Consider the following 56,543-nt stretch of genomic DNA (forward strand, 5'->3'; position numbering starts at 1 on the left):
GGCCACGGTGGTGGTGACGGCCGAGCTGCCGGCGTTCGCCCGGCCGGGCCAGCACATCGACGTGTCGGTGTCCTCCATCGGCAACGCCAAGTCGCTCAAGGGCGGCACGCTGATCGCCACGCCGCTGCGCGGCGCCGACGGCGAGATCTACGCCTTGGCGCAGGGCAACTTGGTGGTGGGCGGCGCGGGCGCGTCCGCCGGCGGCTCCAAGGTGCAGGTCAACCACCTGAGCGCCGGGCGCATCCCCGAGGGCGCGCAGGTCGAGCGCAGCGTGCCCACGCCGCTGCACGGCGGCGACAGCATCACGCTGGGGCTGAACGCCTCGGACTTCCAGGCGGCGCGCAAGGTGGCGCTGGCCATCAACGCCCGCGTCGGCCAGGACGCGGCCACCGCCCTGGACGGGCGTACGGTGCAGGTGCGCGCGCCCCTCGACCCCGGCGCGCGTGTGAACTTCATCGCCGAGCTCGAAGAGCTGCAGCTGCCCGACTCGACCCCCGCCGCCAAGGTGGTCATCAACGCCCGCACCGGCTCCATCGTGCTGAACCAGGCCGTGACGCTGGGCCCCTGCGCCATCGCGCACGGCAACCTGTCGATCGTCATCAGCAGCACGCCGGTCATCAGCCAGCCCAACCCGCTGTCGCGCGGGCAGACGGTGGTGGCGCAAAAGAGCGACATCGCCATCCAGGCCGACGCCGGCCAGGTCATGCAGGTGCCGCCGTCGCCGCAGCTGGCCGACGTGGTGCGCGCCCTCAACACCCTGGGCGCGACGCCGCAGGACCTGCTGGCCATCCTGCAGGCCATCAAGGCCGCCGGGGCGCTGAATGCCGAACTGGAGGTCATATGAGGGAGCACCCCCCTGCGCGGCTGCGCCGCTTCCCCCCGCTCTCGCAGCGCTGCGCGCTGCGGGCAGGGGGACGACGCTGGTGGACTGGCGATGCCGGAGCCACGGCGTGCGCTGGCACAAGGTTGCGCGCGCTTCGGCGAACGCGCATGGGAGAGACGACATGAGCCTGCTTCCGAACGTCGCGGCAAGCACTGCGCGCCAGGCGCTGGCGGTGGACGGCCGCTCGCTGGGTAACCTGAAGGCGCAGGCGGCGCAGGGCCAGGAGGGCCAGCGCGCCGCCAGTGCCGAGGCCGCGAAACAGCTCGAATCGCTGTTCATGCGCGAACTGATCAAGAGCATGCGCGAGGCGACCATGAAGTCCGGCCTGTTGGAAGGCGGCGAGGGCAACCTGGCCAGCGACCTGATGGACCAGCAGCTGTCGGTGCAGATGTCCGGCCGCCCCGGCGGGCTGGCCGCCGCCATCCAGCGCCAGCTGGCGCGCCAGCTGGGCGGCGACGCCGGCGACGCGCCCGAACTGGCGCCCGGCGCCACGCTGCGCCTGGACGCGCTGCAGCGGCGCGCACCCGCGGCCGCCAGCCGCCCGGACGACCCGCGCGCGCCCTCGCCGCGCGGCAAGGAAGACTTCGTGCAGGGCCACCGCGCCGCCGCCGAGGCCGTGGCGCGCGAAAGCGGCATCCCAGCGGCCTTCATGCTTGGCCAGGCCGGGCACGAGACCGGCTGGGGCAGGAGCGAGATCCGCCACAAGGACGGCAGCAACTCCTTCAACCTGTTCGGCATCAAGGCCGGCGGCAGCTGGACCGGCAAGGTCGCCGAGATCACCACCACCGAATACATCAACGGCAAGGCGCGCAAGGTCACGGCCAAGTTCCGCGCGTATGACTCGTTCCAGGAGTCGTTCCGCGACTATGCGCGCCTGATGACCGAGAACCCGCGCTATGAAAAGGCGCTGGCCAAGACGCACTCGGCCCAGGCCTGGGCGGCCGAGCTGCAAAAGGCCGGCTATGCCACCGACCCGCAGTACGCCGCCAAGCTGAGCCGCGCCATCCAGAGCACGCAGGGCGTGGCGCGCGCGCCGTCCGCCGTCGCCAGCCAGGCCGTGCCGGGCCTGCAGGCCTGAGCGCCCCCGTTGCCATCGCACATTCCGCTGCATCACGACCATGAGCCTTTTGAACGTCGGCGCCCGCGCCCTTCTCGCCAACCAAGTGGCCCTGCAGACCACCGGGCACAACATCGCCAATGTGGCCACCGCCGGCTATTCGCGCCAGAGCGTGGTCATGGAGACCGTGCCGGGCCAGTTCACCGGCGCCGGCTACATCGGCAAGGGCGTGCAGGTGACCACCATCCTGCGCAACCACAACGAGCTGCTGACGCGCCAGGCCGCGGCCGCGCAGGCCGCGCAGGCGGGCGACGCCACGCGCGCCGAGCGCGTGTCGCAGATGCAGGACGTGTTCGGCGGCGGCAAGAGCGGCCTGGGCGCGGCCATCACCGACATGCTGAACTCGCTGGGCGACGTGATCGCCGCGCCCACCGACATCACCGCGCGCACCGTCACGCTGACGCGCATGGACGAGATGGCCGCGCGCATGCGCTCGTCGGCCGAGCAGCTGCAGCAGATCGAGTATTCGGTGGCCGAGCAGCTCAAGACCGACGTGGTGCGCATCAACCAGCTGGCGGTGAGCATCGCAGACGTGAACGAGCAGATCGCCCGCGTCAAGGGCAACGGCCAGACGCCGAATGACCTGTTGGACCAGCGCGACCAGCTGATCCGCGAGCTGAACCAGCACGTGCAGACCACGCAGATCGCCGCCGACGACGGCAGCGTGGGCGTATTCGTCGGCGGCAGCCAGGCGCTGGTGCTGGGCGCCAACGCGGCGCAGCTGGCGGTGGGCGAGTCCAAGCTGTTTCCGGGCAGCCAGCGCCAGACGCTGTACTTTCAGCCCTCGGGCGCGGGCGGCGCCTCGGTCTCGGTGGAGCTGAACGAGGACATGCTGGGCGGCGGGCAGACCGCCGGGCTGCTGCGCTTTGCCAACCAGGATCTGACGGAAGGGCGCAACCTGCTGGGGCGCATGGCGCTGTCGATCGGGGCGACGCTGAACTACCAGCAGAAGATGGGGGTGACGCTGGATGGCAAGGCAGGAGGGGCGCTGTTTTCCACGCCGGCGGATATTCCGGGGATGACGGGCGGCAATGCACAGGGCAAGATCAGTTTTGCGGATTCCAGCAAGTTCACGCCGACGCAGTTCGCTGCGTCGGATTACGAAGTGCGCTTTGGCGATCCCGCGGGCTCCGGTGTCGTCACGCGCCTGTCTGATGGCAAGACCGCGACGTTCGCTGATCTGGATGCCTTGCGTGAACAGCAAATTGACGGCCTGACCTTTGACTTTACCAACGCAGGCAGCAACGGCGAGCGCGTGCTGTTCAAGCCGTTTGCTGGCGCTGCAACCAACATGCATATGCTGGTGACATCGCCGCGCGACTTGGCCGCCGCCAACCCGGTCAATGCCGCCATGGGCACAGCCAATGGCGGGACGCTGCAGCTTGCCGGATTGCGGGCCACCGGGCTGAGCTGGGACCCAGCGCTGTCGCAGGTCGAGATGAGCGGCAGCGTCACGCCACCGCCGAGTCCGGCGCCTCCGGCGACATCCGCAGGGGTAGTGCTTACCTTCGCGGACGATGGCACTTTCACTCTCGCTGGGAACACGAATCCTCCGCTGGACATGAACGCTACGCCGCCCGTCGAAATGAGCGGCCCCACCTATGCCTACACCCCCGGTCAGGCCATCCATATCGACGGCTGGTCCCTCACCCTCCAAGGCACGCCCAAGGACGGCGACACCGTCACCGTCGGCAACGCCCTCGATCCGCAATACGGCGACCTCTACACCCGCAACGCCGGCAACGCCGGCGCCCTGCAGGCCCTGCGCGACGTGAAGATGTTCGACGACGCCACGCTGTCCGACGGCTACGCCAGCCTGATGGCGCAGGTGGGCACGCGCACGCAGAGCGCGCTGTACGCCGCCAACCTGTCCGGCTCCATCGCCAACAACCTGGAGGCCAGCCGCACCGCCGTCTCCGGCGTGAACCTGGACGAGGAGGCCGCGCGGCTGATCCAGTTCCAACAGGCCTACCAGGCGTCGGCCAAGATGCTGCAGGTGGCGCAGACCATCTTCGACAACCTGCTGCAGACCGTGGGCCGCTGATGCCCTTTTTCCTTGATTCCTCCCAGGAGCCCGCATGACCACCTTCCAGCGTGTGGCCACGGCCAACATGTACGACAGCGCCCTGCGCAACTTGGCCGCGCGGCAAAAGAGCGTGGCCGACCTGCAGGAGAACCTCACCGCCGGCAAGCGCGTGGTGCGCGCCAGCGACGACCCGGTCGCCGCCGCGCAGGCCGAACGCGCGCTCACGCGCATCAGCCGCATCCAGGCCGAGCAGCGCCAGCTGGAGGTGCAGCGCGGCTCGATGGCGCTGGCCGAGTCCACCCTGGGCGACGCCGTGGGGCTGGTGCAGGAGATGCGCCAGCTGATCGTGGGCGCGGGCAACGGCACGCTCAAGCCCGAGGACCGCAAGACCTACGCCAACCAGATCCAGAGCCTGCGCGAACAGCTGGCCGAGGTCATCAACCGCAAGGACACCAACGGCGCGCCGCTGCTGGGGGCGCTGGGCAGTGCGCTGCAGCCCTTCGTCGGACCGCAAAACGGCAACCCCGCCTATGCCTTCAACGGCCTGCCGGGCCAAGCGTCGAGCAGCGGCACCAGCATCGCCACGGCGCTGGACGGGCATGACGCGCTGATGTTCGATGTGCGGCGCGACGCGGTGTTCAATGCGTCGATCTCCAACACCGCTACTCCTCCGAACCCGCTGGGCGGGCGCAACTTCGGCACCGATACCGTCAAGGTCACGAATCCGCAATCGCTGCAACAGGCCACACCTCCCTCCGCCCCCTACAACTACACGGTCGAATTTTCAGCAGTCAGCGACAACGGGGACGGCACCTACGATATTTCTTATGCCATCACCAGCAACAACCCAGGCTACACCGCCCCTGCGACGCAGACCATCAGTGGCCTAAAGGCCGACCAGCTCGCCAGCATCCCCATCAGCATCACCGACCCGGGAGGCGCAACGCTGGAATTCAACGTCAAGGCCACGCCCACGAAAAACCCGGATGGCAGCATCCACTACTCTCCTGTCAACGGAGACACCGTCACGCTGCAGCCCAGCACCGGCATGATGGACGTGGTCGACCGTGTCGTGAGCGACCTGCGCGGCGCATCCGACGGCACCCTGGCCGCCCAGGCCGTCAGCCAGGCGCTGGCGCACCTGGACATCGGCATGGAACGCCTGCACAACATCCGCGGCTATGCCGGCGAGCTGCTCAACCGCGCCGACCGCATCGCCAGCGACCAGGAAACCCGCTCCATCCAGCTGGAAGGCGACCGCTCGCGTGCCGAGGACCTGGACATGGTCCAAGGCATCTCCGACTTCCAGAACGCCAACGTCGGCTACCAGGCGGCGCTGCAGTCCTATGCCCAAGTGCAGCGCATGACGCTGCTGGACTTCATGCGCTGACGCCGGCGCCTCGGCAGGCGCGCCGGCCGCGCCACAATGGCGCCGTTCGTCCCCCTCTTCCTCGTCGTTGCTCACATGGTCCAATCCGTCCTCGGCAGCCTGGTGCTGGGTTACCGCCCCCTGTGGAACGCCGCCCGGCGCTTGGCCGGCGTGCAGCTTTATCTGCACGCCGAAGGCACGGCGCGCGTGGATGCGACGCACCTGCTGCGCACGCTGCAGGAGCTGTGGACCGCCGGCTCGCCGCCGATTTTGCTGACCCCGCGCACGCCGCTGCTGCTGGCCGAGCTGCTGGAGCACGCGCCGCGCGGCGCGCCCTGGATCGCCGTGCGTGGCGAATGGCTGGCCGAGCCCTCGCTGCGTGCGCTGGCCGGCGCCGCGCACGCGCGTGGCCTGCGCCTGGTGTGGCTGGGCGCGCTGGACGCACTGCCCGACACCGACACCGCGCGCCTGTTCGACAACAGCCTGCTGCAGCTGAGCGCCGCCGACGCGGTGCAGGCGCTGCAGGCCGCGCGCGCTGACAGCACGCCGCCGCAGCGCCGGCGCAACCCGGTCATCCGCGGGCAGATGTACGAGGGCGTGGCCAGCCGCGCGCTGCTGGCGCACTGCCTGGACCAGAGCGGCGCGCTGGCCGTCGCCGGCTGGCCGCTGGACGACGTGCTGCACAGCCTGCGCCACCAGGGCGTGCGCCCGGCGCGCGAGGTGGTGCAGAAGCTGCTCAAGGCCATCGACGAGGAGCAGTCCATCGACCGCTTCGAGGACATCCTGAGCGAGGACCCGCTGCTGGCCTACCGCTTCCTCACGCACATCAACTCCGCCGCCATGGGCCTGCGCACCGGCGTCGATTCGCTGCGCCGCGGCCTGGTGGTGCTGGGCTACGGCACCCTGTCGCGCTGGCTGGCCGAGCAGCTGCCGCACGCCAGCACCGAGCCCGACCTGAACCCGGTGCGCGAGACCATGGTGCTGCGCGCGCGCGTCACCGAGCACCTGCTGGACGCCGGCGAGGGCAAGGAGCTGCGCCGCGAGATCTACCTGAGCGGGCTGTTCTCGCAGCTCGACGAGCTGCTGCGCGAGCCGCTGGGCAGCGTGCTGCGGCGCGTGCCGCTGTCCGAGCGCGTGTACGAGGCCGCGGTGCTGCGCACCGGCCCGTATGCCCCCAGCCTGGAGCTGGCCTGCGCGCTGGAGGACAGCGACCCGCACGCCATCGTGCAGCTGTGCGAGACGCACGAGGTGCCGCTGGAGTTCGTCAACCGCGCGCTCTTGCGGGTGCTGAGCGAGCTGAGCGTGGAGCGCCCGGCGCGCGCCTGACGCGACACTGGCGTGACGCGGCCGGACGGCGGCTGCGATCGCGGCGCTGCACGACCTGAGGGCACCAGGGCAGTGGTGCAGGCAGCGGGTGCCTGTCGTGCCCGCCTTGTCCTGCCGGTATGCGGCCTGCGGCAGCTGCGCCTTGCAGGCTTGTCCAAACGCCGGCACGATGGCCATTTGCCCTGCCCGCGCTCCCACAGCCGCGCCGGGCGACACGCCCGCCCGGGCGCGGCCGCCGCCAGGCACCCGGCGGATGCGGCGCCGGGCCTGGCGCCAGGAGCCGAACCGCATGCAACTGGGCGACCTGTTTTCCCCGACCAACCGCAGCCGCACACAGGCCGCGCGCGAGCGCTTCGCGCGCTTCGAGCTGCTGCGCAGTGCGGTGCAGTTCCTGGCCGCGCTGTGCTTTCTGGCCGGCTCGGTCATCGCCGTGCTGCGCGCGCCGCACGACATCTCGTCGTGGCTGTACATCAGCGGCTCGGTGCTGTTTTGCAGCGTGCCCGCAGTGCGACTGTGGAGCGAAGTGGCGCTGTACCGCATGGGCCATACCGACACTCTGGCCGAGCGCGGCGTCGAACTGTCGCCCGCCGAGCTGGCCCGGCGGCGCGAGAGGCAGCGCAAGCGGCAGGCAGATCCCCCTTCCTGACGGCCTGGAGGGCCGCGCACCCGCTCCCGGCGCCGCTTCAGGCCAAGAAACCCTGGTGCCGGTGCCGGCGCCGTGCTTGCCTATAGTCATCCGCTTGCTGTTTCATGCCGACCTTCAGGAGCGCCCCATGCCCCCACGCCTGCCCTCGACCCCGCTGTGCGACCTGCTCGGCTGCCGCCTGCCCATCGTGCTGGCGGGCATGGGCGGCGTGGCGCGCAGCGAGCTGGTGGCCGCCGTGAGCGGCGCCGGTGCCTTCGGCTTCCTGGGCATGGTGCGCGAGCCGCTAGCGCTGATCGAGCGCGAGGTGGCCGCCGTGCGCGCCGCCGGGCACCAGCGCTTCGGCGTGAACCTGATACCGGCCGGCACCGACCCGGCCCTGCTGGCCGCGCAGGTGGACCTGTGCATCGCCCTGCAGGTGCCGGTGGTGGGCCTGTTTTGGGACGTACACGCCGACGTGGTGGCGCGCCTGCGCCGGGCCGGCGTCACGGTGGTGCACCAGGTGGGCTCGGCGCGGCACGCGCTGGACGCGCAGGCTGCCGGCGCGCACGCACTCATCGTGCAGGGCGTGGAGGCCGGCGGCCACGTGCACGGCACGCAGCCCCTGCATGAGGTGCTGGCCGAGGTCCTGGCCCTGACCGAACTGCCGGTGGCCGCCGCCGGCGGGCTGGCCGATGGGCGCGACGTGGCGCGCGTGCTGCACCAGGGCGCGCAGGCGGCCGTGCTGGGCACGGCCTTCATCGCCACGCCCGAGTCCTTTGCGCACGACGTGCACCGGCAGGCGCTGCTGGCCGCGCAGGACGGCGACACGGTGCTGACCGAGGACTTCCACATCAACTGGCCGCCGCACAGCCCGGTGCGGGTGCTGCAGTGCCCGGTCACGCGCGGCGAGCGCGGCGACCCGCACGCCGGCGCGCGCACCGTCATCGGCGACGAGGAGGGCCGGCCGATCTACCGGTTCTCCACCGACTCGCCGCTGCGCTCCATGACCGGCGCGCTGGCCGACATGGCGCTGTACGCCGGCACCGGCGTCGGCCGGGTGAACGCCATCGTGCCCGCGGCCGATCTGGTGCAGCAGCTGGCGCAGGACGCCGCCGCGCACCTGCGGCTGCTGCAGGAGCCCGACACGCCGGTCGAATACGCCTCCCCCGTGTGCTACGCGCCCGAGTTCCAGCGCCAGCGCGACGAACACCTGGCCACGCAGCTGCAGGAGCTTTTGGAGGCCGAGCGCGCCGGCGCGCGCGTGGCGCTGGAGACCGGCCGCGCCGTGCCGCAGGGCGACGCGCCGCTGCGCACGCTGGTTGAGTCCATCCAGCACGACGAGGCGCACTGGTGCGGCGTGCTGCTGCGCGCGCTGCGCCGCCTGGGCGCGCAGCCGGGCACGCGCACCGGCGATTTCTACGGCAAGGCCATGGCGGTGGCCGACCTGCGCGAGCGCATGGCCCTGCTCAACCGCGGCCAGGGCTGGGTGGCGCGCCGCGTGCGCGAGCTGCTGCAGGAGCTGGAGCCGGAGCACGAAGACCTGCGCGCCGACCTGCAGGCGATGCTGCAGGGCCACCAGGACAACCTGGCGCGCGTGAACGCCGCGCTGGGCCTGCAGGCGCCGCAAAAAGCATAGCTGCCGGCCCTTGACTTGCAAGGGCCTCAGCCGCTTTTGACCACTTTCTTCCAGGTCTGCCAGAACGCCGGCTCCTGCGTCGTGCCGAAGTTGATGCGCATCAGCGTGCACGGCTGGCGCGTGGCGTGGAACAGCGCGCCCGGGGCGATCAGGTAGCCCTCGTCCATCAGGCGCTGGGCCAGCACGTCGGTGTCCACGCCCGTGTCCACCCAGCCGAACATGCCGGCCGGCTCGGCGGCGAAGCGGCAGCCTGCCGCCAGCGCCAGCTGCACGCTGCGCGCGCGGGCGCGGTCCAGCGCGGCGCGGATGCGCTCGCCGTGGCGGCGCAGCTGGCCCTGCTCGATGCACAGCGCCAGCGCCTGCTCCAGCAGCGCCGGCGTGGTCAGCGAGGACAGCAGTTTCGTGTCCAGCAGCCGCTCGACCAGGTGCGGCGGCGCGGCCAGGTAGCCGATGCGCCAGTTGGGCGCCAGGATCTTGGCAAAACCGCTGATGTAGAGCGTGCGCTGCAGGCCGTCCAGCGCCGCCAGGCGCGTGGCGTGCTCGGGCGCGATGTGGCCGTAGGTGTCGTCCTCGGCGATGTAGAAATCGTGCTGCTGCGCCAGCTGCAGGACGCGGTGCGCGCTGGCCGGCGACAGGCTGTAGCCGGTGGGGTTGTGCAGCACGCTGACGCTGACGAACAGCTTGGGCGCGTGCAGTTCGCACAGCCGCGCCATGACGGCCAGGTCCGGCCCTTGCGGGCCGCGCGGCACGGGCAGCACGCGCATTCCCAATGCGTCCAGGCGGGCGAACTCGACGCTCCAGCCGGGCTCCTCCACCAGCACCGGGTCGCCGGCCTTGAGCAGCGCGCGGCTGACGATGTCCAGCGCCTGGGTGGCGCCCAGGGTGGTGATGATCTGGCGCGGCGTGGCGGCGATCTGCAGGTCCCCCAGGCGCTGCGCCAGCGCCGCGCGCAGCCGGGCGTCGCCCATGGGCTCGCCGTAGCTCAGCGACGCCTGGCGCAGCGCGCCGCCGGCGGCCACCTTGCGCACCGCGGCGGGCAGGAAGCGCGCCTCCTCCAGCCAGGCACGTGGCAGGGTGCCGGCGCCGGGCTGCGGCCGGTCCGACAGCTGGTGGAACATGCCGCGGATCAGCGCCATGGCGTTGATGCGCGAGCCTGCGGCGCGCACGCCCAGCGATTCCTGCAGCGTCGCCGGGGGCAGCTCCCGCACTCCCGAAACCATAGCTGCAGGCCCTTTATTTACATGGGCCTGGGCCACTTTTTGCCCTACATCGCGCACGAAGAAGCCGCGCTGGCGCCGCGCCAGCACCAGGCCCTGCGCCTGCAGCTTGTCGTAGGCGGCGACCACGGTGTGCGGGCTCACGCCCTGCTGGCGCGCGCATTCGCGCACCGACGGCAGGCGCGCGCCGGCGGACAGCAACCGGGCGCGGATGCGCTCGGCGAAACGCTCGGCCAGCTGGTCGGCCAGGGTGCGGTCGGGCGTGCGGGTCAGCATGTGTCGGTATGGCAAGCGATACAGTTCGTGTGCGTGTGGGTGGCACTGTACTGCTGCTGTAGCGGTCGGCATGCCTACAGTGGTGGCATTCACTGCCCGTTTTTTTGTTTTTTCCCATGCCCCTGGTCGAATTCACTGCCCTGCTGGTGCTGGCCACCGCGATGAGCTTCACGCCCGGCCCCAACACCACCCTGTCCACCGCGCTGGCGGCCAACCGCGGCCTGCCGGCCGCCATGCGCTTCGTCGCCGCCGTGCCGGTGGGCTGGAGCCTGCTGCTGCTGCTGTGCGCCGCCGGCCTGGGCGCGGCGGTGGTGGCCCTGCCGCCGCTGCGCTGGGCCATCAAGGCGCTGGGCATCGGCTACCTGCTGTGGCTGGCGTTCAAGCTCAGCCAGTCCGCGCGCCTGTCCGAGGCCGACAGCGCGCGCCTGTCGGTGGGCTTCTGGCAGGGCGTGCTGCTGCAGTTCGTGAACATCAAGGCCTGGCTGCTGGCGCTGACCATCGTCGCCGGCTGGGTCATCGGGCACGACGACGGCACCGCGCGCCTGGCCGTGGTGCTGCCGGTGATGCTGTTCTTCGCCTTCACCAGCAACCTGACCTACGCCGCCGTGGGTGCGCTGCTGCGCCACTGGCTGGCGCACGGCAGCCGTCTGCTGTGGTTCAACCGCGCCATGGCGCTGGTGCTGGTGGCGACGGCGCTGTGGATGGTGGCGGCCTGAAGGCGCGCGCGCCCGGCCTGCCCCGCTCGCCTGTGTGAACCGCACCCCGTCCGACCGCCACCGCACCTGCCCTTTTTTTCTGCCCCCCGAAAGTCCTTCCATGACCGCCTGGACCCTGGCGCAACGCGCCACCAAGATGAACCCTTCGGTGATCCGCGAGATCCTGAAGGTGACCGAGCAGCCCGGCATCATCAGCCTGGCCGGCGGCCTGCCCGCGCCGCAGACCTTTCCCGTGGCGCAGTTCGCCCAGGCCGCAGCCGCGGTGCTGGAGCGGGACGGCGCCGCCGCGCTGCAGTACGCCGCCAGCGAGGGTTATGCGCCGCTGCGCCAGGCGGTGGCCGATCTGCTGCCGTGGGACGTGCATCCTGACCAGGTGCTGATCACCACCGGCAGCCAGCAGGCGCTGGACCTGGTGGCCAAGGTGCTGATCGACCCGGGCAGCCGCGTGCTGGTGGAAACGCCCACCTACCTCGGCGCGCTGCAGGCCTTCGCGCCCATGGAGCCGCAGGTGGTGGCCGTGGACAGCGATGACGACGGCGTGCACATCGAGGACCTGGCGGCCAAGGCCGGCAGCGGCGCGGCCAAGGCGCGCTTCCTGTACGTGCTGCCCAACTTCCAGAACCCCACCGGCCGCACCATGACCGAGGCGCGGCGCCAGCAGCTGGTCGAGCGTGCGGCCGAGCTGGACCTGCCGCTGCTGGAGGACAACCCCTACGGCGAGCTGTGGTTCGACCAGCCCCCACCCGCGCCGCTGGCCGCGCGCAACCCCGAGGGCACGCTGTACATGGGGTCGTTTTCCAAGGTGCTGGCGCCGGGCCTGCGCCTGGGCTATCTGGTTGCGCCGCGCGCGCTGTACCCCAAGCTGCTGCAGGCGAAGCAGGCCGCTGACCTGCACACGCCCAGCTTCAACCAGCGCCTGGTGGCCGAGGTGCTGCAGGGCGGCTTCCTGGAACGCCATGTGCCCGCCATCCGGCAGCTCTACCAGCGCCAGTGCCAGGCCATGCTGGCGGCGCTGCAGCAGCACCTGGCACCCCTGGGCGTGACCTGGAACCGCCCCGCCGGCGGCATGTTCCTGTGGCTGCGCCTGCCCGAAGGCATGGACGCGCTGGCGCTGCTGCCGCGCGCCGTGGAGCAGCACGTGGCCTTCGTGCCCGGCGCGGCGTTCTACGCCGAAGGCGGCGACGCGCGCACGCTGCGCCTGTCGTTCGTCACCGCGACCGAGGCGCAGATTCATACCGGCATCGCCGCACTCGCCACAGCCATCCGCAGCGGCGCATGACAGCAGCAGGAGTCCCCATGCGCCAACGTCCTTTCCAGCAAGTCGATGTCTTCACCGCCACCCCCTACCTCGGCAACCCCTTGGCCGTGGTGCTGGACGGCGAGGGCCTGAGCGACGCGCAGATGCAGCGCTTCACCGACTGGACGCACCTGTCGGAGGCCACCTTCGTGCTGCCGCCCACGCCCGAGGGCCGCGCCGCCGGCGCCGACTACCGCGTGCGCATCTTCAGCCCCGGGCGCGAGCTGCCGTTTGCCGGCCACCCCACCCTGGGCAGCTGCCATGCCTGGCTGGCGGCGGGCGGCCAGCCGCGCACCGCCGGGCGCATCGTGCAGGAGTGCGGCGTCGGCCTGGTGCCCATCCGCCAGGAGGAGGGCCGCCTGGCCTTCGCCGCGCCGCCGCTGCGCAGGAGCGGCCCGCTGCCCGAGGACGACGTGGCGCTGATCGCGCGCGGGCTGGGCATTGCGCGCGGCGACATCGTGCGGCACGCCTGGTGCGACAACGGCCCGGGCTGGCGCGGCGTGCTGCTGGCATCGGCCGAGCAGGTGGTGGCACTGCGCCCGGACGCGGCGCTGCTGGCCGGGCTGGATGTGGGCGTGGTCGGCCCGCGCGGCAAGGTGGGCGTGCTGGCCGCGCAGCCGGCGGGCCAGGACACCGCTTTCGAGGTACGCGCCTTCTTCGCCGGCGCCGGCGCGCTGATCGAAGACCCGGTCACCGGCAGCCTGAACGCCGCGCTGGCGCAGTGGCTCATCCAGGCCGGCCTGGCGCCGCGCCGCTACATCGCCGCGCAGGGCGCCGCCCTGGGCCGCGCCGGGCGTGTGCACGTCGATGCCGACGACGACAACGACGACGACGGCGGGCAGATCTGGATCGGCGGGCACAGCGTGACCTGCGTGCGCGGCGAGGTCAGGCTGTGAGCGCGGGCGTGAACACGGACATGGACGCGGCCGATGACCTGCCCGGCCTGGACGAGATCGCGCAGGCCGCGCGCCTGGTGCACGCCGAGTTCCCGCCCACGCCGCAGTACCGCTGGGCGCTGCTGGAGCGGCGCCTGGGCACCGAGTGCTGGCTCAAGCACGAGAACCACAACCCGGTGGGCGCCTTCAAGATCCGCGGCGGCCTGACATACTTCGACGCGCTGGCGCGTGCCGGCGCGCTGCCGCGCGAGGTCCTGAGCGCCACGCGCGGCAACCACGGCCAGAGCATCGCCTGGGCCGCGCGCCGCCACGGCGTGGCCTGCACCATCGTCGTGCCGCACGGCAACTCGGTCGAGAAGAACGCCGCCATGCGCGCCCTGGGCGCGCAGCTGGTCGAGCACGGCGACGACTTCCAGGCCGCGCGCGAGCACGCCCTGCAGCTGGCTGCCGAGCGCGGCGCGCACATGGTGCCCAGCTACCACCGCGAACTGGTGCGCGGCGTGGCCACCTACTGGTGGGAGCTGCTGCGCGCCGCGCCGCACCTGCAGGTGCTGTACGTGCCCATCGGCCTGGGCTCGGGCGCCTGCGCGGCGGTCGCCGCCAAGCGAGCCCTGGCGCACCCGGCGCGCATCGTCGGGGTGGTCAGCCGGCATGCCACCACCTACGCCGATTCGCTGGCCGCTGGCCGCGTGGTGCCGGCGCCGGTGTCCACCGTGCTGGCCGACGGCATGGCGGTGCGCGTGGCCGACGCCGACGCGCTGGCGGTGCTGGCGCGGCACCTGGACCGCGTGGTGCAGGTCAGCGACGACGAGGTCGCCGCCGCCATGCGCGCGCTGTTCAGCGACACGCACAACGTCGCCGAGGGCGCCGGCGCCGCCGCACTGGCCGCGGCGCTGCAGGACCAGCGCCAGGGCCGGCTGGCCGGCCAGTCGGTGGGCCTGGCGTTGACTGGCGGCAATGTGGACGCAAGCGTGTTCGCGCGCGTGCTGGCGGGCGGCTGACCATCCAGGCGCCGACACGGCGGCATGACGCCGCCACCCTCGGCGCGCGCGGGCCATGACGCCGCGCGCCGCCCGTCCCGGCCGCGACAAGCGCGCGCCCGGCCGCTGCACACAATGGCCCGCATGGGAACCCTGCATCTCGTGCGCCATGCCCAGGCCTCGTTCGGGGCCGACGACTACGACCGCCTGAGCGCGCGCGGCCAGCAGCAAGCGCTGCGCCTGGGCGAGTACTGGCGCGAGCGCGGCCTGCGCTTCGACGCGGTGCTCACCGGCACCCTGCGCCGGCACGCGCAGACGCTGGCCGGCATCGCCGAAGGCCTGGGCCAGGCGCTGCCGGCCGCGCAGAGCCTGCCGGCGCTGAACGAGTACGACGGCCGCGCGCTGATCGCCGCCCTGCACGCCGCCCCGCCGGCGGTGGATACGCCGGAGGGCTACCGCCAGTACTTCCGCCTGCTGTGCGACGCGCTGGCGCAGTGGATGGCCGGCACCCTGAGCCCCGCCGGCATGCCTGCGTGGCAGGACTTCCACGCCGGCGTGCACGGCGTGCTGGAGCAGGTGCGCCAGCAGCACGCCGGCCAGCAGGTGCTGCTGGTCTCCAGCGGCGGCCCGATCTCGACGGCCATCGGCCAGGTGCTGGCCACCCCGCCGGAGGTGACCATCGCGCTGAACATGCGCCTGCGCAACAGCGCCGTGAGCGAGTTCAGCGTGGCGCCGAAGCGGCTGATGCTGCAGACCTTCAACACCCTGGCGCACCTGGACGCGCCGCCGTATGCGGACTGGGTGACGCACGCCTGATTTGTGCTATTTGAAAGATAGCTGCATGCCCTCTCTCCATAAGGGCTAGAGGCCGTTTTTGCTTTATTTTTCCGGCAGCGGCCAGGGCAGCGCGTCCAGCTCCTGCAGCAGCTGCGCCAGCGCCGCGCCGGCGGCCTCGACCACCGCGCGGCCCTGCGCGGGCGTGGCGGCGGCGGCGTGGCCCACGGCGCCGGACGGGTGATAGTCCTGGATAGCCCAGCCCATCTTGGCGCTCTTGCCGTTGCCCAGGATGGCGTGCCGCTCGGCGCGGTCCTGCGAGGACGAGCGCCAGCGCCCGGCGTGCTCCATGCTTACCAGCTGCGGCGCCAGGTGCAGCACCATGGCCGTCTCGATCTGCCCGGCGTGGATGCCGAAGCGGTGCTCCTCGGCGCTGAACATCTGCTGCACGGTGTCCGGCAGCGGCAGGCCGAACCAGCTGCAGCTGTAGGTCAGCAGGCCGCAGCGCTGGCGCAGCTCGCGCGCGGCGATGTCCATGGGCGCGACGTTGCCGCCGTGGCCGTTGAGCAGCAGCAGCTTGCGCACGCCGGCGCGCGCCACCGCCTCCCCCAGCTCGCCCCACAGCGCCAACAGCGTGGCCGGCGACAGGCTCAGCGTGCCGGGATAGGACAGGTGCTCGGTGGACAGGCCCACCTGCTGCGGCGGCAGCACCAGCACCGGGCAGTCGGTGGGCAGCTGCGCCAGCGCGGCGTCCAGCACGCCCTGCAGCAGCAGCGCGTCCACATTCAGCGGCAGGTGCGGGCCATGCTGCTCGACGGCCGCCACCGGCAGCACCGCCACCGTGCGCGCCGCCAGGCCCGTGGCGCGGGCGGCGTCGAAGTCGCGCGTGGACAGCTCGGCCCAGTGGCGGCTGGGGTGGCGGGCGGGCTGGGGGGTGGCGTCGGCAGGCATGGGGGAATGGTAGCGGCGGCATCCGCCGACAGCGCCGCCGCCCCGCACCGGGCAGCATGCGCCCATGCCCGCCACCGCCCGTCCCGCAGCCACCGCCGCGCCCGCCGCATCCCCCCATCTCGCCACCCCCGCGCGCCGCGCCGGCGCCACGCGCGACCTGACGCGCGGGCCCATCGGCCCGACGCTGCTGCGTTTCGCCCTGCCCATCCTGGGCGGCAACGTGCTGCAGTCGCTCAACGGCTCGGTCAACGCCTACTGGGTCGGCGGGCACCTGGGCGAGGCGGCGCTCACCGCCACGGCGAACGCCAACAACATCTTGTTTTTGCTGATCGGCGCAGTGTTCGGCGTGGGCATGGCGGCGACCATCCTGGTGGCGCAGGCCTTTGGCGCGCACGACGTGCGCCAGGCGCGCTGCGTGATGGGCACCAGCGCCACCTTCTTCGGCGCGGCGGCGCTGGTCATCGCCGCCGTGGGCATGCCGCTGTCGCGCCACATCCTGGTGGCCATGGGCACACCGCACGAGGCGCTGGCGCCGGCCGAGAGCTACCTGCGCATGCTGTTCCTGGCGATTCCGTTCCTGTACCTGTTCACCTTCCTGTCGGCAGTGCTGCGCGGCGCGGGCGACGCGCGCACGCCGTTCTTGTTCCTGCTGCTGGCCGTGGCGCTGGACGTGGTGCTGAACCCGCTGTTGATCTTCGGCATCGGCCCGTTCCCACGCTTGGGCATCGCCGGCTCGGGGCTGTCCACGGGCATCGGCAACGCGCTGGCGCTGCTGGCGCTGCTGCTGTGGCTGCGCGCACGCCGGCATCCGCTGTGGATCGGCCGGGCCGACTGGCGGCTGTTCGCGCCGCGCTGGGCCATCGTACGCACGCTGCTGGCCAAGGGCCTGCCGATGGGCGCGCAGATGGTGCTGATCTCGGTGTCCATGCTGATGATGCTGGGCCTGGTGAATGCGCACGGCGTGGCCACCGCCTCGGCCTACGGCGCGGCGCTGCAGCTGTGGACCTACGTGCAGATGCCGGCCATGGCCATCGGCGCGGCGTGCTCATCCATGGCGGCGCAGAACGTCGGCGCCCAGCGGTGGGACCGGGTGGACAGCGTGGCGCGCTGGGGCGTGGGCATCAACTTTTTGCTGACCGGCACGCTGATCGGCCTGCTGCTGCTGGCGCAGGGCCGGGTGCTGGCGCTGTTTTTGCCCGCCGGCAGCGCGGCGCTGGCGATCGCCCGGCACCTGGACGCCATCGCGCTGTGGTCGTTCCTGTTCTTCGGGGTCAGCTTCGTGCTGACCGGCGTGGTGCGCTCCACCGGCGCGGTGCTGGCGCCGCTGGCCATCCTGGCCGTGGCGCTGTGGGGCATCCGCGTGCCGCTGGCCTGGGGGCTGCAGGACCGGCTGGGGGTGGACGCGATCTGGTGGAGCTTTCCCGTCAGCGCCGTCGCCGCCATGCTGATGACCATGGCGTACTACCGCTTCGGCCGCTGGCGCCGCGCGCGCCTGCTGGCGCCGGGCGAGGAGGAAAGCCTGGCCACGCCGGCCGAGGTCGGCGCGCTGCCGCCGGCGCCGCTGTGCGACACCGCCGCCGACGTGCCGCGGGAGGCGCCGGCAGCAGTCCATCGGCCCGCGCCTGCCTGATCGGGCCATTCACCACGCCGATAGCTGTCCTGGCAGGTGCTGCTGTGCCCGCCGGCTCGGGTCCAGCCTGGCATGGCGCCAGGACACCACGCTGCGGCGCCCTCGCCTGCCCTGGATGCCGCCGCTCTTCGGTAGGGGAGTGCTGCCCCGGCGCAAAGCCCTGCCGCCCGTGCGCCGGCACGCACCGGCGCGGCCGGGATGGCGCAAGATGCGCCCGGAACCAAAGCCCGTACCGCGCCCTCTACCGACCACCATGTTTTCCCTGCTGCTGCGGCGACTGTTCACGGTCGCTATTTTTTTAATAGCTGCAGGCCCTTTATTCACAAGGGCTGAGGCACAGTTTCTTCTCAAAACACCGAATGCGGCGGGCGCCGGCGGCGCCACGGTCACCACGCCGCACGTCAGCGCCGAACTGGTGGCGCACGCGCCCGACGGCATCGGCCCCGGCCGGCCGCTGCAGCTGGGCCTGCTGATCCGCCACCAGCCCGACTGGCACACCTACTGGCTGAACCCCGGCGACTCGGGCCTGCCGACGCAGCTGCAGTGGCAGCTGCCGGAAGGCATCGACGCCGGCGAGATCGCCTGGCCGGTGCCGCGCAAGATCCCGCTGGGCCAGCTGGCCAACTACGGCTACGAGGGCGAGGTGCTGCTGCCCGTGCCGCTCACCGTCTCGCCCGCCTGGCGCCCCGGCCCGCTGGCGCAGGACGCCACCTTCCAGCTGCACGCCAGCTGGCTGGTGTGCCGCCAGGAATGCATCCCCGAGGAAGGCCGCTTCACCCTGCAGGTGCCGATCCAGGGCACCACCGCCCTGCACGCCGCCGCGTTCCGGGCCGCCGCCGACGCCCATCCGCGCCCGCTGCCCGCCGATGGCGGCAGCGCCCGGGTGGACGGCGACGCGCTGGAGCTGCGCGTGGCCGGCCTCCCCGCCGGCTGGCGCGGGCGCGACCTGGAGCTGTTCGCCGAAACGCCCGGCGTGCTGCGCCACGCCGCCGCGCCCGAGCAGTCCTGGGACGCCGACGGCCTGTGGCGCGCGCGCGTGCCGCTGTCGCCCGAGCGCAGCGAAGGCCCCGAGCCGCTGCCGCTGGTGCTGGCGCAGAGTGGCGCCGGCGTGCGCGTGGCGCTGCCGGTGACGGGCGGCTGGCCGCCGCTGGCGCCCGCGGCCGAGGTGTCGCCCGCCCTGGCGGCGGCGCTGGCGGCGAATGCGCGCGATGCCGCGCCGGCCGCCGCGCCTGTCACCCCGGCGCCGCTGGCCGCTTGGCTGGCGGCGCTGGCCGGGGCGCTGCTGGGCGGGCTGGTGCTGAACCTGATGCCCTGCGTGTTCCCGGTGCTGGCGATCAAGGTCGCCGGTTTTGCCCGGCACGGCCAGGACCTGCGCGCGCAGCGCCTGGGCGGCCTGGCCTATGCCGCCGGCGTGGTGCTGTCGTTCCTGGCGCTGGGCGCGGGCATGCTGGCGCTGCGCGCGGCCGGCGAGGCGGTGGGCTGGGGCTTTCAGCTGCAGTCGCCGGCGGTGGTCGCGGCCCTGGCCGCGCTGTTCACGCTGATCGGGCTGAACCTGGCCGGATTGTTCGAGTTCGGCAGCCTGCTGCCCTCGTCGCTGGCCAGCCTGCAGGCGCGCCACCCGGTGCTGGACGCCTTCCTGACCGGCGTGCTGGCGGTGGCCGTGGCCTCGCCGTGCACGGCCCCCTTCATGGGCGCGTCGCTGGGCCTGACGGCCACCCTGCCGGCGGCCCAGGCACTGGCCATCTTCGCCGCGCTGGGGCTGGGCTTGGCCCTGCCGTATGGGCTGGCCGCCTGGCTGCCGGCGGTGGCGCGCGCGCTGCCGCGCCCGGGCGCCTGGATGGACACCCTGCGCCGGCTGCTGGCCTTCCCGATGTTCGCCACCGTGGTTTGGCTGACCTGGGTGCTGGGCCAGCAGGTCGGCATCGACGGCGCGGCCGCGCTGCTGGCGCTCCTGGTGTTGCTGGCGCTGGTGGTCTGGACGCTGACCCTGCGCGGCGGCGCGCGCGCGCTGCTCGCTCCGCTTTCGATAGCTGCAGGTCTATGGTTGGCATGGGCTTGGGCGCCCAAACTCGTGCAACCGGCACCCACCGCCGTGGCCGTCGGTGCACCGGCCGCGCAGGGCGCCTGGCAGGCCTGGCAGCCGGATCTGCCGGCGCAGCTGCTGGGCCAGGGCCGGGCGGTGTTCGTGGACTACACCGCCGCCTGGTGCGTCACCTGCCAGTACAACAAGCAGACCACCTTGGCCGACGCCGAGGTGCTGCAGGACTTCGCCGCCAAGAATGTGGCGCTCCTGCGCGCCGACTGGACGCGGCGCGACCCGGCCATCACCGCCGCCCTGGGCGAGCTGGGGCGCACCGGCGTGCCGGTATACGTGCTGCACGCACCCGGCCGCGCGCCGGTGGTGTTCAGCGAGATCCTGGGCCGCGCCGAGCTGCGCGCGGCGCTGGCGGCGCTGTAGCCGGGCGCGCAGGCTATTGGCGTCCTTGCTCCCTTGCCCCCGCCAGGGGTAGAGGGCGGGGGTGAGGGGGCAAGGTTCAGGCGCGGCGCCTGCACCAGCCCTCCCACCCCCACCCCCACCCTCTCCCGCCCTGCGGGACAGGGAGCGACGAAAGCGGTGTCTCGCCGACGCGCCGAAAGACCCTGCGCGGCCTGCCCCGGTTACCCCTGAAACCGCCCTGCGCCGGGATAATTTTCGGCATGACCACGCAGCGCGTTTCCCGCATTTCCCATTCCCTGCTGGCCGGTGCCACCCTGGCGCTGGCCCTGTCCGCCGCCCCGTCCCTTGCGGCCAACACCCAGACGGCCGCACCAGGCGCCGCCACACCGCTCAAGGAAGACCTGCGCTTCAAGACGCAGTCGCCCCAGGTGCGCGAGCTGCAGGTGCGCCTGCGCCAGGCGAAATACCTGGCGGTGGTCGATGTGGAAGACCGCTTCGGCCAGCTGACGCGCGCCGCCGTCATCAAGCTGCAAAAGGACGCCGGCCTGCGCCAGACCGGCGTGGTCGATCAGGCCACCTGGGACGCGCTGGCCGCGCGCTCGCGCCCGCCGACGCAGGCAGAGCTGACCAACACCGACATCGGCCCGTGGTTCGTCGCCCCGAACGAACCAGGCTTCATGCGCGAGCTGCAGCACCGCCTGAAGCAGGCCGGCAGCTACCAGGGCCCAGTCAGCGGTGCATTCGACGAAGCCACGCGCCAGGCCATCGCGGCCTGGCGCACCCGCATCAACCTGCCGGCCAGCGAGGTCATGGACGAGCGCAGCTGGACGCCGCTGTTGCGCCGCACGCGCCTGCCACGCTACGCCGACCTGTTCGACGCCCCGCCGCAGAGCGACACCACGCAGCAGCTGGACCCGCGCTGCACCACCGGCCGGGTGATCTGCATCTCGCGCCAGCAAAAGAAGATGTCCTTCGTGGACAACGGCCAGATCCGCTTCACGCGCGAGGCGCGCTTCGCCATGCCGGGCTGGGAGAGCGACGAGGGCGAGTTCCGCATCTGGTACATGAACCACGAGACGGTGTCCAAGATCTTCGGCGAGCGCACGCCCATGCCCTACGCGCTGTTCTACGACCGCAACGTGGCCGTGCACTATTCGCAGGATTTCGCCGACAAGGGCTACGCCGGCGGCTCGCACGGCTGCAGCCAGCTGCGCGACTACCAGGTCGCCAAGTGGCTGTACGAGCAGGTCAAGGTGGGTGACCGGGTCGTCGTCTATTGAGGCGGGTCAAGACGCGTCAGGGGTATCGCAGCGCCCGCACCCGAGGGCGCTGCGACAATCCCCGCCCATGACGACGACGAGCTCCTCCTTCGCCCCGCTGGCCAACGACACCTTTCTGCGCGCCTGCCGCCGCCAGGCCACTGACTACACCCCGCTGTGGCTGATGCGCCAGGCCGGCCGCTACCTGCCCGAGTACAAGGCCACGCGCGCCAAGGCAGGCAGCTTCATGGGCCTGGCGACCAACGTCGACTACGCCACCGAGGTCACGCTGCAGCCTTTGGCCCGCTTCGCGCTGGACGCGGCGATCCTGTTTTCCGACATCCTCACCGTGCCCGACGCCATGGGCCTGGGGCTCACCTTCGCCGAGGGCGAGGGCCCGCGCTTCGCGCAGACCGTGCGCACCGAAGACGACGTGGCCCGCCTGGCGGTGCCCGACATGGACCGGCTGCGCTACGTCTTCGACGCGGTGACCAGCATCCGCCGCGCGCTGGACGGCCGGGTGCCGCTGATCGGCTTTTCCGGCAGCCCCTGGACGCTGGCCTGCTACATGGTCGAGGGCCGCGGCAGCGACGACTACCGCCAGGTGAAGAGCCTGATGTACGCCCGCCCGGACCTGATGCACCGCATCCTGGAGGTGAACGCCGACGCCGTGGCGCAATACCTGAACGCGCAGATCGACGCCGGCGCGCAGGCGGTGATGATTTTCGACAGCTGGGGCGGCGTGCTGGCCGATGGCTGCTTCCAGCAGTTCAGCCTGGCCTACACCCGGCGCGTGCTGGCGCAGCTCAAGCGCACCGGGGTCGACGGCCAGGACGTGCCGCGCATCGTCTTCACCAAGGGCGGCGGCATCTGGCTGCAGGACATGGACCGCCTGGACTGCGAGGTGCTGGGCCTGGACTGGACGGCGAACCTAGGCCATGCCCGCGCGGTGGTCGGCGGCCAGGCCGGCGGCCCCGGCAAGGCGCTGCAGGGCAACCTGGACCCGAACGTGCTGTTCGCCCCGCCGGAGGCCGTGGCGCGCGAGGCGCGTGCGGTGCTGGACAGCTTCGGCAAGCCGCACACCGACCCCACGACCTGCGGCCCGACGCACATCTTCAACCTGGGCCACGGCATCAGCCAGTTCACTCCGCCCGAGCACGTCACGGCCCTGGTCGAGACGGTGCACGGGCACTCGCGCGCGCAGCGCCGCGGCTGAGTCGGCCAACCGGGCGCCCGGGAGGTCAAACGCGACTGTCGCGTCGCAACTTATGCACACTCGGGCGCGGGCGGTGCACCGGCACGCCGCCCCGCCAGGGCCGTCGCGCAACCGGCAGCAGCCCTTACCCATCCATCGCAAGTGATTGATTCATAAGGCATCGCGTTTTATGCCTTTTTCCTGGGCAGCTTAAGCAAAGCACGGTTTGACAAGGGTTTGCGGACGGTCGCCGCAAGTTGCCAACAAAGTTATCCACAGAAATTCTGGATGACTGCGCAAACGCTTGCAAAATCAACTACTTGTCGCCGGATATAGATGTTTTTTCGGGCCGTGTCGGCGCTGTCCTACCACAATCCAGCCCTGCAAAAGTCCTTGACAAGTCAGTTGTACACATGTTTGGTGAAGCGGCGGGGTACTGCCCAAAAACTGCGTGGAAACCCGGAACTTTTTTGCGCCGCAGCAAAAGTCATTGATTCCATTGGATTTTTTCTTCCGCTCGATGCAAAGGCGATAGCACTCGAGCACAGCCCAATGCGGGCTGTTCGCGTTTCGCAAGTCCCTTTCCACAAAGTTATCCACAGGGTGGGTCGAATACGTAAGGAAGGCACAATGCCCTGCCCGCCTGCTTCCCATCACCTGGCCGCGTTTTGACCTCTGCCATCCCGCCTTTCTCGGCTGATATTCCGCCGGCCACGCCGCTGCTGCCGGTGGCTGTCGCCACGCCGGCGCACAGCGGCGTCGGCGCACTGCTCAGCTATGCCAGCGCCGCGCCGCTGCCGCCCGGCACGCTGGTGCGGGTGCCACTGGGCGCGCGCGAGGTGCTGGGCGTGGTTTGGGACGCGCCCGAGCAGCCGTTGACGCTGCCCGACGGCCGCGCGCCGCGCGCCATCGCCGGCGTGCTGGAGGGCATCGCGCCGCTGGGCAGCAGCTGGCGCAGGCTGGTGGAGTTCGCCGCGCGCTATTACCAGCGCGCCCTGGGCGAGGTGGCACTGGCCGCGCTGCCGCCGCAGCTGCGCGACCTGCGGCCCGAGCAGCTGGCGCGCCGGCTGCGGCGCGCGGCCACCGCCCCGCCGGCCGCCCCCGGCGCTATCGAAAGCGTAGCTTACAGCCCTGAGCAGGCAAGGGCCATCGCCGAAATAGACCAGGAAAACGGCCCCTTCCTGCTGTTCGGCAGCACCGGCAGCGGCAAAACCGAGGTGTACCTGCACTGCATCGCCCGGGCACTGGCGGCCGACCCCACCGCGCAGGCGCTGGTGCTGGTGCCCGAGATCAACCTGACGCCGCAGCTCGAGGCCCGCGTGCGCGCCCGCTTCGCGCCGGTATATGGCGATGCGGCGCTGGTGACCCTGCACAGCGGCATGACGCCGCCGCAGCGCCTCAAAAGCTGGCTGGCGGCGCACACCGGCGCGGCGCGCATCGTGCTGGGCACGCGCATGGCGGTCTTCGCCAGCTTCGCCCGCCTGGCGCTGATCGTGGTGGACGAAGAACACGACGCCAGCTACAAGCAGCAGGAGGGCGCGCGCTACCACGCGCGCGACCTGGCGCTGTGGCGTGGGCGTGAGGAAGGCGCCAAGGTCATCCTGGGCAGCGCCACGCCGTCGCTGGAGAGCTGGCACGCCAGCCGCCCCGCCACCGCCGACGACCCGCAAGGCGGGCGCTACCGGCGCCTGTACATGCCCAGCCGCATCGGCGCTGGCGCGCTGCCACGCGTGCGCCTGGTGGACTTGGGCCAGCAGCCGCCCAAGGCGGTGTTCGCCCCGGCGCTGCTGGCGGCCATCACCGAGCGCGTGCAGCGCGGCGAGCAGTGCCTGGTGCTGCTGAACCGCCGCGGCTTCGCCCCGGTGCTGCACTGCCATGCCTGCGGCTGGAAGAGCGACTGCCCGCACTGCAGCGCGCACCAAGTGTTCCACAAGGCCGACCGCTCGCTGCGCTGTCACCACTGCGGATATGCCTCGCGCGTGCCGCGCGCCTGCCCGTCCTGCGGCAATCCGGACATCGCCCCCATCGGCCGCGGCACCGAGCAGCTGGAGGAGCACCTGGCGCGCCTGCTGCGCAACGTCATCGTGGAGCCGGCCGGCCGCGCCGCGCGCGTGGCGCGCATCGACGCCGACACCACCCGCGCCAAGGGCGCGCTGGAGGAGCAGCTGGCGCAGGTGCACGCCGGCGAGGTAGACGTGCTGGTGGGCACGCAGATGGTGGCCAAGGGGCACGACTTCCGCCGCATCACCCTGGTGGCGGCGGTGCAGCCCGACGGGGCGCTGTTTTCCAGCGACTTCCGCGCGCCCGAGCGGCTGTTCGCGCTGCTGATGCAGGCCGGCGGGCGCGCCGGGCGCGACGCGCACTACGTCGCCGCGCAGGGCGGCGAGCCGCCCGAGATGTGGGTCCAGACCTGGCACCCGGACCACCCGGTCTATGCCGCGCTGCGCCGCCACGACTGGCCGGCCTTCGCCGCCCAGCAGCTGGACGAGCGGCGCGAGGCCGGCATGCCGCCGTTCGCCTACCAGGCGCTGGTGCGGGCCGACGCGCGCGCGCAGGAGACGGCGCAGGCTTTCTTGACTGCCGCCGCGGATGCCGCGCGCGCCGCGCAGCTGCCGGGGCTGGAGCTGGTGCACCTGTTCCCGCCGGTGCCGCTGGCGGTGCAGCGCGTGGCCGGCGTGGAGCGCGCGCAGATGCTGCTGGAAAGCCCGTCGCGCGCGGCGCTGCAGGCGTTCCTGGCGGCATGGCAGGCGCTGTTGCACGCCGAGCGGCCCCGGCACAAGGGACTGGTGCGCTGGCTGATGGATGTGGACCCGCAGGCGATTTGACGGGCGCGCGACGCGGCGGTACCGCATTGACGGCCTTTTGTGCCACTGGCCCATATGGGCACAGGGCCTGCAGCTATCAAAAGCGCAGCATCACATCAGCAATGCCACCGCCCCGGAGAACGTCAGGAACGCCAGCGCCGTACTCACCAGAATGACGCGCGCGATGCGCCCGCCGTGCGCGCCGAAGCGCTCGGCCAGTAGCGAGACGTTGCTGGCGCTGGGCAGCGCCGCCACCAGCACCAGCGTGGGCACGGCCAGGGGCGCCGGCGCCCAGCCCAGCGCCAGGGCGGCCTGGCACGCCAGCCAGACCAGCAGCGGGTGCGCCAGCAGCTTGGCCAGCGCCAGCGGCACATAGGCGCTGGCGGGCACGCGCTCGTGCGCGTTCATCTGCGAGCGTGCCAGCACCGCGCCGATGGCGAACAGCGCCACCGGCGAAGCGGCGTCGGCCAGCATGCCCACGGTGCGCGCCAGCGGCCCGGGCAGCGCGAAGTGCGTGGCCGAGGCCAGCGCGCCCAGCGCGATGGCCCACGGCAGCGGATTGGCCAGCACGCCGCGCAGCGCCAAGCGCAGCGCCCGCCCGGCGCTGCCCTGCCCCAGCGACAGGCGCGACAGCGCCACGCACAGCGAGGTGGTCAGCACCATGTCCAGCGCCACCGTGGGGATGACGGTGCCAGCCGCCGCCTCGCCCAGCAGCGCCACCAGCAGCGGCACGCCCATGAAGCCGGAATTGGGGAAGGCGGTCACCAGCGCGCCGAAGGCGGCGTCGTTCCAGCCCCAGGCGCGGCGCGTGGCGGCCACCACGGCGGCCACCAGCACCAGGGCGCACAGCACATACACCGCGGCCACCACCGGGTCGAGCAACTGGGCGATCGGGGTGTCGGCGCCGAAGCGGTACAGCATGCAGGGCAGCGCGAAATACAGCACGAAGCCGTTCAGGCCGGCAATGGCGGTCAGCGGCAGCCACCCCCGGCGCGTGGCGACCCAGCCGGCCAGCACCAGCGCAAAGAAGGGAAAGGTGACCGACAGGACCGATAGCACCGGGCGATTGTGCCGGTTACATCCGCTGGCACAGGCCCTCGCTATCATCGTGCGCTGCGCATTTTCCGGGGCCTGCGCCGCCCCGGCCCTGGCGCCCGCGCCCGGCCTGCCGCACCATGCTGCGCGCCCTGCCATGCCTCGCCCTTGGCGTCGCTGATCTTTCCGCTTTCTTTCTTCTGTCTCTGCCCATGTCCGGTCTGAACCTGGCCCAGCTGCAAGCCGTGCACTACACCGAGGGTCCGTGCCTGGTGCTGGCCGGCGCCGGCTCAGGAAAAACGCGCGTCATCACGCACAAGATCGCGCGCCTGATCGAGACCGGCATGCCAGCGCGGCGCATCGCCGCCATCACCTTCACCAACAAGGCCGCCGCCGAGATGCGCGAGCGCGCCGCGCAGCTGATCGGCCGCCAGGCCAAGGACGTGCTGGTGTGCACCTTCCACGCCCTGGGCGTGCGCATGGTGCGCGAGGACGGCCACGCGCTGGGCCTCAAGCCCAACTTCAGCATCCTGGACCAGGACGACGTGACCAGCATCCTGAAGGACTGCGCCGGCGGCACCACGGACCTGGCCACCGCGCGCCAGTGGCAATGGATCATCAGCGGCTGGAAAAACCAGGGCTGGGACGCGCGCAAGTCGCTGGCCATGGCCCAGGACGACCACGAGCGCAGCATCGCCCTGGTCATGCAGCGCTACGAGGAGCGCCTCACCGCCTACCAGAGCGTGGACTTCGACGACCTGATCGGCCTGCCCATGCGCCTGCTCAAGGGCCACCCCGAGGTGCGCGAGAAGTGGCAGCGCGTGCTGGGCCACGTGTTGGTGGACGAGTACCAGGACACCAACGCCACGCAGTACGAGCTGCTGAAGATGCTGGTGGGTGAACGCGCCCGCTTCACCGCCGTGGGCGACGACGACCAGAGCATCTACGGCTGGCGCGGCGCGACGCTGGACAACCTGAAACGCCTGCCGCTGGACTTCCCGCAGTTGAAAGTCATCAAGTTGGAGCAGAACTACCGCTCGACTTCCGCCATCCTGCGCGCGGCCAACAACGTCATCGGCCCGAACCCCAAGCTGTTCCCGAAGACGCTGTTTTCCGAGCTGGGCGAGGGCGAGCCGGTGCGCGTGGTGGCCTGCGACAACGAGGAGCACGAGGCCGAGCGCGCGGTGGCGCGCATCCTGGGCCTGCGCGCGGCGGCCAACCCGCCACCGGCGTGGAAGAGCTTCGCCATCCTGTACCGCGCCAACCACCAGGCCAAGCCGTTCGAGAAGGCCCTGCGCAAGGCCAGCATCCCCTACAAGGTCTCGGGCGGCACGTCGTTCTTCGACCGCGCCGAGATCCGCGACCTGTGCGCCTGGTTCCGGCTGTGGATCAACAACGATGACGACCCGGCCTTCCTGCGCGCCGTGGCCAGCCCGAAGCGCGGCATCGGCCACACCACGCTGGGCGCCCTGGGGGGCTTCGCGGCGCAGCACAAGCAGAGCATGTTCGGCGCCCTGTTCAACGCCATGCTGCCGGCGGCGGTGCCCAAACGCGCGCTGGAGGGTCTGCTGGAGTTCGGCCGCACGGTGAACGACCTGGAGCACCGCGCGCGCCACACCCACGGGCACGAGGCGGCGCACGCCTTCCTGGCCGAGTGGCTCCAGGACATCGGCTACGAGCAGTACCTGTACGACAGCGAGGACAGCGAGAAGGTCGCCAGCGCGCGCTGGGGCAACGTGCTGGAGTTCTGCGACTGGATGGCGCAGCGCGCCGGCGGGCAGATCGAAAACACCGGCGGCGCCACCACGCAAAAGGAAATCAAGAGCCTGCTGGAAGTCGCCCAGACCATCGCCCTGCTGTCCACCATCTCCGAGCGCGAGCAGGAGCAGGACATGGTGGTGCTGTCCACCCTGCACGCCAGCAAGGGGCTGGAGTGGCCGCACGTCATCCTGGCGGGCGTGAACGAGGGCATGCTGCCCTTCAAGCTGGACGACGACGAGGGCCGTCAGGAGAAAGTGGCCGACGACGTGGCCGCGCGCCTGCAGGAAGAGCGCCGGCTGATGTACGTCGGCATCACCCGCGCGCAGCGCACCCTGGCGGTGGGCTGGAGCAAGAAGCGCAAGAAGGGCCGCGAGATGGTCGCCGCCTTGCCCAGCCGCTTCATCGCCGAGATGAAACTGGACGCCGCCACCAGCCGCGAGGACCCGCGCGAGAAGCTGCGCCAGCTGCGGGCAGAATTCGCCGCACGCGCGCAGGGCCAGGCGGCTGCAACCACCCCTGCGGCCTGACCTGCTGCCACTCACTTTTTCATAGCCACAAGCCGTTATACCCAAAGGGCTTGCGCGCAAAAACACCCAAATTCCGGCAAACACCGGCCTCTTTATCCATGAAACCCAGCACCCTGCTCCCCTTCGCCCTGGCTCTGAGCGGCGCGGCCCTGCCCGCCCTGGCGCAGACCTCTGGCGCGCCTGCGGCGCCACCCGGCAGCCCCGATGCCGGCTGGCGCCAGTGCTCCGCGCTGCAGGACGGCCCGCAGCGCCTGGCCTGCTTCGACCAGTGGGCCGGCCGCCAAGCCTGGACTGCACCGGCGGCCAGCGCCAACACCACTTTGGGCACCGGCGGCGGCGACGCCGCCACGGCCGCCGCGCTCGCCGCCCTGCCCGCGCCCGAGACCGCGCCCCAGCCCGAGCCGGTCATCGCCCTGAAGGTGGCCGACGGCTGCCGCGACGGCGACTACACCACGCTGTCGCGCTTCTGGGAGCTGGAGGCCGGCACCGACTGCGGCCCACTGCGCTTTCGCGGCTACCGGCCGATCAACGTCTCGGTCGTGGCCGGCAGCAACGTGAACCGCCAGCCCACCTCCAGCAACCCGAACAACAGCGCCACCCAGCCGGTGGACTACCGCCGCGCCGAGATGCGTGTGCAGCTGTCGGTGCGCACCAAGCTGGCCAGCGACCTGCTGACGCGCGGCGATGCGCGGCTGCGCGACTCGCTGTGGGTCGGCTACACGCAGCAGTCGTACTGGCAGCTGTTTTCCTCGAACATCTCGCGACCGTTTCGCAACACCGACCACGAGCCGGAGATCATGTACGTCTACCCGACGCAGGCCAAGCTGCCCTTCGGCTGGCAGTGGCGCTACAGCGGCATCGGCCTGGTGCACCAGTCCAACGGCCAGAGCGACCCGCTGTCGCGCAGCTGGAACCGCGCCTACCTGATGACCGGCTTTGAGCTGAACGACCGCTTCAGCCTGACCGCGCGCGTCTGGAAACGCCTGCACGAGAGCGCCGGCAGCGACAACAACCCGGGCATCAGCGACACCGTGGGCCGCTCCGAGTTCACCCTGGGCTGGAACGCCACGCCGCACGACCGCCTCACCTTGACCACGCGCCACGCGCTGGCCGGCAGCTGGCGCGGCTCGGCACGCCTGGACTGGATGCAAAGCCTGGGCACGCGCTTCGCCGGCCCGCGCAGCAACCTGCGCCTGCACACGCAGCTGTTCTCGGGCTACGGCGACAGCCTGATCGACTACAACAGGAAGCGCACCGTCTTCAGCGTCGGCCTGAGCCTGGTGGACTTCTGAGCGGCGGGCGCCTTCGCCACCCCGCCGTTTCTGACAGCCTGTTACGCCTTCGCCCGTGCCACGCCTTGTGGTGTACGGGTAAGGCTTTCACAATCGTCCGCAGCGCGGCGATAGCCCGCCTCTGCGAGCCGGGCAACTGACCGTCTTCTGCAGCGGTGTTCGGGCCTTTCCGAAAGCCAGCGCGTTTGCACAATGCGCCCTGGAAGGAGAAGGAGACCCTCATGGACCTGCAGTACCAGCTCAAGGCCGGCAGCTACTACCTGTACGACCTGCGCGATGCGCCCAGCACCGTCACCGGCGAGCGCCGCTTCAGGCTCAAGACTGACAGCGTCGCCATCGCTTTCGACCGCCTGACCGGCGAGGTGCACCAGCACGGCAGCCCGGCGCGCATCCAGTCCTGGGCCACGCACATGCGCCGGCGCCTGCGCGCCGCCGGCCGGCTGGATGTGGCCAACGACCTGGTGGTGGTCTCGGGCCCGCTGCCGGTCGAGGAAATCAACAAGTGCCTGTGGGTGGCCGGCTACTGCCGCCGCCTGCTGGCGCGCCTGGCCAGCCTGCCGCACGGCAAGCTGCAGCGCGCGGTCGATCCACATTCCTGGCGAAAAGCGGCCTGAGCCCTTGTGAAAAAAGGGCCTTCAGCTATCAAAATAAAAGCAAAACGCCGGCCTTGCTGCCGGCGTTGTCGCAACCGCCGCGCGGCGGGCCTGCCTCAGGCGGCGCCGGCGTCGTCCAGCTCGTCGCCTTCCGCCGGCTCGGCGTGCTTGACCACCGTCACCGGCACCGGGCTGTGCTCGACCAGCTGCTGCGACACCGACCCCAGGAAGGCGCCGCGCAAGCCACCCAGGCCGCGCGCGCCGATGAACAGCGCGTCGCAGCCGCAGCGCTCGACCATGTCCACCAGCGTGGCTGTCACCGGCCCCAGGCCCAGTTCGGTCTCGTGCGGCACGCCTGCAGCCTGCACCAGCGCCAGGGCCGACTGCAGCAGGTGCTGGCCGGCCTCCACGCTGGCCTCGGCGATGGCGTCGGCGCCCTGGGTGGCCAGCTCCAGCAGCGAGGCCTCTTCCTGCACATGCCCCAGCACCAGCGTGGCCTGCAGGCCACCACGGCGCACCAGCGCCAGCGCGTGATGCACGGCGTCCAGCGCCAGGTCCGAACCATCGACGGCAATCATGATCCTCAGCATGTTCTTTCTCCTGCGGTAGCTATAAGAAACGTGCGGCCAGTGTAGGCGCCCGCTCTGGGACAATTCGCGCCCTATGCTGCAATTCGACCTGCTCGCCACCGACCCCGCCAGCCATGCCCGCCGTGGCCGCCTGACCCTGAACCACGGCGTGGTGCAGACCCCCATCTTCATGCCCGTGGGCACCTATGGCACCGTCAAGGGCGTGATGCCGCAAAGCCTGCGCGACATGGGCGCACAGATCATCCTGGGCAACACCTTCCACCTGTGGATGCGCCCCGGGCTGGACGTAGTGCAGAGCTTCGGCGGCCTGCACGCCTTCGAGCAGTGGGACAAGCCGATCTTGACCGACTCGGGGGGGTTTCAGGTCTGGTCGCTGGGCGCCATGCGCAAGATCACCGAGGAGGGCGTGTATTTCCAGAGCCCGGTCAATGGTGACAAGCTGTTCATGTCGCCCGAGGTCAGCATGCAGATCCAGACCACGCTGAACTCCGACATCGTCATGCAGCTGGACGAATGCACGCCGTACGAAACCCAGGGCCGCCTGACCACCGAGGCCGAGGCGCGCAAGAGCATGGAGATGAGCCGGCGCTGGGCGCTGCGATCCAAGGCCGAGTTCGAGCGCCTGGGCAATCCCAACGCGCTGTTCGGCATCGTGCAGGGCGGCATGTTCGAGCACCTGCGCCAAGAGTCGCTGCAGGCCTTGGTCGAGATGGACTTCCCCGGCTACGCCATCGGCGGCGTCTCCGTGGGCGAGCCCAAGGACGAGATGCTGCGCATCATGGCGCACACGCCGCACCGCCTGCCCGCCACCAAGCCGCGCTACCTGATGGGCGTGGGCACGCCCGAGGACCTGGTGGACGGCGTGGCCTGCGGCGTGGACATGTTCGACTGCGTCATGCCCACGCGCAACGCGCGCAACGGCACCCTGTTCACGCGCTACGGCGACCTGAAGATCCGCAACGCCCGCCACCGCGCCGACCACCAGCCGCTGGACGCCACCTGCACCTGCCACGCCTGCGCCGGCCCGCAGGGCATCGCTTGGAACGACGGCGGGCGCGGCGGCTTCTCGCGCGCCTACCTGCACCACTTGGAGCGCTGCGGGGAGATGCTCGGCCCGATGCTGACCAGCATCCACAACCTGCACTACTACCTGAACCTGATGCAAGGGATCCGCGACGCGCTGGATGCGGGCACGTTCAGCCAGTTCCACGCGCAGTTCAAGGCGGACCGGGCGCGCGGCGTGTGAGCGGCAGGGCGCCGCCGCCCGACAGGCCCGGCGGCGCTGCGGGTTGCCTGCACCGGGCGTGCGGCTTTTTTGCGACGCCTGTGCGACCCACTTCTGCGCGAGGAACGGCGCCGCTACCATGGCGCGTTTTCCACCCGCCGGGCAGCCAGCGGCCCGGCGCGGGCCTGCGCTGGCCCCAGTGTTTCACCACTGCAACGACCGGAGACCCACCCCATGCACCGCAAAGCCGTCAACCCCCTTGCCCTCCCGCTGTCCCTGGCCCTGCTGGGCCTGCTTGGCGGCTGCGCCTCGCAAAAGGCGGCCGCGCCGGCGGCAGAGGACAAAGCCAGCAGCAGCGCGCCGAGCCAGACCGTGAAATCGCGCGACGGCAGCTACGAGGGCGAGGTCATCGGCAAGCCCCGGCCCGGCAGCAAGTTCGCGCGCCTGCAGATCGGCATGCACATGGACGAGGTGCAGGAAAAGATGGGCCACGCGCCCGACCGCTTCCACACCTACGAGTCGGGCAAGCGCTGGATCCCGTTCTACTTCGGCAGCGATGCGCGCCGCCTGCAGGCCCTGTACAAGGGTGAGGGCTGCCTGATCTTCACCGGCGGCAACGTCTGGGGCGGTGCGGGCGGCGAGCTGATGAGCATCCAGCACGACAGCACGGGCGCCTGCTACCAGCCCTGATCCAGGCCAGGCGCGGCCGAGCCGCACGCCGCGTCCGGCCGGCCCGCCTGAAGCAGCCGGGCGCGCCACTTCTTTTTCAAAACCGACCGCGAGTCCGTCCATGTTGACCCTGCACCACCTCGACACCTCGCGCTCGCAGCGCATCCTGTGGCTGCTCGAAGAGCTGGGCGTGCCGTACGAGATCCAGCGCTACGCGCGCGACCCGCGCACCAAGCTGGCGCCGCCCGCGCTGAAGAAAATCCACCCGCTGGGCAAGTCGCCGGTCATCACCACCGAGGACGGCGAGGCGATCGCCGAGTCCGGCGCCATCCTGGAATACCTGGGCGAGCGCTACGCGGCCGAAGCCACGGGCGATCTGGCGCACCTCGTGCCCGCGCCTGGCACACCCGAGCACCGGCAGTGCCGCTTCTTCCTGCACTACGCCGAAGGCTCGCTGATGAACTGGCTGGTCATGAAGCTGGTCTTCCAGACCGTGCCGCGCCAGCCCATGCCGTTCTTCGTGAGGCCGGTGGCACGGGCGCTGTGCGCGGGGGTGCAGGCCAAGCTGATCGACCCGAACCTGGCGACGGCCACCGCGTTCCTCGAAGAACACCTGGCCACGCACCGCTGGTTCGCCGGCGAGCACCTGACGCTCGCCGACTTCCAGATGAGCTTCGCGGTCGAGGCGCTGCTGTCGCGCGGCGCCGATGCCGCGCCGCGCCTGCGCGCGCTGCAGTCGCGCATCCACGTCCGCCCGGCCTGGCAGCGCGCCCTCGCCAAGGGCGGTCCGGTGCTGATGAGCTGACCTGCCCCGGCTGCGTTCAGGGCGTACGCGGCACCAGCTCGGGCGGCGGCGGCTCGTCCCGCCCGCCACCGGGTGCGTCGGGCTGCGACACGGCAGCCGGCCGGTCCAGCGCCGGGGCCACGGCGGCCGGCGCCGCCGGCGTGCCGCAGGCATGGCAAAAGCGTGCGAAGGTGCTCTTGCGCGTGCCGCAGGCGCCGCAGCGGTCGAACAGGCCGATGCCGCAGTGCGGGCAGAAGTCGATGCCGGTGTTCTTCAGGTCCACCGGCCGCTCGCAGCCCGGGCACACGCCCTTGGCCAGGTGCGCCAGCGCGGCGTCGTAGCCCAGCTCGCGCCGGCGCTGGGCGTCGGGCAGGCTCTCGGCCTGGTGCTGGCGCTCCAGGTAGCGGTTCAGCGCGACGATGGCCCAGCGCCCGACCAGCACGGTGATGACGATGCCGACCGCGTAGCGCACATAGCCGCCGTAGCTCGGCAGGTACGGCACCAGCTCGACGAAGAAGGCGAACAGCGCGAACCAGATGAAGCCCCAGACGAAGGGCCACCAGGTGCTCTTGCGCTTCTTGGCGAACAGCCAGCCGGCGGCCACCAGCAGCGGCAGGGTCAGCGCCAGGCGGTACAGGAAGACGCGCAGCTCGACGCGCCGCTGCTCCTGCGCCATGCGCGCATGGCCCTCGCGCTCCAGCTCGTCCAGCCGGTGCCGCGCCTGCTCGGCGCTCTGGCGTGCGTCCAGCAGCGCCTGCTCCTGCTGCTCCAGCGCCTGCTGGGTGGCGCGCTCGCGCGCCTGCAGCGCGTCCAGGCGGCGCGTGCGGGCGAGCACCTCCGGGTCGTGCTCGGCGCGCTGGGTGACGCTGCGCGTGGCCAGCCAGTTGTCGAAGCTCTCGCGCTCGGAGCGCGACTCGCTGCGCGCCTTGGAGCGCTGCAGCCGCGCCTGCTCCAGCGCGCTGTGCGCCTGGGCGCGCGCCTCCTCGGCCGCCTCGACCTGGGTGCGCAGCGGCTGCACCGCACGCAGGTCCAGGAAGTCGTCCAGCTCCAGCTCGGCTTCCACGCGCGGCAGGTCGCCCACCAGCGTGCCGCCCAGCCCGATCAGGAAACCGGCGAACACCACCGCCACCAGCCACAGGCCGCGGCGAAACCACTTTTCCGACAGTCGCAGGGCTTTGCCCATGTCGCTCTCCTTCTCCAAACTGTGAATGTCTGCTACTTTTTCAGTAGCTGCAGGCCCTTGCAACACAAGGGTCCAGGTCGTTTTTCATCATAAGTCAGCGTCCTGCAGCCGCAGCATCTGCGGCGCGCCGGCCAGGCCGCTGCGCTGCAGCCACTGCAGCACCGAATCCACCGTGACGGTCTCGATGCGCCCGGCATGGCGCTGCGCCGGCGGATGGTCGTCGAAGGCGACGTGCGCCCGTGTCAGCCGTGCGCCCAGGCGCGTGAGCGGGCCCAGGGTGAGGGTGCCGGGCACATAGCCCTGCGCGCGCAGCCACTGCTGCGCCTGTGCGCGCGTGGCGATCTGCTGCGGCTGCAGGGCGGCGGCCAGGGTCTCGACGGCCCACTGGTTCGACTGCTGGTAGCGTGTGCCCCAGGCGTAGCTGACCATGCTGTAGGGCCGGTGCTGCAGCGCGCGGGTGCGCGCGTCGTCCTGCAGCAGCGCGTGCAGCCGCTGCTGCACCTGCGGGGCGGGCACGGCCCAGACGGCCTCGTGGCGCCACAGGTCGTCCAGGAAGAACTCGCCCAGGCCCTGGTGCCACAGGTGGCCCTCGGCGCTGCCGCAGTCGTTCAGCTTGTGCGCCACGCGCCAGCGGCCGTCCGGCAGGCGCCAGGCCCAGCCCAGGTGCGACCAGCGCAGGCCGTAGCGCGTCAGGTCCTGCCCGGCGCGCGCCAGCAGCACCACCTGCGCGCCGCTGGCGTCCAGCGCCTGGGCAGTCTGCGCGGCCAGGCGCATGCCGCGCTCGATGGTGCGGGCCGTGGGCTTGTGTCCTGTGCAGTCCTGACCGGCCTGCGCCGGGGTGACCGCCAGGAACAGCAGCGCCGCTGCCGCGGCAGTGGTGGCCGTCAGCGGGCGCCGGGCGCCGGCGGCAGCGGCGCGTGCGCTCTGAAAGATGAGAGGTCGCGTGCACATGGCGTCACAACCTCTCGCTGTACAGCAGCGCCTGGCCCAGCGCATTCGGGATGAAGGCCACCACCTCGCCCGCGGCCAGCAGCAGCGTGCCGCTGGCGATCACGCTGCACGCCAGCACGCTGCCGACGGACAGCGCAGCGGCCGAGGCGGCGGCCGCGCCCAGCGCGATGCTGGCCTGGGCGCCGTCGGAGGCGCGCTCCAGCAGATATACCGTGCCGTGCGCCGAGGCCTCCACCGCGCGCACGGTGAGCACCGCGCCGCTGGCGAGCAGCGCCACCGGCAGCATGGCGACGGCGCCGGCGGCCACCGATGCGCCGCCCGAAGCCACCGCGACCGACGCCACCGGCAGCAGCGACAGCGCGGCCGAGGCCTCGCTCTGCGCCCATGCCGGGCGGGTGGCAGAGAAGGCCAGAACCAGCGCCAGGGCCGGCAGCACCCCGCGGGCCAGGCGTTGCAGCGGGTGGGAACGCTTGGAAGCGGTGGGGACGGACGTGGCGGCCCGGAGGGCCGGCGCAGGCACGAGGGGAGAAAAGGACAGGGACATGGTGGACTCCGGTCGCAGGTCAGGCAGGGCGGCGCGGCACGCCGGGACGCTCGGGCGGCGGGTCACTGCGCGTCCTCCGCCGCACGCTGGCGGCCGGTCCAGCGCGCCTCGGCCAGGTCGGCCTCGTGCCGGTCGCGCAGCATCTTGGCCAGGGTGAAGGCGCTGGAGATCAGGTACAGCCAGCCCACGGCCAGGAAGGCCTTCCAGGTCGGGTGGATGGCCAGCTGCCACAGGCCCCAGCCGGTCAGCGCCATGGCGGTGGCGAAGCCGCCCCAGACCACCAGGCGCCACAGCGGCGTGTCGGCCGCGCCTTCCGCAGCGCCGGCCTGCCGGTCGCGCACGAACTTGGCCAGCACGAAGGCCGCCGACAGGCAGAACACGTAGCCCATGAACATGAAGGCGCGCGCCAGCGGCTCGCCCGGCAGCCAGGCCAGGCCGGTGGCGCACAGGAACACGGCGGCGCCGAACGAGGCCCAGACCTGCAGCTGCCAGGCGCGGCTGTCGCGCAACATGCGCGGGGCACGGGAGGAAGGGGAAGGATGCTGCATGGCGGTCTCCACGAGGGGGTTGAACATGACCGCCATGGTGCGCGGCGCGGGCCGCGCAGTCCTGCTTTCAGTGCTGCAGTGGCGCTACGCACCGCTGCGGGTATCGCTTGGCGATACCCGGCTGCATTGTCAGCCGAGAGCCAGCAGCGCCGCCACGCGCTCGCGCAGCGCCTCGGGCTGCACCGGGAGGTGCGCCGGCAGCGGCGCGCCCACGTTCAGCCCGACGCGGTTGAACAGGCCGCGCCGGAACGGCCGCACCATCGCCCCGCCCTCCTCGATGCGGCTGAAGAACGAGCCCCACAGGTGGGTCAGCGCCATCGGCACCACCGGCACCTGCAGGCCGTCGGCGCGGGCGCGCTCCAGGATCTTCACGATGCCGCCCTTGAACGGCTGCAGCTGGCCGTCGCGGGTGATGCCGCCTTCGGGGAAAATGGCCAGCAGGTCGCCTTCCCGCAGCACCTGCGCGGCGCGCTCGAAGGCGGCGTCGTAGGTGGCGGGGTCGTCCTTCTGCGGCGCGATGGGGATGGCGCGCGCCAAGCGGAACAGCCAGCCCAGCACCGGCACGCGGAAGATGCGGTGGTCCATCAGGAAGTAGATCGGCCGCGGGCTGGCGGCCATCAGCAGCACGGCATCGACGAAGCTGACGTGGTTGCACGCCAGGATGGCCGCGCCCTCGGTGGGGATGTGCGCCTCGCCGCGCACGCGGAAGCGGTACACGCAGCGCGACAGCATCCAGGCGACGAAGCGCAGCAGGTATTCCGGCACCAGCAGGAAGATGTAGCCCGCCACCAGCGCGTTGGCGATGGCCGTGAACAAAAACACCTGCGGGACGCTGAAGCCCGCCGACAGCAGCGCACCGGCCAGCACGGCGCTGGCGATCATGAACAGGGCGTTCAGGATGTTGTTGGCGGCGATGATGCGCGCGCGGTGCGTGGCCTGGCTGCGCAGCTGGATCAGCGCGTACATCGGCACGCTGTACAGGCCGGCGGACAGGCTCAGGAGCGCCAGGTCGGCCATCACGCGCCAGTGCGCCGGCTGCGCCAGGAAGGTCGCCAGGCCCATGGTCGGCACCTCGGGGAGCGCGCGCGAGGCGAAGTACAGGTCGACCGCGAACACGCTCATGCCGATGGCGCCCAGCGGCACCAGCCCGATCTCCACGTGCCGGCGCGACAGCACCTCGCAGAGCAGCGAGCCGGTGCCGATGCCGACCGAGAACACCACCAGCAGGAGCGACGCCACCTGCTCGTCGCCGTGCAGCACGTCCTTGGCGAAGCTCGGGAACTGCGACAGGAACACCGCGCCGAAGAACCACATCCACGAAATACCCAGCAGCGAGCGGAAGACGACGATGTTGCCGTGCGCCAGCCGCAGGTTGCGCCAGGTCTCGCTGACCGGGTTCCAGTTGATGCGCAGCCCCGGGTCGGTGGCCGGCGCGGGCGGGATGGCCTGCGCCACCGCGCGCCCGGCCAGCGCCAGCAGCACGCAGGCCGCCGCCACGCTGGCATGGCCCACCTGCGGCAGCGCCACCAGCAGCCCGCCGGCCACGTTGCCCAGCAAGATGGCGACGAACGTGCCCATCTCCACCATGCCGTTGCCGCCCGTCAGCTCGCGCTCGCTCAAGGCCTGCGGCAGGTAGGCGAACTTCACCGGCCCGAACAGCGTGGAGTGCAGCCCCATCAGGAACACGCAGGCCAGCAGCACGGCGGCGCTTTCCGCCACGAAGCCGGCGGCGGCCACCGCCATGATGGCGATCTCCAGGTTCTTGACGAAGCGGATGATGCGCGTCTTCTCCAGCTTGTCGGTGATCTGCCCCGCCGTGGCCGACAGCAGCAGGAACGGCAGGATGAACAGCGCGCCAATCACCAGCCCGGCCAGCGCCGGTGGCAGCCACGCCACCTGCAGCTGGTAGGTGACCATGACGGTGAACGCGAACTTAAACAGGTTGTCGTTGGCCGCGCCGGCGAACTGCGTCCAGAAGAACGGCGCGAAGCGGCGCTGGCGCAGCAGGGCGAACTGATTGGGGTGCGGCGGCGCGGCGGTGGCGGCAGGGTCAACGGCGACGGGGGCGGCGGGGTGAGTCATGGCGGGGCCTGTGGTGGCGAACGTCTGGCGCGCATTGTGCGGAAAGCGGCGCGCGCCTGTGCGCGATGTGTGACCGTGGCGCAGGCCGGGCGCCGCGCGGTATCGCCATGGGATACTTTTGGCCCATGAGCACCACCGCCGACCTGGTCGCCGCCCTGAAGGCCGAACTCAAGGCCGCGCGCATGACCTACGCCGACCTGGCACGTGAGCTGAACCTTGCCGAGTCCAGCGTCAAGCGCATGCTGGCGCGCGGCGACATGCCGCTGGCGCGGGTGGACGCGATCTGCCGCGCGCTCAAGCTCGATTTCGCCGACCTGGCGCGGCGCGTGGCCGACAGCCAGCCATTGCTGCAGGAGCTGACCCAGGAGCAGGAGCGCGCCGTGGTCGCCGACAAGAAGCTGCTGCTGATGGCGATCTGCGTGCTCAGCCAGTGGACGCTGGCGCAGGTACTGGCCACCTACCGCCTGGACGAGGCCGAGGGTGTGAAATACCTCGCGCAGCTGGACCGCATCGGCATCATCGAACTGCGCCCGGGCAACCGCTACCGCCTGAAGCTCGCCAAGACCTTCCGCTGGCGCCCGCGCGGGCCAGTCATGGAGTATTTCCGCGAGCACGCGCTGCTGGACTACTTCGGCGGCGCCTTTGACGGCCCCGGCGAGGGCGTGCTGCTGGTGCACGGCGCCATCGCGCACAGCCAGCGCGTGGCCTTTATGGAGCGCATGCAGCGCGTGGCGCAGGACTTCGCCCAGCAGCACTTGGCCGACCAGCGCCTGCCCGAGGCCGAACGCGCGGGCTGCACGCTGCTGCTGGCGCTGCGCGAGTGGGAGTTCGCCGCCTTCACCGCCATGCGCCGGCCGGCGGCGTCGCTATCGAAAAAATAGCTGCAGGCCCCCGCTGGATAACCTCCAACGCCGGTTTTTTGCGCCAAGACGTGAGGCAATGCGGCGGATGTGACACAACGTCACATTGTTTCGCTTGCCGGCAACCTTGGGCTGCATGGCCGTTGACGCAACCTTCCGACCATGGCTCCATCGCCATCCAACAAGGAGGACCCCATGGCACGCACTCTCCCCCTCACCACCGCCTGCGCCGCCCTGACGCTCGCCCTGGGCCTGGTCACCGGCGCCGCGCAGGCCGCGTCCAATGCCACCGTCGTCATCCAGACCGGCGCCCAGCCCGGCTACGTGGTGCCGCCGCCCCCGGCGCCGCGCTACGAGCGCGTTCCGGCCGCACGCCGCGGCATGGTCTGGTCGCAGGGCCACTGGGAATGGCGCGGGCGCCGCCATGTCTGGGTACCGGGCCAGTGGGTGCGCGTGCGCCACGGTCAGCGCTACGTGCAGCCCGGATGGCACCAGCGCAACGGCCAGTGGGTCTATGCCGCCGGCCGCTGGGACCGCGACGGCGACGGCGACGGCGTGCCCAACCGCCACGACCGCCGCCCGAACAACCCCTATCGCTACTGACAGGGGGGCGCGCCAGCCGGCTTCATAACCATATAGCGCGCCCGAATGTGCATTTCTCCACAATGGCCGTCCTGAACGCCGCGTCGCCTGCAGGCGCGGGATCTGCCCTTTTGGAAAGAACGCACATGCCCATCGTTTCCCGCCTGCGCACCGGCGCAGCCCTGGCCGCCCTGTCGCTGGCCGCCGCCACTGCATCGGCCCAGCCTTCCGGCCAGTGGCCCAGCCAGCCCGTCACGCTGATCATGGCCTTCCCGGCCGGCTCGGGCGTGGACGTGGTGGCGCGGGCCGTGCAGGAGCCGCTGCAGCAGCAGCTGGGCCAGCCGCTGATCATCGACTACAAGCCAGGCGCTGCCGGCAACATCGCCAGCGAATACGTCGCGCGCGCCAAGCCCGACGGCTACACCTTCGGCCTGGGCACGGCCGCCACGCACGGCAGCAACGCCGCGCTGTACAAGAACCTGCCGTTCGACGTCGAGGCCGACTTCGTGCCGGTGGCGCCGCTGGTGGATGTGTCCAACGTGCTCACCATCAATCCGAAGGTGATCGACGTGAAGAACCTGCAGGAGTTCGTTGCCCAGGTGAAGGCTCACCCCGGCAAGTACAACTATGCCTCCACCGGCAACGGCACCGGCACGCACATGGCGTTCGCCGAGCTGAACGCGCGCCTGGGCCTGGACATGGTGCACGTGCCCTACAAGGGCGGCCCGGAGGCCATCACCTCAGTGCTGCGCGGCGAGACCTGCTGCATCATGAACCAGGTGCAAACCGTGCTGCCGCACTACAAAAGCGGCAAGGTGCGCCTGCTGGGCGTGACCACCGCGCAGCCGGTGGCCGCGGTCAAGGAAGTCACGCCCATCGCCGCCAGCGGCGTGCCGGGCACGCAGGGCTTCGACAGCGCCATCTGGTTCGGAGTCTTCGCGCCCAAGGGCACGGACGCGGCCATCGTCAACAAGATGGGCGCCGCCATCCGCACCGTGCTGCAGCAGCCCGAGGTGCGCCAGCGCTTCGAATCGCAGGGCAACACGCTGCGCATCGAAACGCCCGAGCAGTTCCGCCAGACGGTGCACAAGGACCGCGCCAAGTGGGCCAAGGTGGTGAAGGACGCGAAAATCAGCATCGACTGATCTTCGGGTGACCTTTCCATGACCGATTCTCCCGCTTCGCTGGCCGCGCTCGAGGCGCGCGTGCGCCACGACCTGCTGACCCTGAACTGGCGCGCCCGGCCCTGGCTGCCGCCGCGCACGCACGCCGGCCAGCCGGTGGTGGACGTGCTCATCATCGGCGCCGGTCAGGCCGGCCTGGCAGCCAGCATGGCGCTGGCGCAGCAGGGCATCGCCGCCGTGCTGCTGGACCGAGCCCCGCGCGACCACGAAGGCCCGTGGGCGACCACGGCGCGCATGGACACGCTGCGCTCGCCCAAGGAGCTCACCGGCCCCGCCCTGGGCGTGCCCTCGCTCACCTTCCGCGCCTGGTTCGAGGCGCAGTGGGGCGCCGCCGCCTGGGAAGCGCTGGACAAGATCCCGCGCCTGCAGTGGATGGACTACCTGCGCTGGTACCGCCGCGTCACCGAAGCCGATGTGCGCAATGAGCACGAGGTGCTGGCCGTGCACCCGCGCACGAACGGCCTGGTGGAGGTGGACGTTCGGTCGCCCGTCGGCGCCGCCACCTGGTGGGCGCGGCGCGTGGTGCTGGCCACTGGGCGCGACGGCCTGGGCGGGCCGCAGATCCCGCCATTCATGGACGGCCTGCCGCCCGCGGCGCGCGGGCGCCTGTGGGCGCATTCGTCGGATGTATTCGATTACCGCACCCTGGCCGGTAAGCGCGTGGGCGTCGTCGGCATGGGCTCGTCGGCCATGGACAGCGCCGGCACCGCGCTGGAGTGCGGCGCCGCCAGCGTCGACCTGATCGCGCGGCGCGCCGCCATGCCCACGGTGAACAAGTCCAAGGGCTCGGGCGTGCCCGGCCTGACCCAGGGGCACCACGGCCTGCCCGACGCCTGGAAGTGGCGCATCCGCCACTACATCAACGCCACCCAGGTGCCGCCGCCGCGCGGCAGCACGCTGCGCGTGTCGCGCCACACTCACGCGCACTTCCACTTCGGCTGCGCGGTGCAGCAGGTGGCGCAGGTGGGCGACGCGCTGCACGTAGCCACCAGCCAGGGCACTTTTGCCTTCGACTTCCTGGTGCTGGCCACGGGCTTCGCCATCGACTGGGCGCAGAAACCCGAGTTCGCCCCCTTCGCGCACCAGGTGCGCCTGTGGGGTGAGCGCCATGTGCCCGCGCCCGGCGAGGAGGACCGCGAGCTGTTCGACTCGCCCGACCTGGGGCCGACATTCGAGTTCCGCGAGAAGACCCCCGGCGCCTGCCCGGGCCTCGCGCACATCCACTGCTTCTGCTACCCCGCGGCGCTGTCGCACGGCACCGTCTCGGGCGATATCCCGGCCATCAGCGACGGCGCCCGGCGCCTGGCCAGCGGCATCGCCGGCCTGCTGTACGCCGAGGACGTGGAACACCACTTCGCCGCGCTGCAGGCCTATGCCGAGCCCGAGCTGCTGGGCGACGAATGGACGCCCGCCGACACCGCCCAACGCATCCTGCCGCCGACATGACCCACGACACCATCGCCACCCTCTTCCATCTGGACACCGACGCCCCCCAGGTGCAGGCCGCGCGCCAGCAGCGCGCCAAGGCCGTGGCCGCCACGCAGGCCTGCGAGGATCTGCTGCTGGGCCCGGCGCTGGAGGGCGCCGGCCTGCCGCTGCCCGAGCGCCTGGCCGTGGCGCAGGCCGTGGCCGCCGACAGCGGCGTGGCAGCGCTGGCCGCGCACTACGCCCGGCCGCAGCCGCCGCAGCCCGTGGACGGCGCGCGCTGGCAGGCCATGCGGCACTTCGCGCACCTGCTGGCCACCGATCCGGCAGCCGCCGACCGCGCCGCGTTGCAGGCGCTGACGGATGCCGGTCTGCCGGTGCCGGAGGTGGTGCTGCTGGCGCAGCTGATCGGCTTCGTCACCTTCCAGGCGCGCGTGGCGGCCGGCGTGGCGGCGCTGGCCGCGCTCGGGCCGGCCGACAGTGCCGCGCCAGCCCCGGCCGCCGCGCCCGAGGCGCCCTTCGTGCACCCGGCCAACCTGCCGCCGCCGGGCCAGCCGCTGCGCCGGGCCGGCTACACCAGCGAGACGCTGGACTGGAAAGCCTGGCTGCCGGTGCTTGACCCGCAGCACGCCAGCGCCGAGCAGATCGCTGTGCTGGACGCCAGCCATCCCAAGGCGCGCACCTCGGACTTCTACCTGTTGCTGGCGCACCAGCCGCAGGTGCTGGCCGAGCGCTCGCAGGCTTTCAACGCCATCATGTACGCGCCCGGCGGCCTGCCGCGCGCCGAGCGCGAGGTGGCCACCACGGTGGTCTCGCGCATCAACGGCTGCGTGTACTGCGCCTCGGTGCACGCCCAGCGCTTCGAGCAGCTGGCCAAGCGCAACGACGTGATCGCGCAGATCTTCGAAGACCCGGACAGCGCCGGCACCAACCCGCGCGAGCGCGCCCTGGTGCAGGCCAGCGCGGCGCTGACGCGCGCGCCCGGCGCCTTCGGGCCGCAGCACCTGGCGCCGCTGCGCGCGGCCGGCCTGTCCGACCTGGAGCTGCTGGACACGGTGCACGCCATCGCCCTGTTCGCTTGGGCCAACAGGCTGATGTTGAACCTGGGCGAGGCGGTGCTGCCGGCGCAGGCTTGAAATGAAACCACACCCCACTGAGTCCCTTCGGGCCTTCCCCCGCTCTCGCAGCGCTGCGCGCTGCGGGCAGGGGGCGCTAGCGCAGCGCGGCGGGGCGGCCCTTGCGCGGCTACCCGCGCATGGGGCGCGCCGGTTGCATGCGATGCGTGTGGCGCGCAGCGCGGTGGATAACTGACACGCGCGGCAGTCGCAGAGCGCGCGCGCCTTGGCAGCGTTTCGCGTCTGCCGGCCAGCCGCCCGCGAATGCTATTGGAAGAATAGCTGCAGGCCCTTTATTTATCAGGGCTAGAGCCGGAAAACACCTGAAACCGGCAGCGTGGCGCCTGCCAGCACCGGTTTGTGGTCCCCGGGCCCTGTGCCGCGGCGCGGCGCAGCAGCGCAGCGCTCAGGCGCCGCGCTTCTTCGCGGCCGGCTTGCGCGCCGGCGCTGTGGCGGGCGTGGGGGCGGCAGCGCGCGGCGCACGCGCCTGCGGGGGCTTGGCGGCGGCGCCCGCCTCCGGCGTCTCTTCCTGGCCCGGCTGCGCCCACTGCGCCGCCATGTCGCCGGCGGCCTTCATGGCGCCGCTGGCCATCTCGCGCGTGGCGTCGAAGGCCGCCTGCTGCGTGGCCGTGTCCTGCAGCGCGCGCGTGGCGATCTGCTGGAACTGGCTGGTCAGCGCGCCCCACCATTGCAGCGGATCGGCCAGGCCCGGCCGTTCGCCACTGCCCTCCTGCGATTGCGCCGGCGCGGCGGCATCGGGCTGCGGCGCCGGGCTGGTTACGGCGGCCGGCGCCGCAGCGGGAGGCGAAGCTGACGTGCCTGCACTGCTGCCCGCGCCCATGCCGCTGAAGGCCGCGGCCATGTCGCCCATCGCCACGTTCATGCCGGCCAGCGTGGCCAGGGTCATCTTCTGCACTTCCAGCGCCTGTACCGTGGCGGCGAGCGCGCGCGCGTTCTGCTCCAGCCAGAACTGCACGGTCTTGAGCTCCTGGATGCGCCGGTCCAGCTCCTGCACGCTGGCGGTGGGCGCCACCCAGCCAGGCATCGCGCTGGCGCCCGGCGCGGCACCGCGCGCCAGGCTCTGCAGAAAGTCGAAACCGGGCACGAAACGCCCGAAGCCGAAGGGAGATGTGTCGTCGCTCATGGAGGCTCCTTGTGATGGCCTGGATGCGCAGATGCGCGCCACGCGCCAGCTTAAAGCCTTGCCAGGCCGCGCGGCAGCCGCCAGAAGCGGCAAAAAGCGCGGTTTTGCGCCGTTTGCCGGCTTTGGCCGGCACGCTGCGCGCGGGAACACGACCTAGAATCCGCGCACCAGCCCCGGCTGGCCTGTCCAACAGCAACCAACACCAGCATTCGACACCATGGCAACTGCGAAGAAAACCACCGCCACCCCGGCCCCGAAGGCCGCGTCCGCGAAGCCGGCAGCCGCCGCGAAAAAGGCGACGGCGACGGCCGCCGCCAAGAAGGCCGCGCCCGCCAAGACCAGCGCCGCCGCCAAGAAGGCCCCTGCCGCCATCAAGCCGGTGAAGGACCCCTTCAACAAGACCTCGCTGGTCGCGCACCTGGCCGAGCAGTCGGGCGTCGAGCCCAAGGGCGTGAAGGCCGTGCTGGCGGCGCTGGAAGGCGCGATGCTGGCGTCGGTGCACAAGAAGGGCTCGGGCGAGTTCACCCTGCCTGGCCTGTTGAAGGTCACACTGCAGCAGGTCGAGGCGCGCAAGAAGCGCTTCGGCAAGGACCCGTTCACGGGCGAGGAGCGCTGGTTCCCGGCCAAGCCGGCGTCGGTCAAGATCAAGACCCGCGCGCTGAAGAAGCTCAAGGACGCGACCGCCTGACGGCAGCGCCGCCCTGGCCCAACGCAAAAGGCAGCCCGCGCGGCTGCCTTTTTTGCGTTCCTGGGGCGCAGCTATCAGGCGCCGGGCGCTTGCAGGTACAACTGCCCCAGGCGCGCGCGTGCCGCCTCGTCCAGGCGCAGCGCGCGCTCCAGGTAGCGCTGCAGGCTGCCATGCTCCTGCTCCAGCGCATCGAACGCGGCCTGCAGGAAGTCGGCTTGCACGCGCCAGATCACGTCCAGCACCTCCGGCGGCGCCGAACCCTGCAGCACCGCCGGGCGCCGGTACAGGCCGTTGGTGAGCAGGTAGTCGTGCAGCACCACATCCTGCGGCACGCCCAGGGCGCGCAGGATCAGTGCCGCGGCGAAGCCGGTGCGGTCCTTGCCGGCGGTGCAGTGGAACACCAGCGGCGAGTCGTCCTGCAGCAGGTGTTCGAACAGCGCGGCGAACTGCGCCTCGTTGTCGGCGACGAAGGCGCGGTAGGTGTCGTGCATCAGCCGGCGCGCCAGCGCCGCGTCCATGGCCTGGCCGGTGGCAGCCATCTCCTGCGCGCGCTGCGCCACCACCGGCTCGATGGGCAGCGCGTGGTAGCGCACGTCGGGCAGCGCGTAGGCCTGGGCGGCGCGTTCCTGCGTGCCGCGCAGATCCAGCGCGCGCGCCAGCCCCAGGCCCGACAGGGCGCGCGTGTCCTCGGGCGTCAGGGCTGCCAGATGGTCGGAGCGGAACAGCCGGCGCCAGCGCACCGTGCGCCCGTCCAGGCCGGCATAGCCGCCGAGGTCACGGAAGTTGGAGGCGCCGCTGAGTGCGACGCTGCGGGGAAGTGTGGTCATGCCCTGCCCTGAATGCCGCCGCGCCGCGCGCGCCATGCGGCGGCAGCGCGGGGCATGGTGCGGGGCGAGGAGGGAAATGTGGCGCGGCTGGCGGGGATCGAACCCACGACCCTTGGCTTCGGAGGCCAATACTCTATCCACTGAGCTACAGCCGCTGGAGGTGTTTGCAGCGCGGTGCGCCTGCTGCGTGCGGCAGGGCACCGAACGAGCCGCGCATTATCGCATGCGCCTCACAGCTTCAGGCCCAGGCCGCGCAAATACACGTCCACCGCCTGGCGCCCGACGCTGGTCAGCGAGAACGGCGCACCGCCCAGGATCCAGGACTGCAGCAGCCCGTCGAACAGGCCCTGCAGGCCCATGGCAGCGGCGTCCACGCCCATCGGCAGCTCGACCTGCTGGGCCTGTGCGGCCTGCGTCAGGTCATTGGCCAGCAGTGCCTGGAAGCGCGCATGCGCCGCCAGGTGGCGCTCGCGCACGTCGCTCAGCTCGCTGACGTATTCCACGCGGTACATGGCGATCTCGAACACCCGGCGGATGTGGTCGTCACCCTCGAAGGTCGCTAGCAGCTGGCCGATGACGGCGCGCAGACGCTGCAGCGGCCAGGCGCATTCGTTCATCTCGCTGGCATTCCAGACCATCTCCAGCGGCAGCGTGACGCGGTCCATCATGGCGTTGAACAGGTCCAGCTTGTCCTTGAAGTGCCAGTAGATGGCGCCGCGCGTGGCGCCGGCGGTCAGGGCCACTTCATTCAGCGACGCGCGCGCCACGCCCTTTTCATAGAACACGCGCTCGGCAGCGTCCAGCAAGGCATGGCGGGTGGCTTCGGCGTCGTCCTTGGTGCGTCGTGCCATGGTGGCTCCCCTCCTGAAAACACCTCCGGCGAGGCCGGAAGATCACGTTGTCATTATACATTCACGAATGTATGTACAATCCGCGGTTTTGCGAATCACCGCATTTCCCGGTTCCGGGCCCCAGCGCGGGCGCCCCGGCCCCTTCGAACGTCTGTCCGTTCGCCCAAGGATGTCTTTCATGCACCGCCTGAATCTCGTGCCTGCAACCGCCCCATTCCGTCCCCTGTCCGCCGCCGCGCTGGTGCTGGCCGCGGCCCTGTCCCTGTCCGCCTGCGGCAAGAAGGACGACGCCGCGGCGCCGTCTGCGGGGGCTGCCGCCATGCAGGCGGCCCAGGTGGGTGTGGTGACGGTGCAGCCGGGCGAGATCGGCTTGGTCACCGAGCTGCCCGGCCGCCTGGAGGCCTCGCGCGTGGCCGAGGTGCGCGCCCGCGCTGCCGGCATCGTGCAAAAGCGGCTGTTCACCGAGGGCAGCGAAGTCAAGGCCGGGCAGAAGCTGTTCCTGATCGACAGCGCACCCTACCAGGCCAACCTGGCACAGGCGCGCGCCAGCGTGGCGCAGGCCGAGGCGACGCTGGGCCAGGCCAGGGCGACAGCCGAACGCTACCGCCCGCTGGTCGAGGCCAATGCCATCAGCCGCCAGGAGTACGACAACGCCGTGGCCGCGCAGAAGACCGCCGAGGCCAACCTGGCCGCGGCCCGCGCCACCGTGAAGACGGCCGACATCACCCTGGGCTACGCCACCGTCACCGCGCCGATCTCCGGGCGCATCGGCCGCTCGCTGGTCACGGAAGGCGCCTTGGTCGGCCAGGGCTCGGCGACCGAGCTGGCGGTGATCCAGCAGATCGACCCGCTGTACATCAACTTCACCCAGTCGGCCGCCGATGCGCTGCGCCTGCGCGCCGACGTGGCCAGCGGCAAGTACCAGCAGACCGCCAAGGGCGCGGCCGAGGTCAGCGTGGTGCTGGAAGACGGCAGCGTGCATGCGCGCAAGGGCCGGCTGCTGTTCACCGACCTGACGGTGGACCCGACCAGCGGCCAGGTCACGCTGCGCGCCGAGGTGCCCAACCCGGATCGCTCGCTGCTGCCGGGCCTGTACGTGCGCGTGCGCCTGGAGCAGGCACAGGTGCAGGATGGCGTGCTGCTGCCGCAGCAAGCAGTGACGCGCTCGGCGCACGGCGACAGCGTGATGGTGGTGGATGCCGAGAACCACGTGGCGCCGCGCAGCGTCAAGCTGGGACCGGCGCAGGGCAATGACTGGGTGGTTCTGGAAGGCCTGAAGGCCGGCGAGCGGGTGATGGTGGACGGCTTCCAGAAGCTGCCGCGCACCCAGCCGGGCCAGCCGGTGGTGGTGCAGCCCGTTCCATGGCAGCGCAACGGCAACGGTACGCCAGTACCGGCTGGAGCGAAGTCTGGCGCCGCGCCGGCACCGGCAACGCCAGGCGCACCGGCAACGTCCGCCGCGCCTGCCCCGGCCTCAACGGCCGCCGGCTCCGCCACCCCTGCCGCCGCGCAGCGGTAACCGCATCAGACTTCAGGAGCGCGGCACATGGCCAAGTTCTTCATCGAGCGCCCCATCTTCGCGTGGGTGATCGCGATTTTCATCATGGTGCTGGGGGCGGTGTCGATCACCAAGCTGCCAGTGGCCCAGTACCCCTCGGTGGCGCCGCCCACCATCCAGATTTCCGTGGCCTACCCCGGCGCCACCGCGCAGACGCTGGAAGACAGCGTGCTGTCCGTCATCGAGCGCGAGATGAACGGCGCCGCCGGCCTGGCCTATATGGAGACTACCAGCCAGGCCAACGGCACCGGCTCGATCTCGCTGAGCTTCGAGCCCGGCACCAACGCCGACCTGGCGCAGGTGGACGTGCAAAACCGCCTGTCGCGTGCCACCCCGCGCCTGCCGGCGGCGGTGACGCAGCAGGGCGTGCGCGTGGACAAGTCGCGCTCCAACTTCCTGCTGATGGCGGTGCTGACCTCGGACGACCCGAATCTGGGCATCGACACGCTGAACGACTACGCCGCGCGCAACGTCGTGCCCGAGCTGCAGCGCCTGCCCGGCATCGGCTCCATCAACCAGTTCGGCGCCGAGCTGGCGATGCGCGTCTGGGTCGACCCGGAAAAGCTCAAGGGCTTCAACCTGGGGCTGGACCAGGTCACGGCCGCCATCCGTGCGCAGAACGTGCAGGTGGCCGCCGGCAACTTGGGCGAGCTGCCAAGCGTGCCCGGCCAGGGCACTTCGGCGACCATCGTGGTCAAGGGACAGCTGACCACGCCGGACCAGTTCGGCAACGTGGTGCTGCGCGCCAACCCCGACGGCTCCACGGTGCGCCTGAAAGACGTGGCGCGGGTCGAACTGGGTGCGCAAAGCTACAGCGCCAGCTCGCGCGTGAACGGCCAGACGGCCGTCGGCATGGCGGTGCAGCTGACGTCCACCGCCAATGCGCTGGAGTCGGCGCGCGCCGTGCGCACCAAGCTTGACGAGCTGCAGCGCTACTTTCCGCAGGGGGTGAAGTACACCGTCCCCTACAACACCTCGACCTTCGTCGCCGTGTCCATCGAGAAGGTGGTGCACACGCTCATCGAGGCGGTGGTGCTGGTGTTCCTGGTGATGTTTTTGTTCCTGCAGAACCTGCGCTACACCGTCATCCCCACGGTGGTGGTGCCGGTGGCGCTGCTGGGCACCTTTGGCGCGCTGCTGGCGATGGGCTTCTCCATCAACGTGCTGACCATGTTCGGCATGGTGCTGGTGATCGGCATCGTGGTGGACGACGCCATCGTGGTGGTCGAGAACGTCGAGCGCATCATGAGCGAGGAAGGCCTGGCGCCGCTGCCGGCCACCCGCAAGGCGATGGGGCAGATCTCGGGGGCCATCGTTGGCGTGACGGTGGTGCTGATCTCGGTGTTCGTGCCGCTGGCTTTCTTCGCCGGCTCCACCGGCAACATCTATCGCCAGTTCGCCGCCACCATGGGCACCTCCATCGCGTTCTCGGCCTTCCTGGCGCTGTCGCTCACGCCGGCGCTGTGCGGCACGCTGCTGAAGCCGGTGCAGGAAGGCCACCACGACAAGACCGGCTTCTTCGGCTGGTTCAACCGCGGCTTCAAACGCACCACGCAGCGCTACGAGTCCGGCCTGTCGCGCATGCTGCGCCGGGGTGGGCGCATGATGGTCATCTACCTGGCGCTGGGCGCGGTGGCGGCGCTGGTCTACACGCGCCTGCCGACCTCGTTCCTGCCCAACGAGGACCAGGGCTACCTGATTGCCAACGTGCAGTTGCCGCCCGGTGCCTCGCTGGCACGTACGCAGGCGGCGATGGCGCAGGTCGAGCAGTTCGCCATGGCCCAGCCGGAGGTGGCCAACATCGTGGCGGTCTCGGGCTTTTCCTTTTCGGGCCAGGGGCAGAACGCCGGCCTGGCCTTCATCACCCTCAAGGACTGGAGCGAGCGCAGCGGCACCGAGCACTCGGCCGAGGCCCTGGCCCAGCGCGCCAACAAGGCGCTGGCTGGCTACCGCGACGCCTTCATCTTCGCCATCAGTCCGCCACCCATTCCCGAGCTGGGCGTGGCCTCGGGTTTTACCTTCCGCCTGCAGGACCGCGGCAGTAAGGGCCACGATGCGCTGATCGCCGCACGCAACCAGCTGCTGGGCATGGCCGCGCAGAGCAAGGTGCTGGCTGGCGTGCGCCCGGACGGCATGGAGGACGCCCCGCAGATGCAGATCGACATCGACCGCGACCGCGCCAACGCCCTGGGCGTGTCGTTCGACAGCATCACCACCGCGCTGTCCACGGCGCTGGGCTCTGCCTACGTGAACGACTTTCCCAACGCCGGGCGGCTGCAGCGCGTGGTGGTGCAGGCCGACGCGCCGGCGCGCATGCAGCCCGAGGATGTGCTCGCGCTGCCGGTGCTGAACAAGCAGGGCCAGAGCCTGCCGCTGTCCACCTTCGCCAGCACGCGCTGGATCACCGGTGCCATGCAGACCGTACGCTACAACGGCTATCCGGCCATGAAGATCTCCGGCGGCCCGGCGCCGGGCTACAGCACCGGCGACGCTATGCAGGAGATGGAGCGCCTGGCGCAGCAACTTCCGCAGGGCTTCGGCTTTGAGTGGACCGGCCAGTCGCGCGAGGAAAAGCTTGCCGGCTCGCAGGCCATGGTGCTGTATGCGTTCTCGCTGATGGCGGTGTTCCTGTGCCTGGCGGCGCTGTACGAGAGTTGGTCGATTCCGTTCTCGGTGCTGCTGGTGGTGCCGCTGGGCGTGCTGGGCGTGCTGCTGGCGACGCTGTTGCGCGGGCTGTCCAACGACGTGTACTTCCAGATCGGCTTGGTGACCATCATCGGCCTGTCGGCCAAGAACGCCATCCTGATCATCGAGTTCGCCAAGGACCTGCAAGCCCAGGGCAAGGGCGTGGTCGAGGCGGCGCTGGAGGCGGCGCACCTGCGCTTCCGCCCCATTGTCATGACCTCGCTGGCGTTCACGCTGGGGGTGCTGCCGCTGTTCCTGGCCTCGGGCGCCAGTTCGGCCAGCCAGCGCGCGATCGGCACCGGCGTGATCGGCGGCATGCTCGCCGGCACGGTGTTGGCAGTGATCTTCGTGCCCGTGTTCTTCGTGCTGGTGCGCAGCTTCTTCAAGGGCAGCGCGCGCCAGCGCGAGCATGATGCGCTGACGGCCCAGCAGCATCAGAACAACGGTTGAATTTTCCGGGAACATCAAAATGCATAGCTACTCACGCAAGTACGACAAGGGCTTCCGTACTTTTTCATCCCTATCGGCAGCGCTGGCGCTGGCAGGCTGCAGCTTGATCCCCACCTACGAGCGCCCGGCCGCGCCGGTGCCGGCCGGCTACGCGCTGGCCGACCCGCAGGCCGCCGCCGACGCACCCGCCGCGGCCGACATCGCCTGGCAGGACTACTTCACCGACCCGCGCCTGCAGCGCCTGATCGGCATGGCGCTGGGCAACAACCGCGACCTGCGCCTGGCGCTGCTGAATGTGGAGCAGGCGCGCGCGCAGTTCCAGATCCGCCGCGCCGACGAGTACCCGACGCTGTCGGGCGTGGCCAGCGCCACGCGCCAGCCCAACCCTGCCACCGGGCGCTACGGCAACGCCTTCCAGGTCGGCGTCGGTATCAGCGCCTGGGAAATCGACTTCTTCGGCCGCATCGCCGCGCTGAAGGAGCAGGCGCTGGAACAGTACCTGGCCACCACCGAGGCGCGCGGCGCCGCGCAGATCAGCCTGGTGGCGGCCGTGGCCACCGGCTGGCTGAACCTGCTGGCCGACGAGGAACTGCTGGACCTCTCGCGCCGCACCCTGGCCACGCGCGAGGAATCGGTGCGGCTGACGCGGCTGCGGCTGGAGAACGGCGTCAGCTCCGAGCTGGACAACCGCCAGGCCGCCAGCCTGGCTGAGGCTGCGCGCGCCACCTACGCTCAGCAGCAGCGCCAGCGCCTGCTGGACGAGAACGCCCTGGTGCTGCTGCTGGGCCAGAGCCTGCCCGAGGACATCCGCGCCAGCCTGCCCTCGTCGCGCCTGGACAGCGCCGCGCCCATGCAGCCGCTGGCCGCCGGCCTGCCGTCCGAACTGCTGCAGCGCCGCCCCGACATCCGGCAGGCCGAGCACGTTCTGCGCGGTGCCAACGCCAACATCGGCGCGGCGCGGGCGGCGTTCTTCCCGCGCATCGCGCTGACGGCGTCGGTGGGCAGCGTGAGCGACGAGCTGTCGGGCCTGTTCAAGGGCGGCTCGTGGGCGTTCTCTTTGGCGCCGCAGCTGGCGCTGCCGCTGTTCGACGCCGGTCGTAACCAGGCCAACCTGGAGTCATCGCGGGTGGGCCGCGAGATCGCCGTGGCGCAGTACGAGAAATCCATCCAGACGGCATTCCGCGAGGTCTCCGACGCCCTGGCCGGCCGCGCCACCCTGAGCGAGCAGCTGCAGGCGCAGCGTGCCCAGGCCGAGGCCGACGCCAAGCGGCTGGAACTGTCCGATCTGCGCTACCGCAACGGCATCGCCAGCTACCTGGACGTGCTGGACGCGCAGCGCTCGCTGTTCGCCACCCAGCAGGCGCTGGTCGGCACCCAGCTGCAGCGGCTGCAGAACCAGGTGGCGCTGTACAAGGTGCTGGGCGGCGGCTGGAACCCCGCCATGACCTATGAGACCCTGGCCGCCGGAACGGTCGCGCCACGCTGAAGGCGCGGCTGGCCGTGGGGGGACGGCTCCTATAATGGAAAGCTTCTGTTTCATCCCGATACCCCCACCGATTTTCCGAGGATTTCCGCATGAGCGACACCCACGACGCAGGGCATAGCGGGCCCATCCAGACCCCCAAGCAGCTGCTGTCCACCGTCATCCTGGCGTTCGTCCTGCCGGTGTTCGCCATCATCGGCCTGGTGATGTATGTGACCTCCGGCGCCAAGCCGGCGTCCGGCTCGGCCAACCCCGAGCAGGCCGTGGCCCAGCGCATCCAGAAGATCGGCGCGGTCGAGATCCGCGACGCCAACCGTCCGTTGCGCGCCGGCGAGGCGGTCTACCAGGGCCAGTGCGCCGCCTGCCACGCCAGCGGCGCGGCCGGTGCGCCCAAGCTGGGCGATGCCGCAGCCTGGGCGCCGCGCATCCAGACCGGCTTCGAGGCGCTGGTGCACTCAGCCCTCAAGGGCAAGGGCGCCATGCCGCCACAGGGCGGCGGCGACTTCAACGACACCGAGATCGCCCGTGGCGCGGCCTACATGGCCAACGCCGCCGGTGCCAAGTTCGAGGAACCTGCCGCACCCGCCGCCGAAGGTGCCGCGGCACCGGCCGAGGGCGCTGCCGGCGGTTGAACCCAGGACCCTTTCCCGGCATGCGAGGCCCGTCGGAAACGACGGGCCTTTTGTTTTTCCACCCTGGCATCGAACGCCAGTGCGGAGCCAGCTGCCTCCAGATCGCTTATCCAAGCAAAAAGCCCCTGGGCTTGCGCACAGGGGCTTTGGATCTGGTGGCCTGGGACGGAATCGAACCGCCGACACAAGGATTTTCAATCCTCTGCTCTACCGACTGAGCTACCGGGCCTAAGCCGCATATTCTAGCCTGGAAATTAGCCCTCCAGGCCGAGTAGCGGATTTTTTGTCTTCAGTTGCCGCGCCGGTTGCGCCCCAGGTCCACGCCGAGCTGGCGCAGCTTGCGGTACAGGTGGGTGCGCTCCAGCCCGGTTTTTTCGGCCACGCGGGTCATCGACCCGCCCTCGCGTGCCAGATGGAATTCGAAATAGGCTTTTTCGAAGCCGTCGCGCGCCTCGCGCAGGGGTCGGTCCAGATCGAAGCCCTGGTGCGCCAGCGGCCCCTGTGGAGCACTGACCACCGTGGCGGCAGCGACCTCGTCGCCCGCGTGCCGCACGGCTTCAGCCAGTGCGGGAACTGGTGCAGCCGGCGTGGCCTCGGCACCAGGGTCGGCAGCCTTAGCACCTGCAGCCGCGGTTGCGCCACGGGACAGGCCCTGCTCGACCGCCTTGAGCAGCTTCTGCAGGGTGATGGGCTTTTCCAGGAAAGAAAACGCGCCGATGCGCGTCGCCTCGACGGCGGTCTCGATGGTGGCGTGGCCGCTCATCATGATCACCGGCATGGTCAGCGTGCCCGTCATCGACCACTCCTTGAGCAGCGAAACCCCGTCGGTGTCCGGCATCCAGATGTCCAGCAGCACCAGGTCGTAGGCGTTCGCCTGACGCGCGCTGCGGGCCTGCGTGGCGTTTTCCGCCAGATCCACGCTGTGCCCTTCGTCGTTCAGGATCTCCGACAGCAGGTCACGGATACCCAGCTCGTCGTCGACCACCAAAATGTTTGCCATGTATTGCGCTGCGCCCTTGCTATGACGTAGGAGATGTTGCGAAAGCGCCACCGCCGTCCCAAGGGGCGAATGATAGCGACACTTGCGCGCCCTGCACCGCGCCGTCCTGCTGCCGGTTGCTCAGCTCGATGCGTGCGCCGTGCTCATCGGCGATTTTCTTGACCACCGCCAAACCCAGACCGGTGCCGCGCGACTTGGTCGTCACGTAAGGCTCGAAGGCGCGCTGCAGGATGTGCGGCGCGAAGCCCGGACCGTGATCGGACACCGTCAGACGCACGCGCCGAGTCTGCTCGTTCCAGCGCGTGGCGATGGTGACTGCTGTGACCTCGTGGGCTTGACCGGCCTCCTGCGCCGCATGCAACGTAGCGTCCTGCGCGTTCTGCAGCAGGTTGTGCACCACCTGGCGCAGCTGCTGCGCATCGCCGGCCACCGGCGGGCACTGCGGGTCCAGCTGCGCCTGCACCGGCGAGCGCGCGTTCTCCACGCCGTACAGGTGCAGGATGTCCAGCACCAGCGCGTTCAGGTCCAGTGGCTGCAGCCGCGCCGCGGGCAGGCGCGCGTAATCGCGGAACTCGTTGACCAGGCGCTTCATGGCATCCACCTGCTCGACGATGGTACGCACCGACTTGGCCAGCAGCGCCTGCTCCGCCTCGGGTAGCCTGGCGGTGAGCTTCATCTCCAGGCGCTCGGCCGACAGCTGGATTGGCGTGAGCGGGTTCTTGATCTCGTGCGCCAGGCGCCGCGCCACCTCGCCCCAGGCCTTGGCACGCTGCGCCGACACCAGTTCGGAAATGTCGTCGAACACCAGCAGCCGGCTGCGGTCGGGCAGCTCGGCGCCGCGCATCACCAAACTGGTGGCCT

47 protein-coding genes and 2 tRNA genes (2 of these 49 cut by a window edge) are annotated in these 56,543 nt (G+C 71.1%); 33 read left to right on the forward strand and 16 right to left on the reverse strand.

What is annotated here, in order from left to right:
* From BLQ61_RS15295 to BLQ61_RS15325, 7 genes are all read left to right on the forward strand, one after another.
* On the forward strand, positions 1-844 hold the 3' portion of the coding sequence (locus BLQ61_RS15295) for a flagellar basal body P-ring protein FlgI (RefSeq protein WP_091572246.1). Its footprint begins 284 nt before the window's first position; only the last 844 of its 1,128 coding nucleotides appear in the window; its start codon lies beyond the left edge, outside the window; its stop codon occupies positions 842-844.
* Positions 845-1,004: 160 nt separating this feature from the next.
* Positions 1,005-1,961, forward strand: coding sequence for a flagellar assembly peptidoglycan hydrolase FlgJ (gene flgJ, locus BLQ61_RS15300; RefSeq protein ID WP_091572248.1), 957 nt, complete (start codon positions 1,005-1,007; stop codon positions 1,959-1,961).
* A gap of 40 nt (positions 1,962-2,001) precedes the next feature.
* Entirely contained in the window at positions 2,002-4,044 is a 2,043-nt protein-coding gene (flgK, locus tag BLQ61_RS15305; RefSeq protein ID WP_091572251.1) for a flagellar hook-associated protein FlgK, read from the forward strand.
* Between the two features lie 34 nt (positions 4,045-4,078).
* Positions 4,079-5,416: a flagellar hook-associated protein FlgL gene (gene flgL, locus BLQ61_RS15310; RefSeq protein WP_091572253.1), complete on the forward strand. Its 1,338-nt coding sequence runs from the start codon at positions 4,079-4,081 to the stop codon at positions 5,414-5,416.
* Positions 5,417-5,491: 75 nt separating this feature from the next.
* The gene (locus tag BLQ61_RS15315; protein WP_091572256.1) at positions 5,492-6,721 is read left to right on the forward strand and encodes an HDOD domain-containing protein; all 1,230 of its coding nucleotides are present in this window, start codon (positions 5,492-5,494) and stop codon (positions 6,719-6,721) included.
* A gap of 289 nt (positions 6,722-7,010) precedes the next feature.
* Positions 7,011-7,367 (forward strand): YrhK family protein, encoded by a 357-nt coding sequence (locus BLQ61_RS15320; RefSeq protein WP_175488315.1) that lies wholly within the window; start codon positions 7,011-7,013, stop codon positions 7,365-7,367.
* 127 nt (positions 7,368-7,494) lie between these two features.
* On the forward strand, positions 7,495-8,982 hold the full coding sequence (locus BLQ61_RS15325; protein WP_091572261.1) for a nitronate monooxygenase: 1,488 nt from the start codon (positions 7,495-7,497) through the stop codon (positions 8,980-8,982).
* A gap of 26 nt (positions 8,983-9,008) precedes the next feature.
* Here BLQ61_RS15325 and BLQ61_RS15330 read toward each other — a convergent pair whose 3' ends face one another.
* Positions 9,009-10,475: an aminotransferase-like domain-containing protein gene (locus BLQ61_RS15330; protein ID WP_091572264.1), complete on the reverse strand. Its 1,467-nt coding sequence runs from the start codon at positions 10,473-10,475 to the stop codon at positions 9,009-9,011.
* Between the two features lie 116 nt (positions 10,476-10,591).
* On the opposite strand from BLQ61_RS15330, the gene BLQ61_RS15335 reads away from it, so the two are divergent.
* The 5 genes from BLQ61_RS15335 to BLQ61_RS15355 all read left to right on the forward strand — a co-directional run bounded on the left by BLQ61_RS15335 (position 10,592) and on the right by BLQ61_RS15355 (position 15,180).
* Positions 10,592-11,191 carry a LysE family translocator gene (locus BLQ61_RS15335; RefSeq protein WP_091572266.1) on the forward strand — a complete coding sequence of 200 codons (600 nt, stop codon included), beginning with the start codon at positions 10,592-10,594 and terminating at the stop codon, positions 11,189-11,191.
* Between the two features lie 100 nt (positions 11,192-11,291).
* Positions 11,292-12,470, forward strand: a complete 1,179-nt coding sequence (locus BLQ61_RS15340) for an aminotransferase-like domain-containing protein (RefSeq protein WP_091572269.1) — start codon at positions 11,292-11,294, stop codon at positions 12,468-12,470.
* Positions 12,471-12,487: 17 nt separating this feature from the next.
* Positions 12,488-13,384 carry a PhzF family phenazine biosynthesis protein gene (locus BLQ61_RS15345; RefSeq protein WP_091572271.1) on the forward strand — a complete coding sequence of 299 codons (897 nt, stop codon included), beginning with the start codon at positions 12,488-12,490 and terminating at the stop codon, positions 13,382-13,384.
* A 20-nt stretch (positions 13,385-13,404) separates the two neighbouring features.
* On the forward strand, positions 13,405-14,385 hold the full coding sequence (locus tag BLQ61_RS15350; RefSeq protein ID WP_091572391.1) for a threonine dehydratase: 981 nt from the start codon (positions 13,405-13,407) through the stop codon (positions 14,383-14,385).
* Positions 14,386-14,508: 123 nt separating this feature from the next.
* Complete coding sequence (locus BLQ61_RS15355) at positions 14,509-15,180, forward strand: histidine phosphatase family protein (protein WP_091572274.1); 672 nt, start codon at positions 14,509-14,511, stop codon at positions 15,178-15,180.
* 63 nt (positions 15,181-15,243) lie between these two features.
* Here the strand turns inward: BLQ61_RS15355 and BLQ61_RS15360 are convergent, their stop codons facing one another.
* Positions 15,244-16,089 (reverse strand): creatininase family protein, encoded by an 846-nt coding sequence (locus BLQ61_RS15360; RefSeq protein WP_091572277.1) that lies wholly within the window; start codon positions 16,087-16,089, stop codon positions 15,244-15,246.
* Positions 16,090-16,153: 64 nt separating this feature from the next.
* Between BLQ61_RS15360 and BLQ61_RS15365 the strand changes: the two genes are divergently transcribed.
* The 5 genes from BLQ61_RS15365 (at position 16,154) to priA (ending at position 25,435) form a co-directional block, all read left to right on the forward strand.
* Entirely contained in the window at positions 16,154-17,719 is a 1,566-nt protein-coding gene (locus tag BLQ61_RS15365; RefSeq protein ID WP_091572279.1) for an MATE family efflux transporter, read from the forward strand.
* A gap of 253 nt (positions 17,720-17,972) precedes the next feature.
* Complete coding sequence (locus BLQ61_RS15370; protein ID WP_091572282.1) at positions 17,973-20,177, forward strand: protein-disulfide reductase DsbD family protein; 2,205 nt, start codon at positions 17,973-17,975, stop codon at positions 20,175-20,177.
* 239 nt (positions 20,178-20,416) lie between these two features.
* A complete protein-coding gene (locus BLQ61_RS15375) occupies positions 20,417-21,436 on the forward strand; it encodes a L,D-transpeptidase family protein (protein WP_091572284.1) in 1,020 nt (339 codons plus the stop codon).
* A 67-nt stretch (positions 21,437-21,503) separates the two neighbouring features.
* Positions 21,504-22,631 carry a uroporphyrinogen decarboxylase gene (hemE, locus tag BLQ61_RS15380; protein ID WP_091572287.1) on the forward strand — a complete coding sequence of 376 codons (1,128 nt, stop codon included), beginning with the start codon at positions 21,504-21,506 and terminating at the stop codon, positions 22,629-22,631.
* Positions 22,632-23,278: 647 nt separating this feature from the next.
* Positions 23,279-25,435 carry a replication restart helicase PriA gene (gene priA, locus BLQ61_RS15385; RefSeq protein ID WP_425415625.1) on the forward strand — a complete coding sequence of 719 codons (2,157 nt, stop codon included), beginning with the start codon at positions 23,279-23,281 and terminating at the stop codon, positions 25,433-25,435.
* 90 nt (positions 25,436-25,525) lie between these two features.
* On the opposite strand, the gene BLQ61_RS15390 is transcribed toward priA, so the two are convergent.
* Positions 25,526-26,473, reverse strand: a complete 948-nt coding sequence (locus BLQ61_RS15390) for an AEC family transporter (RefSeq protein WP_091572290.1) — start codon at positions 26,471-26,473, stop codon at positions 25,526-25,528.
* Positions 26,474-26,661: 188 nt separating this feature from the next.
* Between BLQ61_RS15390 and BLQ61_RS15395 the strand changes: the two genes are divergently transcribed.
* From BLQ61_RS15395 to BLQ61_RS15405, 3 genes are all read left to right on the forward strand, one after another.
* Positions 26,662-28,737: an ATP-dependent helicase gene (locus BLQ61_RS15395; RefSeq protein ID WP_091572292.1), complete on the forward strand. Its 2,076-nt coding sequence runs from the start codon at positions 26,662-26,664 to the stop codon at positions 28,735-28,737.
* 98 nt (positions 28,738-28,835) lie between these two features.
* Positions 28,836-30,029, forward strand: coding sequence for a phospholipase A (locus BLQ61_RS15400; protein ID WP_091572295.1), 1,194 nt, complete (start codon positions 28,836-28,838; stop codon positions 30,027-30,029).
* Between the two features lie 221 nt (positions 30,030-30,250).
* Positions 30,251-30,643 carry a hypothetical protein gene (locus BLQ61_RS15405; RefSeq protein WP_091572398.1) on the forward strand — a complete coding sequence of 131 codons (393 nt, stop codon included), beginning with the start codon at positions 30,251-30,253 and terminating at the stop codon, positions 30,641-30,643.
* Positions 30,644-30,738: 95 nt separating this feature from the next.
* Here BLQ61_RS15405 and BLQ61_RS15410 read toward each other — a convergent pair whose 3' ends face one another.
* Positions 30,739-31,212: a universal stress protein gene (locus BLQ61_RS15410; protein WP_091572298.1), complete on the reverse strand. Its 474-nt coding sequence runs from the start codon at positions 31,210-31,212 to the stop codon at positions 30,739-30,741.
* A gap of 73 nt (positions 31,213-31,285) precedes the next feature.
* On the opposite strand from BLQ61_RS15410, the gene tgt reads away from it, so the two are divergent.
* The 3 genes from tgt to BLQ61_RS15425 all read left to right on the forward strand — a co-directional run bounded on the left by tgt (position 31,286) and on the right by BLQ61_RS15425 (position 33,911).
* Positions 31,286-32,458 (forward strand): tRNA guanosine(34) transglycosylase Tgt, encoded by a 1,173-nt coding sequence (tgt, locus tag BLQ61_RS15415; RefSeq protein ID WP_091572300.1) that lies wholly within the window; start codon positions 31,286-31,288, stop codon positions 32,456-32,458.
* Between the two features lie 213 nt (positions 32,459-32,671).
* On the forward strand, positions 32,672-33,127 hold the full coding sequence (locus BLQ61_RS15420; protein WP_091572304.1) for a hypothetical protein: 456 nt from the start codon (positions 32,672-32,674) through the stop codon (positions 33,125-33,127).
* A gap of 100 nt (positions 33,128-33,227) precedes the next feature.
* Complete coding sequence (locus BLQ61_RS15425; protein ID WP_091572306.1) at positions 33,228-33,911, forward strand: glutathione S-transferase family protein; 684 nt, start codon at positions 33,228-33,230, stop codon at positions 33,909-33,911.
* Positions 33,912-33,927: 16 nt separating this feature from the next.
* Here BLQ61_RS15425 and BLQ61_RS15430 read toward each other — a convergent pair whose 3' ends face one another.
* The 5 genes from BLQ61_RS15430 to BLQ61_RS15450 form a co-directional block, all read right to left on the reverse strand.
* Positions 33,928-35,073 carry a zinc ribbon domain-containing protein gene (locus BLQ61_RS15430; RefSeq protein ID WP_091572405.1) on the reverse strand — a complete coding sequence of 382 codons (1,146 nt, stop codon included), beginning with the start codon at positions 35,071-35,073 and terminating at the stop codon, positions 33,928-33,930.
* An 87-nt stretch (positions 35,074-35,160) separates the two neighbouring features.
* Entirely contained in the window at positions 35,161-36,024 is an 864-nt protein-coding gene (locus tag BLQ61_RS15435; protein ID WP_091572308.1) for a DUF2145 domain-containing protein, read from the reverse strand.
* Between the two features lie 4 nt (positions 36,025-36,028).
* Positions 36,029-36,568 carry a hypothetical protein gene (locus BLQ61_RS15440; RefSeq protein ID WP_245704097.1) on the reverse strand — a complete coding sequence of 180 codons (540 nt, stop codon included), beginning with the start codon at positions 36,566-36,568 and terminating at the stop codon, positions 36,029-36,031.
* Between the two features lie 62 nt (positions 36,569-36,630).
* A complete protein-coding gene (locus BLQ61_RS15445; RefSeq protein ID WP_091572409.1) occupies positions 36,631-37,116 on the reverse strand; it encodes a YiaA/YiaB family inner membrane protein in 486 nt (161 codons plus the stop codon).
* A gap of 129 nt (positions 37,117-37,245) precedes the next feature.
* Positions 37,246-39,198 carry an MFS transporter gene (locus BLQ61_RS15450; protein WP_091572311.1) on the reverse strand — a complete coding sequence of 651 codons (1,953 nt, stop codon included), beginning with the start codon at positions 39,196-39,198 and terminating at the stop codon, positions 37,246-37,248.
* Positions 39,199-39,323: 125 nt separating this feature from the next.
* Between BLQ61_RS15450 and BLQ61_RS15455 the strand changes: the two genes are divergently transcribed.
* The 5 genes from BLQ61_RS15455 (at position 39,324) to BLQ61_RS15475 (ending at position 44,385) form a co-directional block, all read left to right on the forward strand.
* A complete protein-coding gene (locus tag BLQ61_RS15455; protein WP_091572314.1) occupies positions 39,324-40,079 on the forward strand; it encodes a helix-turn-helix domain-containing protein in 756 nt (251 codons plus the stop codon).
* Positions 40,080-40,253: 174 nt separating this feature from the next.
* Positions 40,254-40,661, forward strand: a complete 408-nt coding sequence (locus tag BLQ61_RS15460) for a YXWGXW repeat-containing protein (RefSeq protein WP_091572316.1) — start codon at positions 40,254-40,256, stop codon at positions 40,659-40,661.
* Between the two features lie 125 nt (positions 40,662-40,786).
* Positions 40,787-41,785: a Bug family tripartite tricarboxylate transporter substrate binding protein gene (locus BLQ61_RS15465; protein ID WP_091572319.1), complete on the forward strand. Its 999-nt coding sequence runs from the start codon at positions 40,787-40,789 to the stop codon at positions 41,783-41,785.
* A gap of 18 nt (positions 41,786-41,803) precedes the next feature.
* On the forward strand, positions 41,804-43,270 hold the full coding sequence (locus tag BLQ61_RS15470; RefSeq protein ID WP_091572322.1) for an NAD(P)-binding domain-containing protein: 1,467 nt from the start codon (positions 41,804-41,806) through the stop codon (positions 43,268-43,270).
* Positions 43,267-44,385, forward strand: coding sequence for a peroxidase-related enzyme (locus BLQ61_RS15475; protein WP_091572325.1), 1,119 nt, complete (start codon positions 43,267-43,269; stop codon positions 44,383-44,385). Before BLQ61_RS15470 ends, BLQ61_RS15475 begins: the two co-directional genes overlap by 4 nt.
* Positions 44,386-44,770: 385 nt before the next feature.
* Here BLQ61_RS15475 and BLQ61_RS15480 read toward each other — a convergent pair whose 3' ends face one another.
* The gene (locus BLQ61_RS15480; protein WP_091572328.1) at positions 44,771-45,508 is read right to left on the reverse strand and encodes a PhaM family polyhydroxyalkanoate granule multifunctional regulatory protein; all 738 of its coding nucleotides are present in this window, start codon (positions 45,506-45,508) and stop codon (positions 44,771-44,773) included.
* 217 nt (positions 45,509-45,725) lie between these two features.
* Here BLQ61_RS15480 and BLQ61_RS15485 point away from each other — a divergent pair, with 217 nt between their 5' ends.
* On the forward strand, positions 45,726-46,196 hold the full coding sequence (locus BLQ61_RS15485; protein ID WP_091572330.1) for an HU family DNA-binding protein: 471 nt from the start codon (positions 45,726-45,728) through the stop codon (positions 46,194-46,196).
* A gap of 74 nt (positions 46,197-46,270) precedes the next feature.
* On the opposite strand, the gene BLQ61_RS15490 is transcribed toward BLQ61_RS15485, so the two are convergent.
* From BLQ61_RS15490 to BLQ61_RS15500, 3 genes are all read right to left on the reverse strand, one after another.
* Complete coding sequence (locus tag BLQ61_RS15490) at positions 46,271-47,023, reverse strand: tyrosine-protein phosphatase (RefSeq protein WP_175488316.1); 753 nt, start codon at positions 47,021-47,023, stop codon at positions 46,271-46,273.
* Between the two features lie 79 nt (positions 47,024-47,102).
* Positions 47,103-47,178, reverse strand: a tRNA-Arg gene (locus BLQ61_RS15495).
* A 75-nt stretch (positions 47,179-47,253) separates the two neighbouring features.
* Positions 47,254-47,874, reverse strand: coding sequence for a TetR family transcriptional regulator (locus tag BLQ61_RS15500; RefSeq protein ID WP_091572336.1), 621 nt, complete (start codon positions 47,872-47,874; stop codon positions 47,254-47,256).
* A gap of 178 nt (positions 47,875-48,052) precedes the next feature.
* Here BLQ61_RS15500 and BLQ61_RS15505 point away from each other — a divergent pair, with 178 nt between their 5' ends.
* From BLQ61_RS15505 to BLQ61_RS15520, 4 genes are all read left to right on the forward strand, one after another.
* Entirely contained in the window at positions 48,053-49,393 is a 1,341-nt protein-coding gene (locus BLQ61_RS15505; RefSeq protein ID WP_091572412.1) for an efflux RND transporter periplasmic adaptor subunit, read from the forward strand.
* Between the two features lie 27 nt (positions 49,394-49,420).
* Positions 49,421-52,567, forward strand: coding sequence for an efflux RND transporter permease subunit (locus BLQ61_RS15510; RefSeq protein WP_091572338.1), 3,147 nt, complete (start codon positions 49,421-49,423; stop codon positions 52,565-52,567).
* 19 nt (positions 52,568-52,586) lie between these two features.
* A complete protein-coding gene (locus BLQ61_RS15515) occupies positions 52,587-54,053 on the forward strand; it encodes an efflux transporter outer membrane subunit (protein ID WP_091572341.1) in 1,467 nt (488 codons plus the stop codon).
* An 89-nt stretch (positions 54,054-54,142) separates the two neighbouring features.
* Positions 54,143-54,682, forward strand: a complete 540-nt coding sequence (locus tag BLQ61_RS15520) for a c-type cytochrome (protein WP_091572344.1) — start codon at positions 54,143-54,145, stop codon at positions 54,680-54,682.
* 153 nt (positions 54,683-54,835) lie between these two features.
* On the opposite strand, the gene BLQ61_RS15525 is transcribed toward BLQ61_RS15520, so the two are convergent.
* The 3 genes from BLQ61_RS15525 to BLQ61_RS15535 form a co-directional block, all read right to left on the reverse strand.
* Positions 54,836-54,911 (reverse strand) — tRNA-Phe (locus BLQ61_RS15525).
* Between the two features lie 60 nt (positions 54,912-54,971).
* The gene (locus BLQ61_RS15530; RefSeq protein WP_091572346.1) at positions 54,972-55,682 is read right to left on the reverse strand and encodes a response regulator; all 711 of its coding nucleotides are present in this window, start codon (positions 55,680-55,682) and stop codon (positions 54,972-54,974) included.
* Between the two features lie 19 nt (positions 55,683-55,701).
* Positions 55,702-56,543, reverse strand: the final stretch of a protein-coding gene (locus BLQ61_RS15535; protein ID WP_091572348.1) for a sensor histidine kinase. 1,477 nt of this gene lie beyond the right edge of the window; only the last 842 of its 2,319 coding nucleotides appear in the window; its start codon lies beyond the right edge, outside the window; the stop codon is at positions 55,702-55,704.

The sequence above is a fragment of the Oryzisolibacter propanilivorax genome, assembly GCF_900103645.1.
Lineage (GTDB): Bacteria > Pseudomonadota > Gammaproteobacteria > Burkholderiales > Burkholderiaceae_C > Melaminivora > Melaminivora propanilivorax.

Bases quoted from the DNA above. Each gene is read 5' to 3' on its own strand.
- flgJ (WP_091572248.1), top strand. From the start codon at position 1,005: ATGAGCCTGCTTCCGAACGTCGCGGCAAGCACTGCGCGCCAGGCGCTG.
- flgK (WP_091572251.1), top strand. From the start codon at position 2,002: ATGAGCCTTTTGAACGTCGGCGCCCGCGCCCTTCTCGCCAACCAAGTG.
- flgL (WP_091572253.1), top strand. From the start codon at position 4,079: ATGACCACCTTCCAGCGTGTGGCCACGGCCAACATGTACGACAGCGCC.
- BLQ61_RS15315 (WP_091572256.1), top strand. From the start codon at position 5,492: ATGGTCCAATCCGTCCTCGGCAGCCTGGTGCTGGGTTACCGCCCCCTG.
- BLQ61_RS15320 (WP_175488315.1), top strand. From the start codon at position 7,011: ATGCAACTGGGCGACCTGTTTTCCCCGACCAACCGCAGCCGCACACAG.
- BLQ61_RS15325 (WP_091572261.1), top strand. From the start codon at position 7,495: ATGCCCCCACGCCTGCCCTCGACCCCGCTGTGCGACCTGCTCGGCTGC.
- BLQ61_RS15330 (WP_091572264.1), bottom strand. From the start codon at position 10,475: ATGCTGACCCGCACGCCCGACCGCACCCTGGCCGACCAGCTGGCCGAG.
- BLQ61_RS15335 (WP_091572266.1), top strand. From the start codon at position 10,592: ATGCCCCTGGTCGAATTCACTGCCCTGCTGGTGCTGGCCACCGCGATG.
- BLQ61_RS15340 (WP_091572269.1), top strand. From the start codon at position 11,292: ATGACCGCCTGGACCCTGGCGCAACGCGCCACCAAGATGAACCCTTCG.
- BLQ61_RS15345 (WP_091572271.1), top strand. From the start codon at position 12,488: ATGCGCCAACGTCCTTTCCAGCAAGTCGATGTCTTCACCGCCACCCCC.
- BLQ61_RS15350 (WP_091572391.1), top strand. From the start codon at position 13,405: ATGGACGCGGCCGATGACCTGCCCGGCCTGGACGAGATCGCGCAGGCC.
- BLQ61_RS15355 (WP_091572274.1), top strand. From the start codon at position 14,509: ATGGGAACCCTGCATCTCGTGCGCCATGCCCAGGCCTCGTTCGGGGCC.
- BLQ61_RS15360 (WP_091572277.1), bottom strand. From the start codon at position 16,089: ATGCCTGCCGACGCCACCCCCCAGCCCGCCCGCCACCCCAGCCGCCAC.
- BLQ61_RS15365 (WP_091572279.1), top strand. From the start codon at position 16,154: ATGCCCGCCACCGCCCGTCCCGCAGCCACCGCCGCGCCCGCCGCATCC.
- BLQ61_RS15370 (WP_091572282.1), top strand. From the start codon at position 17,973: ATGTTTTCCCTGCTGCTGCGGCGACTGTTCACGGTCGCTATTTTTTTA.
- BLQ61_RS15375 (WP_091572284.1), top strand. From the start codon at position 20,417: ATGACCACGCAGCGCGTTTCCCGCATTTCCCATTCCCTGCTGGCCGGT.
- hemE (WP_091572287.1), top strand. From the start codon at position 21,504: ATGACGACGACGAGCTCCTCCTTCGCCCCGCTGGCCAACGACACCTTT.
- BLQ61_RS15395 (WP_091572292.1), top strand. From the start codon at position 26,662: ATGTCCGGTCTGAACCTGGCCCAGCTGCAAGCCGTGCACTACACCGAG.
- BLQ61_RS15400 (WP_091572295.1), top strand. From the start codon at position 28,836: ATGAAACCCAGCACCCTGCTCCCCTTCGCCCTGGCTCTGAGCGGCGCG.
- BLQ61_RS15405 (WP_091572398.1), top strand. From the start codon at position 30,251: ATGGACCTGCAGTACCAGCTCAAGGCCGGCAGCTACTACCTGTACGAC.
- BLQ61_RS15410 (WP_091572298.1), bottom strand. From the start codon at position 31,212: ATGCTGAGGATCATGATTGCCGTCGATGGTTCGGACCTGGCGCTGGAC.
- tgt (WP_091572300.1), top strand. From the start codon at position 31,286: ATGCTGCAATTCGACCTGCTCGCCACCGACCCCGCCAGCCATGCCCGC.
- BLQ61_RS15420 (WP_091572304.1), top strand. From the start codon at position 32,672: ATGCACCGCAAAGCCGTCAACCCCCTTGCCCTCCCGCTGTCCCTGGCC.
- BLQ61_RS15425 (WP_091572306.1), top strand. From the start codon at position 33,228: ATGTTGACCCTGCACCACCTCGACACCTCGCGCTCGCAGCGCATCCTG.
- BLQ61_RS15430 (WP_091572405.1), bottom strand. From the start codon at position 35,073: ATGGGCAAAGCCCTGCGACTGTCGGAAAAGTGGTTTCGCCGCGGCCTG.
- BLQ61_RS15435 (WP_091572308.1), bottom strand. From the start codon at position 36,024: ATGTGCACGCGACCTCTCATCTTTCAGAGCGCACGCGCCGCTGCCGCC.
- BLQ61_RS15440 (WP_245704097.1), bottom strand. From the start codon at position 36,568: ATGTCCCTGTCCTTTTCTCCCCTCGTGCCTGCGCCGGCCCTCCGGGCC.
- BLQ61_RS15445 (WP_091572409.1), bottom strand. From the start codon at position 37,116: ATGCAGCATCCTTCCCCTTCCTCCCGTGCCCCGCGCATGTTGCGCGAC.
- BLQ61_RS15450 (WP_091572311.1), bottom strand. From the start codon at position 39,198: ATGACTCACCCCGCCGCCCCCGTCGCCGTTGACCCTGCCGCCACCGCC.
- BLQ61_RS15455 (WP_091572314.1), top strand. From the start codon at position 39,324: ATGAGCACCACCGCCGACCTGGTCGCCGCCCTGAAGGCCGAACTCAAG.
- BLQ61_RS15460 (WP_091572316.1), top strand. From the start codon at position 40,254: ATGGCACGCACTCTCCCCCTCACCACCGCCTGCGCCGCCCTGACGCTC.
- BLQ61_RS15465 (WP_091572319.1), top strand. From the start codon at position 40,787: ATGCCCATCGTTTCCCGCCTGCGCACCGGCGCAGCCCTGGCCGCCCTG.
- BLQ61_RS15470 (WP_091572322.1), top strand. From the start codon at position 41,804: ATGACCGATTCTCCCGCTTCGCTGGCCGCGCTCGAGGCGCGCGTGCGC.
- BLQ61_RS15475 (WP_091572325.1), top strand. From the start codon at position 43,267: ATGACCCACGACACCATCGCCACCCTCTTCCATCTGGACACCGACGCC.
- BLQ61_RS15480 (WP_091572328.1), bottom strand. From the start codon at position 45,508: ATGAGCGACGACACATCTCCCTTCGGCTTCGGGCGTTTCGTGCCCGGT.
- BLQ61_RS15485 (WP_091572330.1), top strand. From the start codon at position 45,726: ATGGCAACTGCGAAGAAAACCACCGCCACCCCGGCCCCGAAGGCCGCG.
- BLQ61_RS15490 (WP_175488316.1), bottom strand. From the start codon at position 47,023: ATGACCACACTTCCCCGCAGCGTCGCACTCAGCGGCGCCTCCAACTTC.
- BLQ61_RS15500 (WP_091572336.1), bottom strand. From the start codon at position 47,874: ATGGCACGACGCACCAAGGACGACGCCGAAGCCACCCGCCATGCCTTG.
- BLQ61_RS15505 (WP_091572412.1), top strand. From the start codon at position 48,053: ATGCACCGCCTGAATCTCGTGCCTGCAACCGCCCCATTCCGTCCCCTG.
- BLQ61_RS15510 (WP_091572338.1), top strand. From the start codon at position 49,421: ATGGCCAAGTTCTTCATCGAGCGCCCCATCTTCGCGTGGGTGATCGCG.
- BLQ61_RS15515 (WP_091572341.1), top strand. From the start codon at position 52,587: ATGCATAGCTACTCACGCAAGTACGACAAGGGCTTCCGTACTTTTTCA.
- BLQ61_RS15520 (WP_091572344.1), top strand. From the start codon at position 54,143: ATGAGCGACACCCACGACGCAGGGCATAGCGGGCCCATCCAGACCCCC.
- BLQ61_RS15530 (WP_091572346.1), bottom strand. From the start codon at position 55,682: ATGGCAAACATTTTGGTGGTCGACGACGAGCTGGGTATCCGTGACCTG.